We start from the raw sequence: 57,671 nt of genomic DNA on the forward strand, positions 1-57,671 counted from the left end.
TAATGAAAGATGCCCGTGTCTGGCAGGGGCACAGGCATAACAAAACCACTCAAGCGGCAGAACCGACCGGTTATCAGGCGCTGGACAACCAACTCGGAGGGCTTGGCTGGCCCCGAGGCGCTTTGAGCGAGTGCTTACTGGATGCACTCGGTATTGGCGAATTGACTCTGTTAATGCCGCTGATGCAGAAGTTGTCGCAGGCCGGAAAGACCGTGTTCTGGCTAAATCCGCCACATACGCCCTATGCCCCGGCACTGGCACGGGAAGGTATCAAGCTGGATCAGGTCATCATGGTTCACACTGAAGACAAAGGCGACATCCTATGGACTCTGGAAAACTGCCTGCGCTCCCCGGTTACCGGCCTGGTTATAGCCTGGCCAGGCAAACTGGCCGCCCGGGAAATCCGGCGTTTGCAACTGGCTGCTGAGGCCGGAAGCAATGTGTGCGTGCTTTTCCGTGAGCGCCACTACGCCGAACAGAACTCCCCGGCAGCCTTACGCCTTGACCTGGTGCCTGACGACCAACAGGGCCTGAAAGTGAATGTGGTAAAACGCCGTGGCAGCTGGCCAGGCCAGCGTTGTTCGCTGGCAATGACTCACCGGGCCGGCCTGCTTCATCATGAATCACCCCGGGTGGTTCAAGGCCCCTGGCCCGTAGCAGCACGGTAATCTTCATGCTTTGGTTGCACCTGCACTTCCCTCACCTATTGCTGGATCACATTCGCCATTCCGGTGAAAGCGTCGCTGCCCTGGTGATTGTTGAGGGCTCCGGGCAGACAGTAATGCAAGCCTGTCAAACTGCCAGAAATCTGGGCGTGAAGGTTGGCATGCGACTGAAAACAGCGATTAGCCTTGTGCCGGATTTGGGAATAGTAAGGGCAGACCAGCCACAAGAAGCCCGCATTCTGGAAGACCAGGCCTGCTGGCTGTACCGCTATGCAGCTCATATTGTGCTGGTGCCGCCTGACGGACTGCTGGCTGAAATCGGCAGTCTGCAGCGGATGTACGGCGGCCTTCCGGCTGTTTGGCGAACAATAGAAGAAGTTCTACACGAGCGTCAGCTTACCGCCTGGGTAGGCATTGGCCACACACCGCTAGCCGCGAGACTGATCGCTCGCAATGGATTGGGCGAGTGCTCATCCGATACAGGGCGCATCCTTCAGATTCTGGGCAAAATGCCACTGTTGGCTGCGGAATTTGACGGGCGCACCTGCACACGCCTGCAACGGCTTGGTCTGACTACCCTGGGGGAAGTATTCAACTTACCTCCAACAGAGATGGCGCGCAGACTGTCGCCGGAAACCCTTGCCTATATCCAGAAAATTCAGGGGGCCAGACCAGACCCACAAGCATCCTGGCAGCCGCCTCACTACTTCCGGCAACAAGCAGACTTTATACAGGATATTGAGCACTCACAGGGATTGCTTTTCCCCTTGCGCCGCATGCTTGCTGAGCTGGAAAAAGATCTGTGTTGGCGCCAGCAGGATACCGATTGCTTGCTGCTGGCGCTTCAACACAGACACGGAGAACCAACGCACCTGCGCATTCGCACATCTGGCCCCGAACATCGCGCGGAGGCCTTTCTCAACCTGATCAGCCTGCGGTTGGAACAACAGCCATTCCAGGCTCCGGTCACATCTCTGCGCCTGACGGTTAAACGGTTTCTCGAGCAGGAAGTACCCGGCGGGCAGGACCTGCTCGGCGAAAGCCAGGATCTGAATGAAGCCTGGCATACCCTGATGAGCCGCTTGCAGGCAAGGCTTGGGGACACCGCACTCACACAACTCTCGCCCAAACCAGATCACCGGCCTGAGCGTGCGTGGCGCACCTCGGAAGTACGGCCACCAAGCCGCGCAACAACAGCCTCAGCAGACCAGCTGCCCCGCCGCCCTCTGTGGCTTCTACAAGGCCCACAACCACTTACAGAAACTCCGAAAGCATGGTTTACAGGCCCGGAAAGGATCAGCGGCGGCTGGTGGGATGGCCAACGTGTACAACGGGATTATTACATTGCCCAGCTGAGTAACGGGCAACTGGCGTGGGTATTCCGGGATATGCGGGAAGGTTGGTTCATACATGGATGGTTTGGCTGATGGGCGAATATTCCTATGCTGAACTATTCTGCTTCAGTAACTTCACTTTCCTGACTGGAGCCTCCCACCCCCATGAACTGGCAGAGCGCGCAGCAGAGCTTGGGTATACCGCACTGGCCATTACCGACGCCTGTTCGGTTGCAGGCATTCCCCGTGCCTGGGCGGCACTGAAAGAAAGCCCTGTAAAACTGATTACCGGAAGCTGGTTTGAGTTAGCCGACAGCCCGACCGGTGCCAGCACACCCCGATTCATTCTTCTGGCCCGCACCCGCAAGGGTTACGGCCAACTCTGCCAGTTTATAACCACCGGCCGGCGCCGGGCCGAAAAAGGCCAGTACCAGCTTTTCCATAGCGATACGGAAACCCATGCTCTGGATGACTGCCTGTGCCTGTGGTTGCCTCCCTCCCCGGCTGAGGCCGATGCCGATCAGGCCCTGGCCTGTGGCGAATGGTTGCTCCGGTTGTTTGAACACCGCCTGTGGATTGCCGCCGCCCGTACCCTGGAATCCGGTGAGGAACAGCAGCTGGCCAGAGCCCGCTGGTTAAGCGACCACCTGCGTTGCCCGATTACTGCCATCGGCGAAGTGCACATGCACAGCCGGCAACGCCAACCCCTTCAAGATGTACTCACCGCCCTGCGCAACCACACCAGCCTGGAAAGCGCCGGTCACTGTCTGTTCCAGAATGGTGAACGCTACCTGCGCCCCCTACCAGTCCTGCAACGGTTGTTCCCGGAAACCTGGCTGCAAGAATCTGTACGCATTGCTCAACAGTGCACCTTTGAGCCAGGCAGCTTGCGTTACGAATACCCGCCAGACCTGGTACCAGAGGGAGAAACCCCGGCCGCCTATCTGAAGCGTTTAACGCAGCAAGGTGAACAGCAACGCTTCCCGGCAGGCACGCCACTGTCTGTTCAGGCCCTGATCCGAAAAGAGCTGGGACTGATTTCAGAGATGAAGTACGAACACTACTTTCTCACCATCCACGACATAGTTGCCTTCGCCCGCAGCCGGGGCATTCTGTGCCAGGGCCGGGGCTCTGCCGCCAACTCCGCCGTGTGCTATTGCCTGGGCATTACCGAAGTGAACCCGGCCCAGGTCGACCTGCTGTTTGAACGTTTCATCTCCAAAGACAGAAACGAGCCGCCGGACATCGACGTGGACTTTGAGCACGAACGCCGGGAAGAGGTGATACAGTACATCTACCAACGCTACAGCCGGGAACGGGCCGCACTGGCAGCCACAGTAATCCGCTATCGACCAAAGAGTGCTATTCGCGACGTTGGCAAAGCCTTGGGGTTCGACCCTGCATTGGTGGAACAGTTGCTGGAAGGTATTGACTGGCGAGACAAAGCCACCAACTGGCGCCAGCAGATTCTCGACAAACGCCTGACCCGCAACCCGAAAGTCGCAGACCAGTTCTTTGCCTTGGTGAACACCCTGCTAGGCTTCCCCCGCCACCTTTCCCAACATGTGGGTGGCTTTGTGATCAGTTCCGGCCCCTTGAGCGAACTGGTACCAGTGGAAAACGCCGCTATGGCAGACCGTACTGTTATCCAATGGGACAAAGACGACCTGGAAAGCCTGGGCCTGATGAAAGTAGACGTGCTCGCACTGGGCATGCTGACCGCCATCCGCAAAGCCCTGGCACTGATCAGCCAGCAGAAAGGCCATCCTTTCCACATGCAGGACATCCCCCAGGAAGACCGGGCCACCTACAAGATGCTGCAAAAAGGCGACAGCATCGGCGTATTCCAGGTGGAGTCCCGCGCCCAGATCAACATGCTGCCCAGACTGAAACCCGAAACCTTCTATGATCTGGTAATCGAAGTAGCCATCGTCCGCCCCGGCCCCATCCAGGGAGACATGGTACATCCCTACCTGCGCCGCAAACACGGCCTGGAACCGGTGGACTACCCCAACGACGCCGTTCGTGGCGTACTGGAACGCACGCTGGGGGTGCCCATCTTTCAGGAACAGGTCATCAAACTGGCCATGGTGGCCGCCGGTTTCAGCGCCGGCGAAGCCGACCAGCTCCGCCGCGCCATGGCCGCCTGGAAATCCCATGGTGACATGACTCCCTTCCGGGAAAAGCTCATCAACGGCATGCTTGCACGGGGCCACGATGCCAACTTCGCCGAACGCCTCTACCTGCAAATCTGCGGCTTCGGAGGCTACGGCTTCCCCGAATCCCACGCCGCTAGTTTCGCCCTGCTCGTTTACGTCTCCGCCTGGATCAAACGCCACTATCCAAGCGCCTTTTACTGCGCCCTGCTCAACAGCCAACCCATGGGCTTCTACTCCCCATCGCAACTGCTACAGGACGCAAAACGCCATAACATGAAGGCACTGCCACCAGACATCAACAAAAGCCAATGGGAACACACCCTGGAAGGCTCGGACCTGCAACTACGATTAGGCCTGAGAATCATTCGGGGTTTCCCCGAAAATGCAGCACAACGTCTGTGCCAGCTTCGCCCCGAAGCCGGTTACCAATCCCCCGCCGAGCTACGCCGCCTCGCGGATCTCAACCAGCGCGAAATCGAACTCCTGGCTGGGGCCAACGCCATGCCCGCCTTTGCAGACAACCGCCACCAGGCCTATTGGCAACTCCTGGGGCACGAAAAACCCACAGAACTTTTCGCTGTGGCCGAAGATGGCGAACACTACAAACCGGCAGCCTGCAACCAGCTACCAGAACCCACCGAAGGCCAGAACATCCTCGCCGACTACGCCAGCCAAGGCCTAACCCTCCAACGCCACCCGTTAGCCCTACTCCGGGAACAAGGCCACCTGAAGTTCTGCCTCAACGCCGAACAACTAAAAACAACCAAAGCCGGTATCCCCGTACAAGTAGCCGGCCTGGTAACCGGCCGCCAACGCCCCGGCTCCGCCTCCGGCGTCACCTTCGTAACCCTGGAAGACGAAACCGGCAACGTAAACATCGTAGTCTGGCTGGAAACCGCCCGCCGGCAGCGCAAACCGTTACTCACCGCCCGGTTGCTGCATGTAAAAGGTATTCTGGAAAGAGAGGGGGAAGTTGTTCACGTTATGGCAGGAAAACTCTCGGACCTGAGTCATCTCATCAAAACACTCCCGGTCAGCTCGCGAGATTTTCATTAAATCAGCCTTTGAGAAGGCCAATGCCGAAGATGGAAGAGCCGGTGCGGGGCCGATTTTCAGGAATGTCGGAGGCCATGGACGGCCGGAGACAAGCGCACATGGATGTGCTCGTAGCGGTTCCTGAAAATCGGCCCCGTGCTGGCTCATGCTCCAAAGCCCATGGCCCCAGAAAGCAGAAAACCCCGCCAAGCAAAAGCAAGGCGGGGTTTTCCGCACTACAAGAGTAACAATCAGCTAAGCAGCTTGATCATCACACCCGCAGCAACAGCCGAGCCAATAACACCAGCAACGTTCGGCCCCATAGCGTGCATCAGCAGGAAGTTCTGCGGATTCGCCTCAAGACCAACCTTGTTGGAAACCCGCGCCGCCATCGGCACAGCAGACACACCTGCAGAACCAATCAACGGGTTAATCGGATCCTTGCTCAACTTATTCATCAGCTTCGCCATCAGAACACCCGACGCAGTACCAACAGCAAATGCCACGATACCCAGCCCCAGAATACCCAGAGTCTGAGCATCCAGGAACTTGTCCGCCATCAGCTTGGAGCCAACAGACAAACCCAGGAAAATCGTAGTGATGTTGATCAGAGCATTCTGGGCAGTGTCGTTAAGACGCTCCACTACGCCACACTCGCGCATCAGGTTACCAAAGCAGAACATACCCAGCAGAGGCGCAGCATCTGGCAAGAACAGAACCACAGCAATCAGAACAACCAGCGGGAACACAATCTTTTCGCGCTTGCTGACCGGACGCAGCTGGGACATCTTGATTGCCCGCTCCTTCTCACTGGTCAGCGCCTTCATGATGGGCGGCTGAATCATCGGCACCATAGCCATATAAGCGTATGCGGATACCGCAATGGCACCCAGAAGGTGCGGGGCCAGCACGCTGGAAACATAGATCGACGTCGGCCCGTCGGCACCACCAATGATACCGATAGCAGCGGCTTCCAGAATGGTAAATTCCAGAATGCCAAACCAGTCGAGCAAGGCAGCACCCAAAACCGTACCAAAGATACCGAACTGAGCCGCAGCACCCAAAAGCATGGTTTTCGGGTTAGCCAGCAGCGGCCCGAAATCCGTCATTGCCCCAACGCCCATGAAGATCACCAGGGGCCCAATGGTGCTACCGATAACTACAGAATAGAAGTTATAGAGCATGCCATTGGCATAACCGATATCCTGGGCAATAGAGTTGGCCATTGCCATTTCAGAATAGCTCGCCTCTTTTACAGCCACCTTGAAGGCATCTTTCAGTTCAGGCGTAACGACCTGCCCAACCTGATACGCAACATCCAGAGGCGCCGCCAGTGCAGCCAGAATCTCGGCATTCCCGGCTTTCAGAGCAAAGTGGATAGCATTTTCCGCCGCAGTCAGGGCGAGCCCCGCCTCCGGAATGTTCGCCAGAATACCGCCGAACCCAATAGGTACCAGCAGCAAAGGCTCAAACCCCTTGCGAATTGCAAGGAACAGAAGAAGCAGGCCAACGGCGATCATAATCACTTGGCCAGACCCAATGTTGAACAGGCCACTACCTGTCCATAACGTCATTAATTTATCCATGGAATGCTGGCCCTTTATGCGATTGTCAGCATTTCATCATCAGGGGAGACGGCATCACCGACCTTGATGAAGACTTCGCCGACAGTGCCGGCTTTTGGTGCGCGAATCTCGGTTTCCATCTTCATGGCCTCAAGAATAATCAGCACGTCGCCTTCTTCAATGGCATCACCTGGCGAAACCAGTACCTTGAAGATATTACCGCCCAGAGGAGCAATAACCGGCTCCCCCCCGCCCGCAACCGGAGCTGGCGCAGAGGCGGCTGCAGGCGCAGGTGCCGCCGCATTACCCTCGCCCTGAATCTGGGTTATTTCACCGCCCTCAGACACTGCAACCACATACTGCTTGCCGTTAACATCAACGGTGTATGTTTCGGGGCCACTGGCTTTCTTGGCTGGAAGTGCATCTTCAGCCGAGGGAACCGGCTCGAAAGCATCCGGGTTATTGCGGTTTTCCAGAAACTTCAAACCAATCTGCGGGAACAGCGCATAAGTCAGAACATCGTCAACAACGCTATCCGACAACTTGATGCTCTTTTCGTCCGCCAGCTTCTTAAGCTCGTCGGTCAGCTTATCCATTTCCGGCTCAATATTGTCTGCCGGACGGCAGGTAATAGCTTCCTTCCCTTCCAGAACTCGCTCCTGCAGTTCCTTGTTGAATGGCGCTGGTGCGGAACCATACTCGCCTTTCAGGATGGCAGAAGTTTCCTTGGAGATAGACTTGTAGCGCTCACCGGTCAGAACATTCAGAACAGCCTGGGTACCAACAATCTGAGACGTTGGAGTTACCAGCGGGATGAAGCCCAAATCTTCACGAACCTTGGGGATTTCAGCCAATACTTCGTCAAAACGATGCGCAGCATTCTGCTCTTTGAGCTGGCCTTCCATGTTGGTCAACATGCCGCCCGGTACCTGGGCAATCAGGATGCGGGAATCAGTACCACGGAGGCTACCTTCAAACTTCGCGTACTTCTTGCGAACTTCGCGGAAGTAGCTGGCAATTTCTTCCAACAACACCAGATCCAGTCCAGTATCGCGCTCTGTGCCTTCAAGAATGGCAACAACCGCCTCAGTGGGCGAATGGCCGTAGGTCATACTCATTGAAGAGATGGCCGTATCTACGTTATCGATACCGGCTTCCGCTGCTTTGATGGCGGTAGCGGTAGACATGCCGGTGGTCGCGTGGCACTGCATGTGGATCGGGATATCCAGCTCTTTCTTCAGACGGCTAACCAGGTCAAAAGCCACATAGGGCTTGAGAATACCTGCCATGTCCTTGATCGCAATGGAGTCCGCACCCATGCCTGCAACTTCTTTCGCCAGCTCTACCCACATCTCTATAGTGTGCACAGGGCTGGTGGTATAAGAGATAGTGCCCTGAGCGTGCTTGCCGGTTTTCTTGACAGCCTTGATGGCGGTTGCCAAGTTGCGGGGATCGTTCATGGCATCAAAAATACGGAATACGTCAATGCCATTTTCGGCGGCACGATCAACGAAACGTTCTACCACGTCATCCGCATAATGCCGGTAACCCAGAAGGTTTTGCCCACGCAGAAGCATTTGCTGAGGCGTGTTGGGCATTACTTTTTTCAGTTCACGAATGCGCTCCCAGGGGTCTTCGCCCAGGTAACGAATGCAGGAGTCGAAGGTAGCGCCACCCCAGGATTCCAGTGACCAGAAACCGACTTTGTCGAGTTTCTCGGCAATGGGCAGCATGTCGTCAAGCCGCATACGGGTGGCAAGCAGGGACTGGTGGGCGTCGCGAAGTATAACGTCCGTAATCCCCAGCGGTTTCTTTGTGTCAGTCATCGTGTCAGCCTTCTGTTTAAAGGTTGTATCTAATCGGGTACCAGGTCACTTCTTGTGGCGCGACCGGAATTGTGCAATCGCCTTTTTAATGGCCTCAGCTGTATCAGGGTCAACTGATACAGGCGCCTTTGGCTTGGCACGAGGTGTTTTGGCCGGGGTCACCGGCTCTGGCGGGGCAAACCGGGTTAGCAGTTTGGACATAAGCAGAGTCGCGAATACCAGAACAACCAGAAACGCGAACACAAAACCCATACCCGCAACCATCAAGTCGATGGCTTGAGACATCAGGTCTTCCATATAAACAGCTACCTGTATAAATTTAGGGATTTTTCCCGCGAGAGCCGTAGCGCACTGGACCGGCGTCTTGTGCTGCACGAACAAACCGGGAGGCAAAATCCTGCGTAATTTACCGGTTTCACAGGCTGTGAGCAACCAAAATGCATCTGGCTATACGGAGTTTCCGAGCGCTTAACCCGCTCTCGCACCCCCCGAAAAAGCCCATGAGTCCGGCTCTCAGGCCATTCTTACCCTTAGCTTGCGACCCTTTATTTTTCCATCTTCAAGGCGCTTCAAAGCACGCCTGGCCTGCTTTGCCTCTACTGCAACGAAGCACTGAAACTCAAACAGATCAATCTTGCCTACAGATTTCCCGTCTAACCCAGCCTCGCCGGTGAGCGCTCCAAGCACATCTCCCGGACGAAGTTTTTCCTTGCGTCCGGCGGCGATGCAAAGAGTTTTCATGGCAGGAACTATCGGCTCGGCTGGTACTGAAAGGAGTATCTCAGTATCGCCCCAGGCAACCGGGCTGCCACGCTCACTCTCCAGACGGTTAATTTTATGACCTTGAGCCGGGCTGCACAGAGTCACGGCCAAACCAGCTTCACCTGCACGCCCGGTACGACCCACCCGGTGAGTATGCACCTCCGGATCCCGTGCTGGCTCAGCGTTAATAACCAGGGGAAGCGACTTGATGTCCAGCCCTCGGGCCGCGACGTCTGTTGCCACCAGAACCTGACAACTCTGGTTGGCAAAGCGCACCAACACGCTGTCCCGCTCTCGCTGCTCGAGATCCCCGTGCAACGCTAGTGCCGAGAATCCCTGGGCACCCAATTCTGCCGCCAACTCATCACACTGCTGTTTCATAGCACAGAACACCAGGCAGGAAACCGGCTGATGCTCAGACAGCAAGCTCACTATGGCACGAGTACGTTCTGAAGCAGGAATTTCGTAAAACAGCTCACGTATATCAGAGTTCACACTGCGGGATTCCGCCCGCACATCAACCGGCTCTCGCTGAAAGCCTGCACTGAGCTTTCGAATAGACTCCGGCCAGGTGGCTGAAAACATTAATGTCTGGCGCCGCTCAGGCGTGTGCCCCAGAATTTCTTCCAATGCTGGCTGAAAGCCCATATCGAGCATTCTGTCTGCCTCATCCAGAACCAGAGTTTTGAGGCGTTTTAAATCCAGAGTGCCTTTGCGCAGGTGATCTGCAATCCGACCCGGCGTACCTACTACAATATGGGCGCCATGGGCCAAGGAACCAATCTGAGGACCAATAGATACCCCGCCACAGAGCGTAAGAATCTTTACGTTATCCTTTGCCCGAGCCATTTCCCTCAAGGCCTTGGCTACCTGATCCGCTAGCTCACGGGTGGGACACAATACCAACCCTTGTACGGCATACAGTGTCGGATTGAGGTTTTCGATCAGCCCGATTCCAAACGCCGCTGTTTTACCACTACCAGTCTGAGCCATAGCGATCACATCACGACCCATCAGACAATGAGGCAAAGCTCTGGCCTGAATATCCGTAGGTTGTGAAAAACCTAACTGGGCAAGATTGGCCTGCATGGCTGCAGACAGATCAAGATTTTTAAAGGAAGGCATACAAGAAAATCCTGGAATCAGCGGTTGCTGGTTAAGAAGGTAAGCACGAGGGCGTATACTAACGCGATAGAATACCAGAATTCATGACCAATTAATGGAGTTATCCCATGGCGTCCCTGCAGGACCAGCTATTGAAAGCGGGCCTGGCCGATCAGAAAAAGGCCAAGGCTATCCGAAATGAGAAGCATAAACAGCGCAAACAGCAGCCCAAAGGTGCTGTGCAGGTTAATGAAACGGAAATCCGTGCTCGTCAGGCCCGGGAAGAAAAAGCTGAGCGCGACCGGCAGCTAAACTTGCAACGCCAACAAGAAGCCGAGAAAAAAGCCATACAGGCCCAAATTCGCCAACTTGTGGAGACCAATCGACTGGATCGCAGCCGGGGCGAAACCTCCTATCAGTTCGTTCACGACAAAAAGATCAAAAAATTGTATGTGGACGACACCATGGTCGATCAGCTATCCCGTGGCCGCTTGGCCATTGTATTTGTTAATGAGCAGTATGAAGTGGTTGCAGAAGGTGTAGCTCGTAAAATTATCGAACGCGATGCCCGAGCAGTAGTGGTACTTCATGACCGCAAGAAAGACGATGTGGGTGAAGACGATCCCTACGCAGGCTACGAAATCCCGGACGACCTTATGTGGTAGACGTCAGGCTGCCCGCTCAACCCAAAAACAAAAGTGAATACCCAAATCACTTTCGGGAATCTACCAACAGCACTCCGCAACCATATGTTACTTAAAACAAATTGAAGTTTACCTCCGACACATACCTAATAGAGACACAACAAAAAGCTCAAAAACCTCTTTCGCGTATCAAAATGCCTCTTCTTGGTGTGTCGGACGGACTCGATTGCCTGGATCGGTATTACTTGCGAACACCAAGGATACTGTATGACATTTCAAAACCCCTTCGGTGATATGACTATCCGAACGAAAATGGTGGGCGGATTCGCTCTTCTGCTCATGCTCACTATTCTGGTGGGTGTGGTTGGCAATAGCGCACTGGAAACCTATAGCCAACGTTCAAACATTGTAACCATGCTGGGCCAGGTCAACACGGGCCTTACTGAAGCGAGGGTAGAAGAGAAAAACTTTTTACTGTCGGGTGGCGCAGAGAATGTTCAGGCATCCCGGGCCCACGGGGACGACGCGCTTGGAATCACCCAGCGCATCATGCCATTACTGACCGGTAGCGCTTCCATCAGCGTTCTGGAGAGTATTCAGGCTGATATACAGATGTATCAATCGCTGATGAGCGATGTAGAAATTAACGCTACCCAACGTAAAGAAGCACTCAGCAGCCTTGAAACAAAGGCCAGAATACTTGGCTCTTCACTCAAAGCACACAGCTCTCTGTTTTTTGCGTCAGCGATGTTTGAAGATATGAGACGAGCTGAGCGAAAGTTCCTGGTAGAGGGGGATTCAAGCAGTGTTGAGTCTTATATGGACGATGCAAAACGAATGCAGGGACCATTGAAATCGGCCTCCATCAGCGCGGAAGAGAGAGCAAAGGTAACTAAGGCTCTTGAATCCTATTCAAACGAATTCCGGAACCTGGTGGAACTGACCGAGTCGGGCGAAGAGCTTTCAGAGGACATGGTCACAACAGCCAGCCGTGTTATCGGATCAGCGACCAACCTGCGCGACAGGCAGGCCGCCATTATGGAAACTGAGCGCAAGCAGGCGACCACCCTGATCTTTGGTGCAACCGGCATCGCCGTGCTGCTTGGAATTTTGATGGCCTACCTGATTACACGGGCCATCACAGCCCCGATCAACCATGCCGTTGCTGTTGCCTCAGAAGTTGCGTCCGGCAACCTGTCTGTTTACATCGACAACAACCGGACAGATGAGATTGGTCGCCTGATGGCTGCTCTCGCAACCATGGTCAGCAGTTTGCGGGAACTGGTCAGAAACATTGAATCCGGCGCATCCAACATCGCGGCTTCTGCGGAAGAGCTTTCAACTGTTACCAGCCAGACCAGCGAGGGTATCAATCGCCAGAAACAGGAAACTGACCAGGTTGCTGCAGCGATGAACGAAATGTCAGCAACCGTTGCCGAAATTGCCCGCAACGCGGAACAGGCATTCTCGGTTGCCTCCGACGCTGCCGATCAGGCAACAGAGGGAGAGCATGAAGTCAGGGAAACAGTGAACCAAGTGAACAGCCTGGCTAAAGAAGTAGGCCAGAGCATGGAAATTATTCAGAACCTGCAAGCTGAGACCTCTAACATCGGCACGGTTCTGGATGTTATCAAGTCCGTTGCGGAACAGACCAATTTGCTGGCATTGAACGCTGCCATTGAAGCAGCCCGGGCGGGTGAACAAGGGCGGGGCTTTGCTGTTGTTGCCGATGAAGTTCGCTCCCTGGCTCAGCGCACTCAGAGTTCCGCTCAGGAAATCGAGGCTCTGGTAACATCCCTGCAAAACAGCGCAGGCAACTCTGTATCTGCAATGGAGTCCAGTGCATCGCTTGCCTCTCGCACACTCACTCGGGCCACAGCTACAGGTGCTTCCATAGAACGTATTACGCGGTCAGTGGACGAGATTAAGCAATACAACAACCAGATTGCAACCGCATCCGAACAGCAAACGTCTGTGGCGGAAGAGATTAACCAGAACATCACCAGCATTCGTGACGTTACTGATCAATCTGCTGCATCGTCAAATCAAACCGACAGCTCCAGCTCCGAACTTGCGCGGCTTGGCAGCGAACTGCAATCGCTGGTATCACGGTTCAGGCTCTGACTGTCAGGCCAGTTTCTCCGTCAGTGCCTGACGAATAAAGCGCACGGCGGCTACGGACTCCGGGTTGTCGCCATGGACGCACAGGGTATCAGCTTCCAGATAGAGCGGCTTTCCTGTGACCGTCTGAATAGCATCCCCCCGGGCTATTGCCATTACTTGCTGCAAAATAACATCAGCATCATTATGCACCGCGCCAGGATGGCTACGGGAAATGATATAGCCTTCCTCATCGTATGCGCGATCGGCGAAGGCCTCCAGCAGCAATTCTATTTCGTACTCTGCACACAATGCCTTTAGCGATTGATTATTTGCTGTTGTCATAGCCATGAGGGCAAGCTTGTCAGCAGTCTGACTCAGCGCTCCAAGAATGGCCCTGAGCACGGCCTCATTGCGCATCATATCGTTATACAGTGCGCCGTGGGGCTTTACGTAACTGAGGCGGCCACCCTGGGCTGCGGCTATCTGGCTCAGGGCTCCCACCTGGTATAGCACCATAGCGTGGATTTCTTCCGGGCTGCACACCATGGGGCGACGGCCGAAGCCTTGAAGGTCTGGGTAAGCCGGATGGGCGCCCAAAGCAACCTTGTGTTGCAGCGCCAAACGTACGGTGTTGTGCATCACCAGGGGGTCACTCGCATGGAATCCACAGGCAATGTTTGCTTGGTCGATAAACGGCATAACCTGATCATCCAACCCCATGGTCCAGGCACCATAACTTTCGCCAATATCACAATTCAATAGCATGTTCGTATCCAGTCAGCCCTTTAAAAAACAAAATAGTCCATCTAACAATAGCCTGAAAAAGGAACTCATGGGAGAACTTCAGGTCGTATGCCCGCCAGTTATAAAGTTATAAACAAGGAGCAATGATGTTATCGGTTAGTCTAGGCCCCCTGAGCATGTCTTTGGCTCAGCTTTTGTTGGTTAGCGCTTTCGTGATTGCGCTAGTTGTTGGAGCTGTCAGCGGGCGAAAGCAAGGCGTACCTATCGCCGGAACTCTTTCTGACATTTTCCTGGCGTCCATGGTTACGGCGAGAATCGGGTTTGTAATCCAGTACTTCGAATACTACCAGGATAACCTCTGGGGCATCATCGACATTCGGGATGGCGGATTTAACGTGATCGCGGGCCTGTCAGGCGCGATAGCACTGACCGCCTGGAAACTCTGGCGTCATGCAAATATCCGCAGACCTCTGTCGATTGCCGTAGCGAGCGGCCTACTGACATGGGGCTCTGTTTCATTGTTGGTCACTTTGGTGGAAAGCAGCTCCAGAAACATGCCCGAAACCAGTTTCAGCCTGCTGGATGGCACGCCGGTTACACTCCAGGAAATGGCGGAAGACAAACCCATCGTTGTTAACTTGTGGGCCAGCTGGTGCCCACCTTGTATCCGGGAAATGCCTGTACTGGAGCAAGCGCAACAGGAAAACCCCGACATCACCTTTGTATTTGTAAATCAGGGCGAATACCCTGAAACCATCACTCAGTTCATGGGGCAGCACCAACTCTCTTTGAACAACGTTCTGACTGACACCAGCGCTAGCCTTGGCCGCACAACAGGCAGCCAGGCCTTGCCAACCACCCTCTTTTACGACGCCAACGGCAAGCAGGTAAACGCCCATCTGGGTGAGCTATCTAAGGCTTCACTTGCTCACAACCTCAGAAACTTTAACGCTGACTGAACCCGATCTGGAGACCCACCATGCGCATGAAAAATGCCACCCTGAAACAGTCATTGCTTGCAGCAACTCTGGCTGCAACCGGACTATTAAGCCTGCCAGTCCTGGCGCAAGAGACGCACCCCGATGCGGTTCAACTTCTGGTTGACCGCGGCGTAACGATTGCCGCAACATTTGATGGCCCTGGAGGCATCACCGGCTATGTTGGCAGCATGCAGGGCGGCCCGGTGGCTTTCTATCTCACACCGGACAAAAAACACGTAATCGTCGGCAACTTGCTGAACGACAGTGGCGAAAACCTCACTATGCCCAAGATACAGGAACTGGTTTTGGGGCCTCAGAATGAAAAAGCCTGGGTTGAGATTGAAGCGTCTAACTGGCTTCGCGACGGGGATGCCGATGCGCCTGTTATTGTCTATACCTTTACTGACCCCAACTGCCCTTTCTGCCACAGGTTCCGCAACGCTGCAAAGCCCTGGATTGATGCCGGGAAGGTACAGCTGCGCCACGTAATGGTGGGCATATTGGCACAAGACAGTCTTCCAAAAGCAGCCACAATTCTGGGATCAGGCGATCCTGCTATGGCCCTGAAAGAAAACCTGCAGAATCACGATAAGGGCGGTATAGAAGTAGACCGCAAAGTCGTTAGCGCGAACGCAAAGAAAATCCGGGAAAACAACCAGTTAATGTCCAGCTTAGGCCTTAGCGCTACACCAAGCACCTACTTCAAGAACAGCGATGGCTCGATAGGGATGAAGCAAGGCGCACCGCGCCCAGCCGATATGGAAGCCATTATGGGCAGCCCGAAACCCTGACACCTCAATTCTCTACTCATCCCTCACTGTCAAAGAAGATAAATTACTGATAATTTATCGACATTATGCTAATAATTTACCAATAAGATTTCGTCGGCGTGTTTGACAGGCGTCGGCGGCACATCTAGCTTTCTTGAAACAAAGCTCTAATAAACAAAATAACAAACCCAACTGACACGTCATGCGCACGTCAGTGGCAAGAGGTAGACACTATGCAAAAACGCATCATCCGCCCCCTTTTCCATTCATCTGCATCCTCTCTGAAACGCATTGGCGGTGTCCTCACAGCTGCAACCCTCGCTCTGTCTGTTGGTAGTGCCCAGGCGACCGACTGGGATATGCCAACGCCTTATGGCGACTCAAACTTCCACACTGTCAACATTCAGCAGTTTGCGGACGATGTGCGGGATGCTACCGACGGTGAACTGAACATCACCATCCACAGCAGCGGCTCACTGATCAAACATCAGGAAATCAAAAACTCGGTACGCCGCGGATTGGTTCCTATTGGCGAATTGATCATGTCTCGCCTCGCCAATGAAGACCCTTTATTTGAGGTTGACTCCGTACCCTACCTGGCCAGCGATTACGATCAGGCCTGGAAACTTTGGCAGGCATCCAAAGACGTGCTTGCCGAACGCTTGAAGCGCCAGCGCCTGAAGCTGCTCTTCGCCGTACCCTGGCCGCCGCAGGGCATCTATACCCAGTTTGCAGTAAATACCGGAGATGAATTGAAAGGTGTCAAAATGCGCGCCTACAATAAATCAAGCGAACAACTCGCTGACTTACTGGGTGCCTTGCCAACTCAGGTTGAAGTGCCCGACATTCCAACCGCCTTTGGCACTGGCCGGGTTGACGCCATGATTACCTCTCCTTCAACTGGCGCAAACACCCGAGCCTGGGACTACCTCACGCACTTCAATCACGCCCAGCTGTGGCTACCAAAGAACATGGTGGTCGTAAATGCGAAAGCCTTTGACCGACTCCCTGAAGAAGCTCAAAAGGCCTTGGAAAATGCTGCCGAAGTTGCAGAGAAGCGGGGTTGGGAAGCCAGCAAGGCAGAAACCAATGCCAAAATACAAATCATGCGTGACAATGGTATTGAGGTATCCGAGCCCTCACCCCAGCTGATCAAGCACCTGCAAAAAATCGGGGAAGCCATGACAGCTGAGTGGCTCAACCGTGCAGGCGAGAGCGGCCAGGAATTACTCGACGCCTACAACAAGCAGTAATCACCTGGTGACATCAGGCATCGTAATCCGATGCCTGATGTTTGAACGACCCCTTTCCCTGCACCAAGGGTCACACTGAGAGGATGGGCCCATGCGCAGAGCATTCGATGCCTTTTACCGATTTGGAGGTGCACTCTCCGCAGTGAACCTGACACTTATCATGGTATTGATCGTGGCACAGGTGCTGGGTCGCTTACTGGATCAATTGCTGGGATTAGCAGGCTTTGAAGCTTTGGGGCTGAGCGTGCCCGGACTTGCCGAAATTGCAGCGTTCATGCTGCTTGGTGCAACCTTTTTTGGCCTTGCGTATACATTCTGGCAAGGCGGCCACATTCGAGTCACTCTGGTGGTTCAGTATCTTCCCGAATCACTGCACCGCGTAATGGATATAGTGGTTACTCTGATTGCCGCGTCTATTACCGGCTTTGCTGCCTGGCACAGCGCCAGACTCGCGTTAGACAGCCATGATTATGGTGACCTTTCGATTGGCATGGTGCCAGTACCACTCTGGATTCCTCAAGCAGTAATGACTCTTGGCCTGATCTGGCTCCTTATTGCTCTACTGGATGCGCTATTTATGCTCGCCAGTGGCCGGATATCCCAACTCACATCCGAAGCACCTCAGGAGTAAGCTCATGGAAATGATCTGGATGAGTTTGCTGCTGCTGTGTGTACTTTTGGTACTCCTTGCCAGCGGGCTATGGGTCGCTTTTTCATTAACCGCCATTGGCCTTGTTGCGCTGCATTTTTTCAGTGGCATTCCAGTAGGCGACAGCCTTTCAACAGCATTCTACAGTGCCAGTGTATCCTGGGATTTGGCGGCGCTTCCGATGTTTATCTGGATGGGCGAAGTTCTGTTCCGCTCGCGTTTGTCCGAAGAAATGTTCAGGGGCATCTCCCCATGGGTGGGCAAGGTGCCCGGCCGACTACTGCATACAAACATCATAGGCTGCGGCATTTTTGCTGCCATCTCAGGTTCTTCGGCCGCGACCGCGGCAACAATAGGCAAGATGTCGATACCTGAGCTGAGCAACCGTGGTTACAACAAGAACCAGATTCTCGGCACATTGGCCGGATCAGCAACTCTCGGCTTGTTAATTCCCCCTTCCATCATTCTGATCGTTTACGGTGTTGCAACCGAGCAGTCTATCGCCCGTTTGTTTGTTGCCGGCATTCTGCCCGGATTGATGCTGATGAGCCTTTTTGCGGGCTATGTGATGATCTGGTCCCTGATGAACCCTTCAGGTGTACCTGCAGGCGAAGCTGAAACCTTCTCTTTCCGTGACAAAGTTCGCCGCAGTCGCCCCCTGATTCCAGTCATGTTGTTGATTGTGGGTGTTATCGGATCGATATACACAGGGCTCGCGTCGCCCACAGAATCAGCGGCAATCGGCGTGGCTTTGGCACATCTCTTGTCCTGGAAAAGTGGTTCGCTGAACTGGAGCACGTTTTCAAACGGGTTGATGGGAACCGTAAAAACCTCATCCATGATTGCCTTCATCCTTATAGGCGCCCACTTCCTCACCAGCGCCATGGGCTTTACCGGCATACCGCGAGAACTCGCAACCTGGATCGACACTCTGGGCTTGCAGCCCTATATGCTGCTGATAGCCTTAACTCTCTTCTTCGTGCTTCTTGGCTGCTTTCTCGATGGCATTTCGGTTGTCGTCCTGACCACATCAGTCATTCTGCCCATGGTTGAAGCCGCTGGCATTGACCCCCTGTGGTTCGGCATTTATCTCGTCATCGTTGTGGAAATGAGCCAGATTACGCCGCCCGTCGGCTTCAATCTTTTCGTGATCCAGGGTCTGACCGGAGAAAACATCCTGCGGATTGCCTGGGCCGCATTACCCTACTTTCTCTTGATCCTGAGTGGCGTAATTCTAATCACCCTGTTCCCACAAATCGTGACCTATTTACCCGGGAAAATGGGCAACTAGCCAAGTTATAAATGGTTAGTCTAAAGCAACACAGTTACTTAATGAGCGCTTGTTTAATGATGAACAAAAACAAGGATTCTTCACACAGTCAGAACCAAGGCAACGCGAGCCGTAAAGTGGGGCCAATTGTTTCCTCGGCCCACCTCGCTTCCGATAGTGCCATGGAGTTATCCGAGCTGGAATTCGGGCTGATCGTAGCCGGCAATGCGTTTAACCGGTGGATGGTTCGCTGCATGAACGCAGCTGGCCTGCCTGAATTAAGCCCTTTGGATATCCTGGTGCTGCACAGCGTGAACCATCGCGATCGGGCAAAAAAAACCGCTGACATCTGTTTGGTGTTGAATGTAGAAGACAGTCATACCGTGACTTACGCCCTTAAAAAACTGCTGAAGCATGAGGTGATCGACTCTCGGAAGCAGGGCAAAGAGACGCACTACTCTACGACTGACAAAGGCAAGGCTGTTTGCCGCCGGTATCGCGAGATCCGCGAAGAATGCCTGGTGGACTCTTTGCGAACGCTAGGATTCTCAGGCGCCGACACCGGTGCGGTGGCGGGCTTCCTGAGGGGGATATCCGGATTGTATGATCAAGCAGCGCGCTCGGCTGCGTCACTGTAGCTCCAAGCTGAAGCGACGCAGCCCAAAAGTAATCAGATACTTTCTGACATCACGCTTACCCGCACTGGTAATCCCTGCCGAACAGATGCTCCACTGACGTTTTCCAGCCAGGTAGCTGAGCCGTCTTTGCGAGTGGGGTCTGAGAAGCCCAGATCATTGATGTTTACGCCCGCTGCCAGATAAGGGTTGCCTGCACGCTCTTCGCCATCAATGATATGGCTCGCAGCACCCAGTTCGCGGTGCCCGTAACCATGCTCAATACCAATCGCGCCTTCGTGCACGTTATCCCCTACTAGCGCCAACGCCAGCACCTTGCCACCAGGGCTCTCGATGCTAATGGTGTCGCCATGGCGCACTCCGAATTTTTCGGCATCGTTACGATGTAAAAGTACCGGATTGTAGGGCTTGATCATACGCAGCCGCTCAAGCCCGATTGCATAGGAGTTCATCAGGTTTGATTTGAATGAGAACGCCAGCAAAGGCCACTCACTCTCCGGGTAATGGTCTCTCAACAAAGAACCGTCCCAGAATCTCGGCGCGTGATGTGTAGGGGTACCCACAAGACGCTTGCCACTGTAGCTGTCGATTGCTGTGCCTACAGCTTCGTTGTATACGCACAAGGGGCGCTTCCAGGCATGGCCAAGCTTATCCTTGTCATACGCCTGTTCCATGGTTTCAAAACGACCGCCACGGGAATACAGGTGCGCCACAGGTCCAACCTCTTCCTCTGCAACGGTACTTTTGATCCGATCCAGCAAGGGCGCAATGCCACTCGCGTTGACATCCTCTTCACTGGCCGATGGCAAGGGTTTTCCAGCCATTGCAATATTGGCTGCTGCGCGCAGATAGAAGTCCTCAGCACGGTTCAAACCATGCATCTGGCCATCTGCCCCTTTTATCACATTGTCGCCAAAACCTGGCAACTCAAGGCGCTTGCCCAGTTCAATAAAGAAGTTGTCCATGCATACCGGCTCACCGGCAGCGGTTTTAGCCTGGCGGGGCTCAACAACCGGCCAGCAGGCGGTGGTCATTTTGGTCAGGGTGCCGCTCCAGGCGCCAGTGAAGCCCCACACCTCATACATAACGGAATCCGGCACTATGTAGTCTGCGAAACGGCTGGTTTCGTTAATAAAGCCATCTACCGCTACATACAAACCAATATTTTTCGGATCCTTCAGCCTGTCCTCAACCAATGATGTCAGGCCAGCCTGGCCATACATCGGGTTAGCCATTACCCCGATCATCGCTTTGATCTTGTATGGATATCCCTCAAGGCCAGAGAGCAGATGTTCAGTAAGTATGGGTGGTGCCAATGAGCGCCAGGGTGCAGTCGCCGGATAGGGCGACTCTCCCGCCGCCACCCGGCGCTTGTATTCACTGGTTTTCTCATAGGGGAACCGTGAGCGCGAGAGGAATACGCCTTTCGGGCCAACTTTTCCCGGGAAATCTGCAAGGTTGTAACGGGGGCCAGCGCCAACACCATTAAAGCTGCCGCCGCCTTTAGCCACCCCGCCCTTCTGGTTAAAGCTACCAGCCAGCAGGTTCAGCATATTGATGCTGTATGAGGCATAGAAGCCCGAGCCGGACATCATTCCGCCATGGGTATCCGCCGCGGCCATACGGCCATAGCTTGTGAAGCGCTTGGCCAGGTTGCGGATAACATCTGCCTCAACGCCACAAAGCTCTGCGTATTCTTCGATCGTGTGCTGCATGGCCTCCTGGCGTAGCTTGAACAGCGAACTCCGCACCGTTACCGGCCCAGCAGCCGTTTCCACGGTACGCTCAACAAACAACTGGCCACGAGCAGCCACTTCAGAGCTTTCCAACTCCCCTGCCTTGTTCACCACAACAGGGTGGTCATCGTCCGCGCCAGCTTCTGCCTGGCCAATATCGCTCAAGCGCAGAAAGTAACCTGCACGGGGATGGTTGTCGTCGTCAATGACCAAGTGTGTTGCGTTGGTGTGACCAGGCTCACCTGTTTGATTGGCGGCCATATTGCCGGGGAGTTCCAGATAATCTTTGGCATAGGCTTCATTCACCAGCATCCAGCGAATCAATGCCATGGCAAAGGCGGTATCGGTGCCCGGCAAGATAGACACCCAACGGTTGCGGTCACTGGCGGAATGGGATGCGGCAGCCGTCAGTGCGGGATCAACCAGTACATACTCCATATTGCCTGTGGTGCGAGCCTGTGCCAGCAGACGCCCCTGACGTTTGAACGGGTTACCTGCCTGGCTGGGGGCGGTTCCTATAAACAAGGCAAACTTTACGTTGGCATAATCCGGCTTAACGTGGGCATTTTTTGCCAGATCGTTCATCAGCGCGCCAGAGCCCATGCGGAAAGCCAGGCCACAATAGGCGCCGTGATGCCCGTAGTTTCGTGTGCCAAACCCATTGAATGCAAACCGCTTGAGCAGTGCCGACCGGCCGTAATCCGTGGCCTCCATCATCAGGAGCTGGTTTGATTTGGGACCATACTCCGGGTTTTCCGGGTCCAGTGGCGTTTTAACATCACGGATTGAACGCAGGCCTTCAACCTCGCCTTCTCCGAAAAGATTACCGCCCGCTACAATTTCATCCAGCAACTGCTCAAATGGGATGCTCTCCCACTGGTTGCCACCGCGTGGGCCTGTGCGCTTCAGGCAAGTCAACACGCGCTGCTCACTGGTCAACTGGGACATAGCCGCGTTACCGCGGGCACAGGCCGTAGAACGATTAAGCTGGCCCTGATCCTGAAAGCTGCTCATACGCTGATAGGCTTCCAGTACCGGGGTGTTCTCATCCAGATGCTCATCAGAAGACAATGGATGATAGGGGTTGCCAGACACCCGCAGCACCTTTTCCTCATTATTATCGATACGAACCCGCACGCCACACTTGGTGGTACAGCCATAGCAAACGGTAAAGGCGATGCGCTGATCCGGGTTAAGTGTTACTTCGCCGGTTTTCGGGTTAACCGAGTATTCAGGCGCCAGGCTGTTACCGTGCAGCCGATCCGCTGGGGTGACTCCCGACGTACCATTTACCAGGCCTTTGCCCATTTTTTCCAGCGGGCCATAGTAGCCCGCTGCGAAGGTTGCAACACCGCCAGCGGCGGCTGCACCCTTGAGGAAATTACGACGATTCTTGTCCATAATTTAACTCCGAAGACGTGAATCAGTGGGCGCCAGCCTGGAGGCTTTTCTTCCAGGGCACCAGAATGTCTATTATCAGCAGCGCGGCCAGCCAGAGCCCGAAGGTTCCGATTATGCCCATCAACCCACTGGAACCAGCCTCAATGGCATAGTGATAGTAACCAGCCGTATTTTTGGCCACGGTTTGCACTTCCATCAACACCATCCAGCGGAAGGTCCAGCCGATGTGCACCGCTAACAAACCTGCAATCCAGGAACGCCCGAGCCAACCGGGGCGCCGCAACATAACGATTGCCGTAAGCGTAAGTGCGATTCCTACCAGCAATCCGTAGATAGCCACTGCGCGCCACTCAGGATTTCTCTGCAGCGAAGCAAAAGCCTGCTCAACAGAAGGGCTGAAGCCGGTAATACCTTCAGAAATCCAGAGTGCAGCAACCAGTGCAGAGAGAATCATGGTTACTACGATCACCTTCAGGCTCTGCTCGTTAACGTCTCGATCATTACCTGTCATCAGGCGGTTAATCAGAATCACCAAACCCGCTGCTGCAACCACACCTGTCAGCACGAACATGACCGGGAGCCAATGGGTATTCCACAAAGGACGCGCTTTAACAATCGCCACCTCGGCGCCGGTGTAGACCATAATGCCAACAGAGAGCACAAGAGCCCCGAGGCCTGCTACTACAAGCATCCAACGGGGCGCCTGCCACTGGCCAAGGCAGACCCAGCCCGAGATCTTTGCAATCCACCCTTCACTTTGAGCCTGCACCTGCATGGCCGGCCGCCATGCAAGCCATGCATAGGCAACGACTAACATGAGATACACAGGCAACAACAAGCTGCCTATGGACATCCAGGACCAAGGCGTGAGATTGGCGTAGAAATGCCAAAATCGCAGAGGCTGGTGCAAGTCTGCAAGCAGAGCTACGGGACCGACGAGTGTGCAACTGACAGTAACCAGCAAAGCCACTTTCGCCAGCGACTCATAATTCTTTCTGCCAAACAGTAAACCCGGCACCGTCAGCAACAACGCTGAGTAGGAGACCGCAATCAGGAAGAAGTACTGGACTGCCCATGGGTACCAGGCAATGCCATAACGAGGTGCCAGGACCTCAATGACCGCTGAATTCATAGCCGATCTCCTCACCTTGTTGATCACGCACATCCCAAATTGCGGGTTTGGCATCTGGCCGGGATACGAACCGTTCGTCCATGCCCAGATAAAACACGTGGGGGGCTGTGCCCATTTCCGGTTTCAGCACCATCAATTCGCTGTAATGCTCTTTCATCATGCGACTGATCTGGCTGTCCGGATCCCGTATATCGCCAATAATGCGGGCACCGCCCACACAGGATTCCACGCACGCTGGCAGCAACCCCACATCCAGCCGGTGAGCGCAGAAGGTGCACTTGTCAGCAGTCTGGGTGTATTCGTTGATAAAGCGGGCATCGTAAGGGCAAGCTTGCACGCAGTATGCGCAACCTACGCAAACGTCGCTATCTACAACCACAATGCCATCCTTACGCTGGAAGGTTGCCTGAACCGGGCAAACAGGAACGCATGGCGGGTTCTCACAGTGATTGCACAAGCGCGGCAACATGAACGTGGCAGAGTCTCCGGTTTCGTCGTGCTCTACTTCGTATTGCGAAACGATGGTGCGGAAGCTACCCAGAGGTGCTTCGTTTTCAATATGGCAGGAAACCGTACAAGCCTGGCATCCGATGCAGGCTCTTAAATCAATCAGCATCCCATAGCGCTTTTCCGGATCACCTTCTCTTCGTGGGGGCTGATCATTTATGCCCGCAGAAGCAAGACTGCTCAGAGGAACAAGGGCGGCCCCGGCGGTCAGTTTGGCAATCTGCCCTAGCAGAGCACGGCGGATTTTATCCATGATATCTCCATCCAATAGCGCTGGACGTTAATTAGTGAGGTTACTAATGGAATGCTATCAGCGAGCTTTGAAGTGAACTTGACGGTGGTCAATTTGGGAGTGATCGAGGCCTAGGGGTATTCCGTAACTACAGAGATATTGGTGGTGCAGATAGCAAAACGCCCCAGAATGTGAGGTTCACAAACTGAGGCGCTTTGGTTTTAATTTGGCGCGGCTGGGAGGATTCGAACCTCCGACCGCTCGGTTCGTAGCCGAGTACTCTATCCAGCTGAGCTACAGCCGCCAATAACTTATATTATCCTGTCCAAGTGGGTGTTAGCCAGTGGGAGGATTATTCGGGCCTTTGGCCCTCACCCCTTCGGGGCCGCCGTCGCTTTGCTCTGGCGTTCCTCAACCTGCTTTGCAGGTTTCGGTCGAACCTCTTATCGGTTCAAATCCTGTCTGACTTATGAGCCTGGCTTTGAGGCCGGGTTTACGAGTCATTGAGGTAAAAAGTGGCGCGGCTGGGAGGATTCGAACCTCCGACCGCTCGGTTCGTAGCCGAGTACTCTATCCAGCTGAGCTACAGCCGCGCATTGATCACTTAGTCTGGTTGAATGCAACTTCAACCTGTTCCGCTTTTCTTTAACAAAAGAAAATGGCGGAGAGGGAGGGATTCGAACCCTCGGTACGATTGCTCGTACGGTTCCTTAGCAGGGAACTGGTTTCAGCCACTCACCCACCTCTCCTTCAGAACGGGGCGTATACTACCATAATTTTTCTGTTTTCATAGGCTTGACAAGATTTTTTTAGCCTTGTTTTCGCAGAAAACAAAAAAGCCGCCAAAGTTCAGCTTCAGCGGCCTGCTTTTTCATCTCAGCTATTGCCCGGCTCTGGCTCATCTCCGTCCTTTTCGGACTGAATGCGCTGATAAATTTCTTCTCGGTGCACTGCAACTTCTTTTGGTGCGTTCACACCAATCCGTACCTGGTTACCTTTCACTCCAAGTACGGTCACGGTGACATCATCACCAACCATCAAGGTTTCGCCTACACGGCGAGTTAAAATCAACATATCCCCAACTCCCTTTCCTGAGCTACCTGTTCCGACAAGTAATGTTTTATTTAGTTCGACATTTATAGTGAGATCACTGGCCAACCTAAAGACGCACATTCCCCTACTACGGTTGCACGCGAACAAAAGATCAGAAAATGAACCTCTTCTTATAGGGTTTCTTCCACTCCAGGCTTATCCAGTTCAAACGTACTGTGAAGCGCGCGAACTGCAAGCTCAAGGTATTTCTCATCAATAACCACAGAAATCTTGATTTCCGATGTGGAGATCATCTGAATGTTGATCCCTTCATTCGACAGCGCCTCAAACATCTGAGTGGCTACGCCTGCATGGGAGCGCATGCCCACGCCAACGATGCTTACCTTTGCGATCTTGGTATCACCACTGACCCCGCGAGCACCCAACTCATCTGAAACACGCTGAAGCACGTCCAGGGCTCGTTTGAAATCATTGCGATGGACAGTAAACGTGAAGGCTGTACGGTTATCTTCACCAACGTTCTGAACAATCATGTCGACGCCAATATTGGCATCACTTACCGGCTTCAGAATGCGCAGTGCGCTGCCCGGGGTATCAGGCACCCCGGAGATGGTAACTTTGGCTTCATCACGATTAAAGGCGATGCCGGAAACGACCGGTTGTTCCATGGTGTTGTTATCCTCAAAAGTAATCAGGGTGCCTTCACCTTCCTCGAAGCTGGAAAGAACCCTTAACGGAACGTTGTATTTCCCCGCAAATTCTACGGCGCGAATCTGGAGAACCTTTGAACCCAGGCTCGCCATTTCCATCATTTCTTCAAATGTAATCTGGCTCAGGCGACGGGCACTGTCTACGACTCTCGGGTCTGTGGTGTAAACGCCGTCTACGTCAGTATAGATTTGGCACTCGTTAGCCTTGAGCGTTGCAGCCAGAGCTACTGCTGTTGTATCTGAACCACCACGGCCCAGGGTCGTTATATTGCCCTGATCATCAACTCCCTGGAATCCAGCAACCACAACTACACGGCCAGCATCCAGATCTGTGCGGATACGCTGCTCGTCGATATGCTGTATTCGCGCCTTGGTGTGCATGTTGTCCGTGACTATGCGAACTTGTGAACCCGTGTAAGAGCGTGCAGCATAGCCGCGTTTTTGCAGAGCCATAGAGAGAAGAGACATGGTGACCTGTTCTCCCGTGGAAACCAGAACATCCATTTCCCGAGGAGCTGGCTCTTCCATAATGGCCTCGGCCAGGCCAATTAACCGGTTGGTTTCACCACTCATGGCAGAAACCACAACCACAACATCGTGACCTGCTTTACGGAAGCCAACTACCTTCTCAGCTACTGCCTCTATGCGCTCGGTTGTTCCTACCGAGGTGCCACCAAATTTCTGAACAAACAGAGCCATTGTCTTTCCAATATCCGAATCGGGGCCTATAGCAGGGCTAAAGAGCCCTACCGATCAATAAACAAGCGGCCGGAATTATAAACCCCGACCGCTCCTGAAAAACAGCTGCTTAGGCGATATTTTTCTCAACCCACTCAGGCACTCCGGCAAGAGCTCCTGCAAGCTTCGAAGCATCATTACCACCACCTTGAGCCATGTCGGGTCTACCGCCACCTTTACCATCAACCAAAGCGGCAAGGTGCTTCATCAAATCGCCCGCTTTGATACGGCCAGTTGCAGTCTTTGTAACACCTGCAACCAGAGTCACCTTGCCGTCTTCAACACTTGCGAGAACAACCACGCCCTCGCCCAACTTGTTCTTGAGCTGATCAGCGGTATCCATAAGCGTTTTGCGGTCTGCGCCTTCAAGCTCAGAAGCCACCACTTTCAAACCAGCAACTTCAACGGCTGAATCGGCCAAGTCGCTTCCGGCTGAACTGGCAAGTTTCGCCTTCAGGGCGTCCACATCCTTTTCGAGCTGACGGTTGCGATCAACGGTCTGCTGAACCTTTTCGATCACCGTCTCGCGGCTGCCTTTTACCAGGCGAGCAGTTTCACGCAGGGTGCGCTCTGTTTCGTCCACCCACTCAAGGGCACCAAAACCGCTCACCGCTTCAATACGACGAACACCGGAAGAAATGCCACTCTCGGAGGTAATACGGAACAAGCCAATGTCACCGGTACGGTTTACGTGAGTGCCACCGCATAGCTCCACAGAATAGCTGTCGGCTCCCATGCTCAACACACGAACTACATCGCCGTACTTTTCTCCAAACAAAGCCATAGCGCCTTTTGCTTGCGCCTGCTCCATATCTGTAATGTCGGTCTGTACTGCTGTGTTGCCCAGAATCTGCTCGTTTACCTGACGCTCGATTTCTTTGAGCTGTTCAGGAGTAACGGCTTCGAAATGAGAGAAGTCAAAACGCAGTTTGTCAGGGTCTACAAGAGAGCCTTTCTGCCCTACATGCTCACCCAAGACTTTGCGTAGCGCGGCATGCAGCAAGTGAGTCGCCGAGTGATTACGACGAATTCGCTCACGGCGGGCGTGATCAATCCGGGCGTCTACTTCCAGCCCTTCAAACAGCTCACCCTCAATGAGGGTGCCCACATGAAGATGATTATCACCGTCTTTGCGGGTGTCGGTTACCTTGAAACGCCCACCGCTCCAGGTGAGAAGCCCGGTATCGCCTACCTGGCCACCAGACTCTGCGTAAAATGGAGTGCGCTCCAAAACCACAATCGCTTCGTCTCCAGCTTCTGCAGTTTTTTCCTCGCCGTTGACGAACACCGCACGAATGCGCTCATGGCCGTCAATATGCTCATGGCCGGTAAACTCGGTTTTACCGTCTATGCTCAGGCCTGCAGCGTTATAGTCTATTCCGAACTTACTGGCAGCCCTCGCCCGCTCACGCTGACTTTCCATGGCTTTCTCATAGCCATCGTAGTCCAGCGTCAGGCCGCGCTCACGGGCTATATCATTAGTGAGATCTACCGGAAAACCGTAGGTGTCGTACAGGGTGAAAACAGTCTCGCCCGGGATAACATCGCCTTTAAGCTCGGCAATATCCTGCTCAAGCAAGCGCAGCCCCTTATCCAGAGTTTTCACAAACTGCTCTTCTTCCTGAAGCAGCACTTTCTCTATCTGCTTCTGGCTACTGACCAGCTGCGGGAACGCATCGCCCATCAACTCAACCAATGCAGCCGTTAACTTATAGAAAAACGGTCCAGTTGCGCCCAGCTTGTTGCCGTGGCGAGCAGCACGACGAATGATGCGCCGCAGAACAAAACCACGACCTTCATTTGAGGGCATAACGCCGTCGGAAATCAGGAAGGCACAAGAGCGAATATGATCGGCTACCACACGCAGGCTTGCTTCAGTTGTTGCTGCACCACCCAGAATAGCCGACGCGGCCTTTAGCAGGTCATCAAACAGGTCAATTTCATAGTTGCTGTGCACGCCTTGCATCACAGCGGTAACCCGCTCCAACCCCATGCCCGTATCAACAGACGGCTTGGGCAGGTTAAGCATCTCGCCATCAGCAGTGCGGTTGTACTGCATGAAAACCACGTTCCAGATCTCGATGTAGCGGTCGCCATCTTCCTCGGGACTTCCGGGAGGGCCGCCAGCTACGTCTGGGCCATGATCATAGAAAATTTCGGTGCAAGGACCACAAGGGCCAGTGTCGCCCATCTGCCAGAAGTTATCTGATGCATAAGGTGCGCCGCCGTTATCCCCGATGCGAATAATACGGTCTGCTGGCACACCTACTTCTTTGTTCCAGATATCGTAGGCTTCGTCGTCGTCTGCGTAAACGGTAATCCACAACCTCTCGGAAGGCAGATTCAGCCACTGCTCACCTGTCAAAAAGGTCCACGCATAGTTAATAGCGTCACGCTTGAAGTAGTCACCGAAGCTGAAGTTACCCAGCATCTCAAAGAACGTGTGATGGCGTGCTGTGTAGCCCACATTTTCGAGGTCATTGTGCTTGCCGCCGGCTCGCACACATTTTTGGGTAGTGGTGGCGCGGTTGTAGTCACGCACCTCACGGCCAAGGAACACATCTTTAAACTGGTTCATTCCCGCATTGGTAAACAGCAGTGTCGGATCATCTGCCGGCACCAGCGAGCTGCTTGGAACAATGGTGTGACCTTGCTGTTTGAAATAATCAAGAAATGCCTGACGCAACTCTGCGGTTTTCATAGCCCTTTGATACCTTTCCAGAAATCCCACCCTGAACTGACGGGATCCGCGATTGAATACGAATACTTACATGCGTGTGCAAATCGGCTACTCTAGCACACGCTGAGTACAGGAAAAACGTGAAACATCACAGGAGACCCCATGCCCCGTCGCTTCCACGCCGCTGATGAACTGCTTCCCCCGGCGACGCTTCTCAAACGATCACTCGCCATTATTTACGATGGCCTGATCAGCATTGCAGTACTTCTTGTTACCACTTGGGTATACACCCTGATAACCGGCTGGATTACAGGCTGGGACCGCCTGGAACAAAAAGCGGAAGCTGGCCAGCTATCCGGAGACCCCGGCCTTACTTTCGCGCTGTTTCTGGTGATGTACCTGTTCTTTGCCTACTTCTGGACACGGATTGGGCAGACTCTGGGGATGCAGGTGTGGCGTATACGCATTGAGAACCTGGATGGCACGTCCGTAAGTTGGAGTCAGGCCCTTCGCAGGTACCTGACTGCTGCAGCCGTGTTTTTTCTGGCGCTTCTGGCAGGCTATTATCTGGGATCGGCAACCTTGTTCCTGAGTGTTCCGGCAATAATTGCGCTTTTCTACCCTATAAACGGACTTTCGCTAACAGACAGGTTTTCAGACAGTGTGGTTGTCGGCCTCCCCAACAAACCCAAAGCAGGCTGAACCAGGGTGCCGGGCAATTACCCTGCCCGGCGCATCAATATGGCACCAAATGCCGCACTGATCGCTATCGGCACAAGAACCGCAAGAACCGGGTTAAATCCGTAAACCAGGCTCATGGGGCCCAACAGATCCTGCATGTATTTGAACAGCAACCCCACGAGCAAGCCTGTGAAAACACGGAAGCCCATGGTAACCGAGCGCAGTGGCCCGAAAATAAATGAAATCGCCACCAGCACCATCACACCCGTACCCAACGGCATCAGAGCCTTCTTCCAGAAAGCCAGCCAGTAGGGGGAGCCATTCAATTCCTGCTCACCAAGATAGTTGGCATAGGTATACAAGCCGGTCATTGAGAGATTTTCCGGCTTAACGATCAATACGCTCAGCACACTGGGGGAAAGACCGGTTTCCCAGAGCAGTCTCTGCTCATATTCACGGTTTGTGGTATCACCCTCAAGCCGTGTGGTTGTAGAGTTCTCCAGTAGCCAATGGCCTCCCTGGTAGATTGCTCGCTCTGAGAAACTGGCCGCTGTCAATTGCCGCTGATCATCAAAATGGAATAGGGATACGCCGTGCAGCACGCCGTTTGGCTGCACGGCGTTAAGGTGCATAAAAACGTTGCCTTCCCGGTGCCACACCCCATGAGCTGCTGCCACATTCTGACCCGCGCCAAGCGCAACAGCCTTGTGGCTTTGAGCAGTCCGTTCTGCCGGAGGTGCCAGGTACTCACCGATAAGCACACCGGTAACAACAATCACCAGCGCCGGCTTCATTGCCGACCAGACCACCCGCCTGACAGAAACCCCGGCGGCACGAATCACTGTGAGTTCGGAAGAACTCGCCATTGCACCCAACCCAATCAGGCATCCCATAAAGGCGCCCAGGGGCAGGTAGTCATATACTCGGCGTGGCAATGTTAGCGCCACATACCAGAGTGCATCCATAATCTGGTAGTTGTTCCGGGTATCGTCCAGCTCGGCAACAAACGCAAAAATCAAATCCAGAGACAACACCACAAGCATCACCAAGAGCATGGCTCCGCCGACATTGCGCATCACATAGCGATCGATCTTACGCATTAGCCACCCCTTCCCGCTTCACCTTTCTCTTGTGAAGCCAGGCCGGCCCAAACTGCAGCCAGAGGCCTAGCACAAGGAATATGGCGTGCACCCATAGCATACCCAGCCACTCTGGCACCTTGCCTTCTGCCATGGCATCACGGGCAACGATCAACAAGCCAAGGTAAGCAACATACACAAGCATGGCAGGTAGCAGATGGAAAAAACGTCCTTGCCGGGGGTTAACCCGGCTCAGTCGGACCGCCAGCAGCGTCACTATCGGAACAATAAGCGGTAACGAAAAGCGCCAATGCAACAAGGCCCTGTCGCGGGGATCATCCGACTGCATCAATTGGCCAGTGGTGACTCCCTCATCCAAAACCACATCACCACTGCTTCCGCTGCGGATCTTCAGACCATAGGCTTCAAAATTCGTAATCTGATAGTCCAACTGGCCGGGCGTTCCATCAAAGCGGGCACCGTTCTCGAGAATAAGGAAGCGACTGCCGGTTTCTTCATCAATCAACTGAGAACCGGAATCTGCTGTAATCACATTCACACCAGTACCGTCTTGGCCGTACTCTGCAATGAACACCCCCTGCAGCTGCCGCTTATCATCACTAAGAGCCTCAGTGTAGGTGACACGCCCGCCTGATGAGAGCTTCTGGAAGCGCCCCGGCGCAAGCAAATCGAACTCTGTCGCTTTCGCCTGCTCAGCAAATATCTCTTCTACCTGTTTCATCCCCCAAGGTGAAACCACCAGACTCATGCTGCCAACAATCAGCATCACCACAAGGCTGCCAATCAGGGTTTTTGACAACAGCTGGCGATCACTCACGCCACAGGCGGAAAGCACGGTCATTTCACTTTCCAGATACATTCGTCCATAGGCCAACAGTATGCCGATGAATAGCCCCAGCGGGAGGATCAGCTCCAGAAATCCGGGAAAACGATAGGCCATGATTTCAAAGAGCACGCCCGGTGCAATCTTGCCCTCTGCTGCACCCGCCAGATATTTGAGAAAGCGCCCACTCATGAACACCAGCAACAAAATGCCTGAAACGGCAATCATGCTGACCATAACCTGACGTATGAGATAGCGAAAAATGATGCTCAAAACGGATTCTCTGCCCGTGTAAACCGGAACATGGAGGAATAGGGAAACTGCGGGTATTCTATGTAACCTTGGAGCTGAATAACAGTATCGCTCCCCTAACTTGATAATCCGCCTTCAAACCCCAATGCTTGGTGGTACAGAATCAAATCATACCTGTCGCTCAATATCGCGATTCCCAAGGACAACTTAAGGAGTTTCCATGAACTTCAGCCTTAACAGCAATGCCATTGCAAGTACCAAAGCCGACTGTTTAGTCGTCGCACTTCCGGAGCAGGGCGACTGGCCAGCCTCTACCACTGAGGCAGACAGCGTATTGAATGGGCTGATTGGTAAACTCCAGAAGGCCGGCGATATCAAAGGCAAAAGCGGGGAAGCAAACCTGATCCCGCTTAACGATCAGCCGTGGGATCGCTTGCTTGTTGTTGGCACAGGCAAAGATGCTGAGCGCACTGGTGCAAACTTCCGCAAGGCCCTGACGGCCATGATGGGCACCCTGAAAGATGGCCCCTCAAAAAGTGTGTTGATCAGCCTGACTGATACCGCTCTTACAGGCGATGAAAGCCACAGCTCAGAGCTTGCAAAGCTGAGCCTGATCGGCCGCACACTGGAAGATCAACTCTACAGTTTCAGCGAGTTCAAGAGTGAAAAGCCTGCTGCGCGCAAGCTGAACAAAGTTCTGGTCGCTGCTTCCGATGCTGGCAAAGCTGAAAAAGAAGCGTTTAACCTGGGCCTGGCAACCGGCCGCGGCATGAACCTGGCCCGCGATCTGGGCAACATGCCACCGAACATCTGCCACCCCTCATGGCTGGCAGAGCGCGCCAACAAACTGGCTACTGAACACGACTGCATAAAGACCGAAGTGCTTGATGAAAAGCAGATGAAAGAACTCGGCATGAACTCCCTTCTGGCCGTTGGCCAGGGCAGTGCTCAGCCACCCCGTCTGATCATCATGGAATACCGCGGCGGAAAAGCTAAAGACAAGCCTCATGTTCTGGTAGGCAAAGGCATTACTTTCGACACCGGCGGCATCAGCCTCAAGCCCGGGGCCGGCATGGATGAAATGAAATACGATATGGGTGGCTCTGCTGCCGTATTCGGAGCCATGCAGGTGCTCGCGGAAACCAAACCAGAAATCAACGTGGTTGCCGTTATCGCAGCTGCTGAAAACATGCCGGATGGCAACGCCACCCGCCCTGGTGACATAGTGACCACCATGTCTGGCCAGACCGTTGAAATCCTCAACACAGACGCTGAAGGCCGCTTGGTATTGTGTGATGCCCTCACCTATGTAAAGAAGTTTGATCCGGAAGTGGTTATCGATTTGGCTACGCTTACGGGCGCCTGCATTGTTGCCCTTGGCCATGAAACCACAGGCTTGATGGCAAACGATGATAATCTGGCCAATGAGCTGCTGGCCTCTGGCGAACGCGCCAGTGACAAAGCCTGGCGCCTGCCCATTTGGGAGGAGTACCAGAGCCTTCTGGACAGCAACTTCGCCGACATAGCCAACATCGGCGGCCGCACCGCAGGCACGATCACCGCGGCCTGTTTCCTGGCGCGCTTCACCAAGGATTACCGCTGGGCTCACCTGGATATCGCTGGCACTGCATGGCACACAGGAAAAGCCAAAGGCTCCTCCGGCCGCCCGGTTCCCCTGCTGGTGGATTACCTGATGTCCCACGCCGGAAAATAATGGAAAGCAATTCAGTACCACAAGCCGGCAGCCCCGCTGCCGGCAACCCCCGGCCTACGTCTGCACAGGAAGATAAAAACCAGCGTTACTGGTTTCATATTCTCCTGCAAGACACGCCCGCCGCCCGCAATCTCCACGCTACAAAGCTTGTAAACAAGGCCTGGCAGCAGGGCGACCGGGTATGCATTGTGTGTGATTCCCAGCAGCAAGCTGAAGAGCTGGATGAACTGCTCTGGAGCTTCAGCCCTGATGCGTTTATCCCACACAGTATCATTCCCGATGCCGCCACACCCTGCACCGATCCTGTGGGCATACTGCTGTGCCCGCCGGTTGCTGGGGATTGGGATACTGTGATCATTCTCTCCCAAACCCTTCCGGCGAATGCTGACAAATTCAAACGCCTCGCGTTGGTGGCCCATAACGACCCTGCCGTTCTCAATCAGGCTCGATCGCACTTCAGACAGCTCAGGGCGCTGGGTATTGAGCCTCGGGTTCATGATCAGAGAAAGCGTTAAGGTTGCTTTGAAGTATGCATGCCAATCCTGGAGCATGTGCGTAAGTGAGAGAAGGTTTTCCAAAACTGTGGAGGGCCAGGGATGGCCCGAAACAAGCGCACAGGGATGTGCTTGTGGGCGTGTTTTGGCCAGACGGTCTTTACGGCGCTCGCCACCTTAGTATCAGTTCGCCCGATAACAACCGAACATGTATAATCGAGCGCTTCAATTTCCCCTTGTGAATCAATCAAACGGTCGCCAGAAAAACCCATGGAAAAAACCTACCAGCCAGAAAACATTGAGCGCCAGTGGTACGAGCACTGGGAATCCAAAGGCTACTTCCGCCCCAGCGGGGAAGGCCAGCCTTACAGCATCGCGATTCCGCCACCCAATGTGACCGGCAGCCTGCACATGGGCCATGCCTTCCAGCACACCATCATGGACACCCTCACCCGCTACAAGCGCATGCAGGGCCACAACACACTGTGGCAGGTAGGCAGTGACCACGCCGGCATCGCCACCCAAATGGTGGTTGAGCGCAAACTGGCGGCGGAAGAAGATAAAACCCGCCACGACCTGGGCCGTGATGAGTTCATCAAGCGTATCTGGGACTGGAAGGAAGAATCTGGCGGCACCATTACCGGCCAGATGCGCCGGCTGGGTAACTCGGTAGATTGGGATACCGAACGCTTCACCATGGATGATGGCTTTTACAAAGCCGTGCAGGAAGTGTTTGTCCGCCTGTACGAAGATGGTCTTGTATACCGTGGCAAGCGCTTGGTGAACTGGGACCCGAAGCTGCACACCGCCATTTCCGACCTGGAAGTTGAGAACAAGGAAGAGAAAGGCTTTTTCTGGCACCTGCGTTATCCTCTGGCCGACGGCGCCACCACGCAAGATGGTAAAGGCTATCTGGTTGTTGCCACCACCCGCCCGGAAACCATGCTGGGTGATACCGCCGTCGCCGTTCACCCGGACGACGAGCGCTACCAGCACCTGATTGGCAAGTTCGTGATGCTGCCGCTGTTAAACCGCCGTATTCCGGTAATTGCCGATCACCACGCCGATCCGGAAAAGGGCTCCGGTTGTGTGAAGATCACCCCGGCCCACGACTTTAACGACTACGCCGTAGGCAAGCGCAACAACTTGCCGATGATGAACGTGCTGACTCAGGACGCGAACATCCGCGATCAGGCTGAAGTGTTCAACAGCGACGGCACCGAGAACACCGAACTGGACGCCAGCCTGCCCGCAGCCTATGCCGGCCTGACCCGTGAAGATGGCCGCAAGCAGATTGTTGCCGACATGGAAGCCGCCGGCTTGGTTCAGCAAGTGGAAGATCACGTACTGAGCGTACCCCGTGGCGACCGCTCCGGCCTGGTCATCGAGCCGATGCTGACCGATCAGTGGTTTGCCGATGCGAAAAAACTGGCCGTTCCTGCTATTGAAGCGGTCGAAGACGGTCGCATTCAGTTTGTGCCCAAGCAGTACGAAAACATGTATTTCTCCTGGATGCGTGACATACAGGACTGGTGCATCTCCCGCCAGCTCTGGTGGGGCCACCGCATTCCTGCCTGGTACGATGCTGAAGGCAATATTTATGTAGGTCGCAGCGAAGAGGAAGTCCGCCGGAAGCACAATCTGGCAGCAGACTTCGAGCTAAAGCAGGACGACGATGTTCTCGATACCTGGTTCAGTTCTGCCCTGTGGACCTTCGGCACTCTGGGCTGGCCGGAAATAACTGAGCGCTTGAAAACCTTTCACCCGACAGATGTTCTGGTGACCGGTTTTGATATCATTTTCTTCTGGGTTGCCCGGATGATTATGATGACCATGCACTTCATGAAAAATGAAGACGGCACACCTCAGGTCCCGTTCAAGACCGTTTACGTGACGGGCCTGATTCGCGATGAGCACGGCGACAAGATGTCCAAATCCAAGGGCAACGTGATTGACCCTCTGGATATGATCGATGGTATCGATCTCGCTCCGCTGCTTGAGAAGCGCACTGGCAACATGATGCAGCCCAAGCTTGCGAAGAAAATCGCCAAGCAGACTGAAAAAGAATTCCCGGAAGGGATCTCTGCCCACGGCACCGATGCCCTGCGCTTTACTCTGGCAGCCATGGCGACTACCGGTCGTGACATCAACTGGGACATGAAACGCCTGGAAGGCTACCGCAACTTCTGCAACAAGCTGTGGAATGCTGCCCGTTATGTGTTGATGAATACCGAGGGTGAAGACTGCGGCGTGAATGGCGAAGCGGTTGAGTTGTCACTGGCTGATCGCTGGATTATCAGCGCCCTGCAGAAGTGTGAACAGGACGTGTCCCGGCACCTGGACCAGTATCGTTTCGATCTGGCATCCCACGCTTTGTATGAGTTTGTTTGGGACGAATACTGCGACTGGTACCTTGAGCTGTCCAAGCCTTGCTTGAGCGATGACAGTGGCAGTGCTGAAGCCAAACGGGGCACACGCCGAACGCTGGTTCGTGTACTGGAAACCGTGTTGCGCCTGGCCCACCCATTCATGCCGTTTATCACTGAAGAAATCTGGCAGCGCATTGCGCCGCTGGCCGGAAAATCCGGTGACAGCATCATGCAGCAGCCATTCCCTCAGGTGGATCCTGCAAAGCATGATGCCAAGGCGGTGGAAGACATTGAGTGGCTGAAGGGTGTGATTGTTGCCGTTCGTAATATTCGCGGTGAGATGAACATTTCTCCGGCGAAGAAGATTCCCGTTTTGTTCCGTGGCAACAGCGCGGAAGGTCAGCGCCGGATGAATGAGAACCGTCAGTTCCTTAGCTCTTTGGCCAAGCTGGAAAGCCTTGAGTGGTTTGAGGGTGACAATGCGCCCATGAGTGCGACTCAGTTGGTTGGCGATATGGAAGTGTTGGTGCCTATGGCTGGGCTGATTGATAAGGATGCGGAGTTGAAGCGCCTGGACAAGGAGCTTGAGCGTCTCAATAAGGAAATTGCGCGGCTTGAGGGCAAGCTGAACAATGAGAAGTTTACTGCGAAGGCGCCTGCTGAGGTGGTTGCCAAGGAGCAGGAGAAGCTGGCTGAGGCTCAGGGCAACTTGGGTCGGTTGCAGCAGCAGCGTGCAGATATTGAGGCCATGTAGGTATGGTGTCTGCGGGTGAGCGTTCCGGGGGTGGCGGGGTGATTGCCATTCTTGGAGCGGGTTCTTTGGGGCGGCTTTGGGCCGCCCTTTTGCCTTCTGCTCTTTGTGGTTTCTTGCCTCGCCTCTCTAGTGATGTATTCGAGCATGATTTTAAACATCGGGGGAGCTTCAGCCTTCAGGAAAGCCTTCCCGAAACACGCTGTGAATACGTCCTTGTACGCTCTGTTCCGCCATCCATGGCTCCACAAGGTTTCGGGAAGGCTTTCCTGAAGGCTTCGCCGGACATTGGGGAAGCGCGCGTCCAGGTTAGTCTGCCTTGGCTTCAGTCAACCGAGAACGTAGAGCTTCTGGTCGTAACAACAAAAGCGGGCGATACGCTTTCCGCTTTGAATGATTGGCTACCTCGTATTCTGGCAAACACGCCAGTTGTTTTGTTTCAGAACGGTCTGGGTAGCCAACAGGCAGTGGCCGAACGCTGGCCGGAGCGGCCGATTTTGGCGGCCAGCACTACCGAAGGCGCAAACAGACCATCCCTTGATGTTCTGGTTCATGCCGGAGCTGGTGATACCTGGGTGGGCGAACTTACGGCTTCTGCCGCTAATCATACCGAGAGAGTTGTTCAACAGTTGGCTGAAACCGGCCTGCGGGTTCATGCTGAGGAGAACATTCTTCAGCGGCTTTGGCAGAAGTTGGTGGTCAACGCGGGGATCAATCCGTTTACGGCCCTGCTCGACTGCCCAAACGGCGACATTCTAACCTCAGCTCTTTACCAGCAGAACATCGATGGGCTGTGCTCGGAGATATCTGTCTTGCTGGAAGCTGAAACCTCAGAGGCTGTCGCACCGGAGGTTCTTCGGGAACGAATTGAAACAGTCGCAAGGAACACCGCCAGCAATACATCATCCATGCGCGCCGATGTGTTGGCTGGGCGTAAAACCGAGATCGATTTCATCAACGGCTATCTTGTTCAATGCGGAAAGCGCCATGGTATTGCCACGCCGGTAAACCAAATGCTGACCGAACGAGTACAAGGTATGTAACGTTTTAGTTTCAACAATCAGGAGCACTCTCATGGGCAACCGCCTTTCAAAGATCTATACCCGCACCGGTGACGATGGCACTACCGGCCTGGCCGATGGGAACCGTATTGCCAAAAATGCTCAGCGTGTTGAGGCGATGGGCATGACCGATGAGCTGAACTGTCATATTGGCCTGCTGATCGAAACTCTGGACAGCGACGATGAACTGCTGGATTCGCTTCGTCGCATTCAGCATCATCTATTTGATCTGGGGGGTGAATTTGCGATTCCGGGAAGCAAGGCAATCACGGATGATCACATTAGCTGGCTGGAAAACCTGCTGGATGAACTGAACGAGCCCTTGCCGCCGCTAAAAAACTTCATCCTGCCCGGCGGAAGCCCGGCTGCGGCCCAATGCCACCTGGCTCGCGCTGTTTGCCGCCGTGCGGAGCGCGTAGTGGTAGCTCTCAGCCATGAGGACTCGATCAACCCTCTGGGCCGCCAATACCTGAACCGTTTATCAGATCTGCTGTTTGTGGCTTCAAGGGTGTTAGCGCGCCGCGAAGGCGCTGAAGAGATTTTGTGGGATCAGAAGAAGTCGGGAATGTAGTGCTCAGGCATATCTGAAAACAAACTTGGGAGCTTGGCCAGGTAGCGGGAAGGCTCCAGAAACACGCTGTGAATACGTCCGTGTACGCTTGGCTCCGCCATCCATGGCTCCGCACAGTTTCTGGAGCCTTCCCGCCACCTTGCCGCCGAGCTTTTGCGTTGTCTGCACTTACAAACTTAAACCTTGAACGCCTCAACAAGCCTCTGCAAAGAAGCCGTCAAATCAGACATCTCCTGGGAAGAAGCCAGAGTCTCTTCAGCGTTCGACGCAGTCGAAGCACCAAGCTCACCAATGTGAGCAACGCTGGAATTCACATCCTTGGATACCGCTGACTGCTCTTCGGCTGCCTGAGCTATCTGGTGGCTCATGTCCACAATCACCGAGATACCAGTGGCAATCCTGCTCAAGGCCTCAGTTACCTCACCGGATTTCTGAACGGTTGTCTGAGTAACATCACGACTATTGGTCATGGCCGCGACGGCATCTTTTACGCCACTCTGAAGCCGTGAAATCATGCCTTCGATTTCTTCAGTCGATTTATGAGTACGCTGGGACAAAGAGCGTACCTCATCGGCAACCACCGCAAACCCACGCCCCTGTTCACCGGCACGGGCTGCCTCAATGGCCGCGTTCAGAGCCAAGAGGTTGGTTTGCTCGGCGATGGCTTTGATTTCCACCAAAACCTGGCTGATGTTATTGCTGTCCTCACTCACCCGGTTGATCACTTCTACCGCACAGGAAATCTCGGTTGCCAGGCGGTTGATGGTTTCCACAGTGTCAGACACAACGCCGCGGCCGGTTTCCGTGTCCTGCTCTGCTGCGGTGGCGCTGTCAGCGACCCGGTGGGCACTTTCGGTTACCTCGCTCACGGCTTCGACCATCTGGCTCATGGCTTCATTGATCTGGCCACTCTCGGCCATCTGGCGCGCTACTGCTTCGCTGTTGGCGGCTGCCGTGTCGTTTACTCGCGAGGCCTGCTGATCAACTTCTGATGTTGTCTGGCCAACAGAGCGTATAAGTTCGGCCATTCGGTCCGTCATATTGTTAAACTCACTCGTAAGTTCACCAAGTTCATCGCGATTATCAAGGGAGATCCGAGTCGTCATATCACCCGCAGCCACCTTGCGAGCTGCTTCGCTGAAGCGGTTGATCGCTGTGCGCACAGAGATAAAGAAACCAACGTACAGGTACACAACAAACAGCAAGACAACAATCAGCGCCACTACGATGAGTCGGCGTTGACTCACTTCCTGCTCCAACCTGGCTCTAAGGTTGGCGTCCACCACATCAAACGCAGCATCTTTCAGATCACCATAACTCGCCAGCTCTCCAGATATGCGGGAATCATACTCAGGCCAGGACATCTCAAGCCGCATTGGCGCAATAACGTTAACCTCAAGCAGTTCACGGGCATTCAACAGGCTATTATCAACGCTTGTCACCGCACTTCCCGCTAGAGATGCAAAGGCTGGGGAGGCATCAGTGGCTAGTGTCAGTGCAGGCGAAAGCAGCGAACTCCGGTTCGTTAGTGCATCGTAGATTTCATTCAGATTTTCGCTAAGCGCGTAACCTACCTGGCCGTCCACAAGCGCAAACAGGCCGTAAGAGCGTGCACGCCCTAGTTCACTACGCGCTTCCGGAAGGGTTTCACGAATAAGGCCAAGAATAAGAAGATTTTCCCTGGACGCACCCAGCCCCAAGCCTGAAGTTTCTATGGTGGCGGGAATCAGTGCCAGTGCCTTCTGAACAAACTCCTGAAAATATTTGAACTGAGGATCAAAGTTGGTCTGGTAGTTATCATCCCCACGAACCTTCTGCCATTCTGCCTTGAGCGCTTCCACCTGATCGCCCCAGGCACCAGACGTATCAAACGATCGCGTCTCAGCCGTCAGGGCATCCAGAATAGAATTGATATCACCGGCGGCTTGGTCGGAAAGAGCCTTAACGCTGTTTTCGTCTTTGGCAACTGCAGGCGCGCGATAATCCCGGTAATCGATCGAAGCGTCAACAAGACGATCAATCTGGCGCAGTTGTTCAAGACCTTCAACACCTCGGGTCATGGTCGCAACTGAACGATTCAGCTCAGTCATCACAAGCCAGGACAACCCACCAATCGGCAAGAGGAACAAGATGCTGATAAGGCTGAATTTATACAGCATGGGCAACCGGTTCATCAGCGCCACGGCGGGATTAATGAGCTGCTTCACATCGATCCTCTCTATGAAATACGAACAAATGAATACTTGTTCTTTTTATTATCGTCCAACCACAAGAAAGCTTGAGGATTATTTATTCTGATGCTCAGACAACGTCAGCAATCACAAGGAGCGCCAGTACGCATATCCAGACCAGCATACTCCTGCTGAGCAAGCCCCTCACTGCGCTCAGACTGCGACCACCGAAATTGGCCCATTCGTCCGGGTGGACTTGGGAAAACCGGGCCGGGTCGAGTGCATACCCGGTTAACGATCCGTTGGCGGAGATCATGAGGATCTCTGAAGTTTTTCTCGTAATACCCATAACAGCCATTCTTGCTTCGCCGAGCCATCCCGACAGGTCCCCGGCAATCCCGAAGGTGACGGAAAGCAACCGCACTGGCACCCAGTTGAACCACTCGCATGCTTTCAGATACCTTGGCCTGGCCGCTGCCTGTGGCCACTGTTCTGATAGTGCCACAAGCCCACGCACGAAAATTGCCAACCCGATGCCGCCCACCACATACCAGAAAGCGATAAGGAAGAAGCGCTGAAATACTGCGACCACCAGTGCTTTGGACAATGAAAGGTGCATATTTTCTGGCGATGCAGCAGCGCCACGCTCGCTGGCAGGGAGGCGCTCCTGAATAAAATGCCAAGCCGCTTGCATATCACCTTTGCGCCAGGCTTCTGCATAGGGCTCAAGTGACTGGCGCCAGCCTGGGGTACCCATCAATAGCACAAGCACTAGCACTTCCAGCGGATAGGCGGCAATCCGCCAACCATAGAGGGCGAAAACATACACACTCAGAGCGGCTAACAGCGCAGGCGCGATCACCAGAACCAGGCCTCTGGATATGTCTGCTTCGTGGCCGGCTTTAACAGCGCTACCTTGACGAAACCAGCGCCGCCAAAGCTCATCTCCGGCGACCAGGTTGAGGCTATCCAGCCTGCGTCGCAGTAGATAGGCAACAAGAAACACAACTAAAATCATCTACTCAGCTCCTTCGGGAGACCTTTTGCCACTTTATTTCCCAGACTGGGCAGACTGCAGACAAGCACGAAAATGCTGCCAATCAAACGCAGAGCCGGGGTCAGTCTTGCGACCGGGAGCGATATCGCAATGCCCCGTAATGCGCTCACCTGTAATTTTGGGCCAGGCAGAGCAAATCACTGTTGAGAGCTCAGCCAGAGCGCGATACTGCTCCGGTGTATAAGGGATATCATCTGTCCCTTCAAGCTCAATACCGATGGAGAAATCATTGCACTCATTCTCCCCCTTAAAGCACGACCGCCCGGCATGCCAAGCTCTTTCCAACAGGCTGACAAACTGCACCAGACTACCATCACGGCGAATCAGCCCATGGGCGGATACCCGCATGTCGGCAATGGTTGCAAAGTAAGGGTGCTGTGTTGGATTCAGCTTGTTTGTAAAGAAGTCTTCAATATAGTGGCCACCAAACTTTCCGGGCGGCAAGCTGATATTGTGGACCACCAGAAGGCTTATGGACGCGCCTTCCGGGCGAGGGCCGTAATTCGGAGATGGGCACCAGCGGGCAGACGCAAGACGGCCCGTTTGACGGAGGTTTTCTATACCTTCGCCGTAAACCGTAGTGTCACAATAATCGGGTGCTGAGTGGGACAAGATGAATCCATAATTTTCAGAGCATTACACTGCGAACTGATTGAAACACAAAGTAAGGGCTCTTACTACGGATCAATCTGTACGAGTGCTGCGAAGGTTATCGATGATGGATTCCAACGCTCTGTCGAAGATGAGCCCATCATCAAGCATGCTGACAGCACCGTTCGCCATGGCGGCGGCCAGCTCATCGCGTTGATACTCCGCAACCTTGGCACCGCTGCGGTTTACAAAGATGTATTTGCCGGTGGCTCTGATAACCGCAGCAAGTTTGCAACGCAGCTTGCCTTCCTCACGAGCCAACTCAACCCAGGCACCAACACGAAGGCTGTCAGCCTGTTTAAACCATTGTTCCGGAACCTCTTTGGCATCCTTCTCAACTATTGCATCGTCTAATGGCTCTGCAATAAGTACGGGCACTTCTACCAGGATCTCGTTCGATTCTGCCTGAATCTTCGCCGCCTCTGTTACTCCTGTCTGCGGGGTTTCAACAAGTTTCTCTTCTGCCACCAATGGTGCTGCGGGCCGGGATGGAGCCGTTGCCAGACGCTGAAACACATCTACGTGGGCCAATTCCAAATCTCTTACTGCCGCATCCGTTGCGAACGGATCCCAGGAAATCTCCTGAAGAGCTACGCGAAAATCATCCACAATAGCCGGGATTGCACGAAGCAGTTCACCCCGGGTGGTGCTTTCAACTGGCTGAGGGTCTACACTCCACACAAGGTGGCCTGTCAGCTCTTTTGCATCGGCCCAACGCTCGCCATCCTGCCCCTCCCGCAACAGCACCCACTGCAAGTACTTAGTCCAGGCTTCATTAAGCATGTTGAGAACAGGCTCGGGAATGTCTCTTCCCGCCACACTCTCCTCAACCAGTGATTCTGCTGCCTGGGCAGCCTGTTCCTGCCGCGCCCTGCCTTCCTCTGCGTCGCGCAGACGCTGTTCGACCAGCTCCCGGCGGCGGCGATCAAGATCCGTAAAGTGGCAAAAATCCTTCAAAAGCTCGTCGAAAAGCGACACATTGTTGGAGAATTCATTCAATACGCGATCCACAATCGACTCGATTTTCTCATGCAAGGGGTCGCGCTGACCGGCACGTTTTTCGCTCCAGCCGATAGCAGATAAGGCTAACTCATTCAGCAGTTTACGAACCGGGTGTCCACCGCGGTTAAAAAAGTTTTTGTCACTCAGAGCAACCTTTAGAACAGGAATCTGCAGGCGACCTATAAGCGCCTTCATAACCGGATGCAATTGCCGGTCTTCGAGGATGAAGTCGAACAACATAGAAACCAGGTTGATGACATCATTATCTACCTGTCCAATGTTTGCTTTCTGGCCATTAGCAGCTTTCAGAACTGGTTGAAGCCGCTGATCAAGAGAGGCAACCTCACCACCCTCCCATTGGCCAAAAGATGTCTGCGCCTCGCTGAGACGCGCCAGAAGCCCGTCAGTATCTAAATAGGCCTCATCAGCTCTGTCTGGCTCAAACATAGTCTGGGATGCACCTCGCTGATGCAGGAGAGCACTCAATTCTGAAAACGTTGCATAGGAAGCACCGCCCTGGATCTGGTCATGACTGTAATACTGACCACCACTGACTTCAGCCGACCCTGCAGTTGCGCCAGACTGCACTGAACTTGGCGGCACTGGAGCCGAGGTCACAGAGCGGGCTACGGCGGGATGGGATGGTGGGCGCTTTACATCCGGGAGAACACCTTCTGAAACCAGCGTGCGGTTCGCCTCCTGATAAAAGTCGCCGAGCGTGTCCGCCAGCAAGCGGTCAAACAGCTTAAGCACAACAAGCTTTGCACGAATGTCGATATCCAGATCCGCACAAGCCTCTGCAATACTGCCACAGATAACGTCAGGGCTAAGAGGCATCTGGCCGTCGGAAAGATCAACTCCGGTTACCAGATGGTTCACACGTAAAGACAAAAGCTGAATGGGGGTTTGATACTGATTGCGTAGCTTATTGATCAGATTATCAATGGCGACCTGCTGCTCAAGATCTGAGTGTTCCACGAGGCTAAGGGAATCCCGATCGACACCATCCAGCGCACCTGCTGCTTGTCGAGGCCGGAACCCCCCAATATCATTGAAGGCCTGGCTGACGTACTGCAGCATTGAAACTACCATGGTTTTGCGGCGCAGGCGCAATTCTCGCATAGCATCAAAATAGACCGTCTGATCCACGTTAGAGCCAGCGCGATCCGCAAGTTCAAACAAGGCATCGTCAGCTCGCTCGAAAAAACGTTCAAGTACAGCCTTCAAAGACTGGCCAGACGAATCTCGCAGACGAACAAGGGCCGGCGGCAGATCGAACCGTGAAAACGATTTCTGCCCGGTAATACTGACAACCTTGTTTTCCTGCTTCATTGACCACCTCTCAGCCAAGATGTTTGGAGCACCTGACCATCACTCTAAAACTACTTTGATTACATATCATACGAGTTAGCAGCGTCACCTTGTGTCAGAAATTGTCACCTTTTGTGTCGAACAGACCCAGATCACAATTTTGGCAGAATTTGGCGAAACCGCTAGCGGCCTATAGAATCGTGCCTCTTAACCCATTCAGAACTCTTTGACCCAGATACAAGCGGATGCATGACCATGAATTCCACTGAACGCTTACGCCAGTCACGAATTGAATCCGTCGCAGCAAGCCTGCGAGAAGATATCGGCGACGGTGATATCACGGCTCAACTTATTCCTCTGGAGAAGCAGGCCACAGGCCATGTCATTACCCGGGAGCAGGCACGCATTGCAGGGCGCGAATGGGTCAATGAAGTGTTCCGCCAGGTGGACAGCTCAGTCAATCTGGAATGGCTGGTGAAGGATGGCGAGACCACTTCACCCAACCAGGTTCTATTCCGCATGCAAGGCACCGCCAGAAGCCTGCTAACAGCCGAGAGAGCTGCACTGAACTGGCTGCAGACTCTTTCTGGCGTTGCTACGACCTGTGCAGGCTACGCTGAACGTGTGGCTCATACCGGTGTGCGCCTTCTGGACACTCGGAAAACGCTACCCGGGTTGCGACTTGCCCAGAAATATGCAGTAACCTGTGGCGGCTGCCACAATCATCGCATAGGTCTTTGGGACGCTTTTCTTATCAAGGAAAATCACATTTCCGCCTGCGGCTCCATCGCTGATGCCATTGCGGCCGCCCATAGAATCGCACCGGGAAAACCCGTAGAGGTGGAAACTGAGAACCTGACCGAGCTGGAACAAGCGCTCAGCGCCGGTGCTGACATCATCATGCTTGATGAGTTTTCCATGGACGATCTGCGCACGGCCGTCGCCATGACCGAAGGGCGGGCAAAACTGGAAGCTTCCGGAGGTATCAATGCAGACACCCTGGTTCCCATTGCTGAAACCGGAGTCGACTACATTTCCATTGGCGCACTGACCAAAGATGTCAAAGCCACTGACCTTTCCATGCGCCTGGACTGAGCCGGGTGGCTCAGTGTGAAAACGCAGTGATCAGCTACCTGAGAGTAGCTGATCCACTGCTTCAAGTTCCCGTATCAGGCCCTGCCCTGATACCGTAAGGCCACGAAAATACTCCTCTGCCATAGGCGCAATGCCTGACACACTGGGCAACGGGTGGCCGTTTTCAACAATGAGCTTCATGCGCTCAAGAAACACAAACTGAATCCACTGGGTAAACGCCAGCGTGTCAATACAGAAGGGCTCGGTGCTGTTGAACGCCTCCTCTGGCGGGCGTTCGGCTGCCCACATATCAAGTTTTCGCAGTTCCATCTCGATGCAAAGAAGACAATCTGCCACCTGCTTCGTCACGTCACCGGAGCTTCCCATAAAGATTCCACCTCAATCTGCCAAGGGTTCTAGCTCTACTGCCTCGCCGCTCAATACGCGATACAGGTCTTCAAACTGCTTTGTAAGCCCATGCTTTGGCGCCATATGGATAAGCGGCTGCCGGCATTGATGGGACTCTTTCATTTTTACAGAAGATGACAAACGCACAGGCAACACTGGCAGCCCTTCCTCAATCAGCTCTTTTACCAACTTCTTGGGCAGGCTGGCTCTAGGCTGGAACTGATTGGCGACTATACCCTCCACCACAAGCTCTTCGTTGTGATCTTCCTGCAAATCACGAATCTCATTAAGAATGTTATAAAGCGCCTGACGAGAAAAGTCATCGCAATCGAATGGGATCAGGCAACGCTGAGCCGCGATAAGCGCCGAACGGGTGTAAAAATTCAGGGCCGGCGCCGTGTCGATGTAGATTTCGTCGAAGGTCTCACCCAGCTTTTTCAGGGCTTCCCGCAGCTTGTAAATCTTGTGCTTTGCTTCGAGCTTACGTTCAAGAAAATCCAACTCAGGACTGGAAGGCAAAACAAAAAGATCAGGAAAAGGCGAAGCGTGAACAAACTCCTCTGGGCGCCGGTTGAACACTTTAAACGCCACGGTTTGCTCCAGCATGTCTGCAACCGTATCTTTGAGCTCACTGGCAGGCTTACCCAGCAGATAATGCGTTGAGTTACCCTGGGGATCCAAATCAACCACCAGCGTGCGCTTGCCCCTTGCAGCGCTGATCGCCGCCAGGTTGCAGGTAATACTGGACTTCCCTACTCCACCTTTCTGGTTGAATACTACCCGTCTCATTTTGCTTCTCCATCAGACGCTTCTACGCGCCGAACCGTTTAAGTTTTATCGTTATGTATTGCTGTGCCTGACTCGTATAGCCTTACCACTGCATCACCGCCTTAACGAACGGAATGGTGAGCCGCCGCTGTGCCTGCAGGGAGTTTTCATCGAGGGTATCAAGAATGCCCAACAATTCTCCGAGACGCCTCGGCGCCCGGCGCATGATAAAACCTGCAACATCTTCCGTCATTGTTAACCCACGCTGCTCGGCGCGGGCCATAAGAATTCTCAGCTGGTCATCGTCACGGTAAATTCCAAGCTGTACGGTAAAGCCATGACGCAGGCGGGAAACCAGATCAGGCAGGACAAAGGGTAAGGACCCAGGAACCTCGGAGAGGCTGACAACCAGCATGTGACCGGCATCGTGCAGTCTGTTATATAAATGAAAAACCGCCTCTTCCCAATCGGCCTGACCCGCGACCCTGTCCAGATCATCAAGTGCGACAATGTCCATGGCGTCCAGCCCCGCAAGAGCCTCCGGCCCAAAAGGCTCCAACTCGGCGATGCTGATACAGACAGCAGTTTTTCCTTCTGCCTCTGCCCGATGGCAAGCTGCTTGTAGCAGGTGGCTTTTGCCCGTGTCAGAATCGCCACAGACCACTACCACCGGTATACCGGCCGGCTCGCTGAACACCGATAACAAGCGCTGTGCCGCCTCCCGGTTACGATCGCCGTGAAAATTGTCAAAACGCGCATCGTCCCGAAGCCGGACACCAAGAACCAGTTGCGATGCACTCACGGCTGCCTGGCCCTCCATGCCCGCGCACCCCAAACAACCATGTAATGGCCGCCACTGAACACAGCTGAGATTGCCACCAGCCAGATTCCAACGTTTAGCCATACCGGCTGAACCGGCATGCCAGCAAGGATGGTAATAATGCCCAAAATCACAACAATCTGAACCAGTGTATTCAATTTTCCGGGCATGCTGGGTTCCATGTCAAAGCGGCCTATACCGTAATGATAAACCAACGCACCTCCAACAATCAGAAGGTCACGCCCAAGTACCAGCAAAAACAACCACAAGGGCAGCACCGAGGTATAGGTCAACACGAGGTAGGCCGTAATCAACAAGGCTTTGTCTGCAAGTGGATCGGCTAAGGCACCAAAACGTGAGCGCCAATTAAATCGCCGTGCAAGGTAGCCATCAAGACCATCAGTTACAGATGCGACAGCAAAGATAACCAAAGCAAGGCGATACTCCTGCACCAGTAACGCTCTGGCGAAAGGCGCAATCAGGAAAATGCGCACCAGCGTAAGAGCATTAGGAATCCAGCGCCAGGCGTGTAGCTTCACAGAGCTGCCTCCCGTCGCGGCCTACTGCCGGCCATCATTCACAACAACAGGCCCTGGCTGCCAAAGATAATAGAGAACCTGGTACAGCGACTCGAATGCCTGCTCAGCCTCTTCTTCATCTACCGGTGAAGGCTGGTAGGCAAGCACGGCCTGTTCAGCAGCCCCATCCTCAGTTACCGCTTCCCGAGCAGCCTTTGCGCCATTCCCTGGTGTTTGCGCCTGCACTGGCTTTGCCGGAACTGCCGACGGCTCCAACCCACGTGAGCGCGACTCTGGTGACTCACTCTCAACAGGCACAAACCGTGAATCCAGCGCAATATATTCTCTGAGCTGATCCAGCTCTCCGGAGAACGCAACCCTGAAGGTTAACTGCTCGCCCTTGACTCGAGAGGCACCAACACTTACAACCGGGGTCAAACCCTCGAGAACCTGACTGGCCATGCCATAGTCCGCAACGGACGCTACACCACGCAATACGATGTCAATCCGGGGCAGATCCCCCACCTCGCCAGCCGCCACTGCGTAACGATTGGCGTACAATTCCGCCCAACGATTAACCAATGCTTCGGCCAAGGCTTCCCGCGTGCCGGCGCTGACCGACTCTTCGCTACTGTCGAGCCGGGCACCTTCGAATACCCAGCCTGCGCGCCATTGGCCGCCAGAACGGCTAACTCGAACCAGAGCAAGCACGTCGTGCTCCACACCCTCTGACGCTTTGCGTACACGCCCAGTGAACTGGCCCCAGATATCCGACAACAGCTCTCTGTTATCGCCAAACTGCGCGGGTGGCAAGGATACCGGAAGCCCTCGCTCCCGAGCTGCACGGGCAAATGCTGAAGACCAGATGCCGGCTTCCCCCGCATCGGCCAACAAGCCTTCGCCAGTGCCAACCACAAGCCTGCGAACGCCACGATCCTCGACCGCCACCCAGGCCAAGGTTAGTGGCCGATTAGCCCCCCACACCGGAGCTCCTAGTGATGCAAGGGCCCTGTTCACGCCCACCGCACCAAATGTCATGCTCATACGACTATCGCCGCTCGCGCCACGAAGTATCTGATACGACAACAACAAAGATTCTGCATCTGCCAGAACAGCCTGCACGCCATCAAGCGCAAGCACCTCCCGGGAACCGGAAATCCGTACAAAAACCCGAGACAGACCGTCTGCATAGCCCTGCGTCAAGGCTTTCGGACTGGAACCAGACACCGGAACCTCCACCGAGTAAAGCCCCGTCACCGTCACAGCGACCACTGGAGCTGGCATCGCAAACATGAACGCACAAAAAATGGCAAGCCAAAGGGCTGGAGACGGCTTTAAAACCTGGATCTGGTTTGGTACTGACATGAAACACCCTGCAGTTCGCATGAATGGCGCATAGGATACACCATGCCCTGGAGCCTGAGTAGCCAACCCGTGTTGCCGAAACGCAATCTTGCCCAACTTGCAAGCCCTGGCCAGAGGAATCAGAGCTCGCTTGCAGCAACTGCACTTGGAGCCCTGCACCGCACCTGTTAAAATCCGCCGCCTGACCCACTAGCCTATTGGTTATGACCCCCATGAGCGAACATAAGCCTTCCCTGACCTACCGCGATGCCGGCGTTGATATTGATGCCGGTAATGAACTTGTCAGCCGCATTAAGGAAACCGCAGCACGCACCCGGCGCCCCGAGGTTCTGGGAGGGCTTGGCGGGTTTGGTGCCATGGTTGCGATTCCCGCCGGTTACAAAGAGCCGGTAATGGTGTCCGGCACTGACGGTGTGGGTACCAAACTAAGACTGGCCATGCAACTTGAGAAACATGACAGTATTGGCATTGACTTGGTCGCCATGTGCGTAAACGACCTTATTGTAGGCGGCGCCGAGCCTCTGTTCTTCCTTGACTACTACGCCACCGGCAAGTTGAATGTAGACATCGCTGCACAAGTAGTTGCAGGCATTGGCGAAGGCTGCGAGCAATCAGGCTGTGCGCTGGTAGGTGGCGAAACGGCAGAAATGCCTGGCATGTATGAAGGCGATGATTATGATCTCGCAGGCTTTTGCGTTGGCGTAGCAGAGCGCAGCGAAATAATAGATGGCAACAATGTGCGCGAGGGCAATGTATTGCTGGCGCTGGCCTCTTCAGGCCCGCACTCAAATGGCTACTCACTGATTCGCAAAATTCTAGAGGTGAGCAATGCCGACCTTGAGCAACCTATCGGCGACACCACTCTCGAAAATGCACTGATGGAGCCCACACGGATCTACGTCAAAAATGTACTGCAACTGATCCGCCAGGTGGATGTAAACGCCCTCTCCCATATTACCGGCGGTGGTTTACCAGAAAACATTCCCAGAGTTCTGCCTAAAGGCATGGTTGCAGCCATAGATACTACAAGCTGGGAACTCCCCCCTGTGTTCCAATGGCTAAAAGAAGCTGGCGGCGTAGCGATTGAAGAAATGTACCGCACCTTTAACTGCGGCATTGGCATGATCGTTTGCGTCCCGGAAAATCAGAAAGAGCTGGCACTGGATGCCCTGAAAGTACTGGGAGAGACTGCTTGGCAGGTGGGCGTAGTAGAACGCGCCGAAAACACAGACGATGAAGCGGTAGTGCGCTATGCACCGGGACTCCTGTCAGAATGAAGGCAGACCAACCTACCCTACCCAAAATTCTGGTACTGGCCTCCGGCAGCGGAACCAACTTTCAGGCGTTGGTAGACGCAAGCCGGGAACGGGATTTTCCCGGTCAGGTCATTGCTTTAGGCTGCAATCAGCCCAAAGCTTTTGCCCTTGAACGTGCAGCCCAAGCCAATATTGAAACCTTTGTCGTTGATCATAACGGGTTTGGCTCTCGTGACGAGTTCGACGCGGCCTTGCTAGCTCACATTTTGCGCTACAACCCCGACGTCATCGTGCTTGCAGGCTTTATGCGCATCCTGACCCCGGGCTTTGTTCAGGCATTCCGCGGCAAACTGTTAAATATTCATCCATCACTTTTACCAAAGTACACCGGCCTCAATACTCACCAACGCGTGTTGGATGCAGGTGATGATACCCACGGCGTCTCAATTCATTTCGTAACTGAAGAGCTGGATGGTGGCCCGGTGATTGCACAAGCGGAAGTGTCTGTGGCGCCTGATGATACTGATGAAACGCTTGCCGAAAAGGTACAACGCAAAGAACACCTGCTGTACCCGATAGTTGTGCGTTGGTTCTGCGAAGGCCGGATCCAGCTGGGCAGCGATTACGTGCTGTTCGACGGTCAAGTTATGGAAAGGCCCATGCGCCTCCCCGATAATTGAGGCCTACCTTAACAGACTGTCACCACGCGACGACCACTGGCCCGCTAGACTTTCAAAATACACGAAGGATTCGAGGTCAACTAAATGTTTCCAACTCAACGGATTGCACCCACCCTCTCAGGTAGGGCTCAGGTCACCGCAACCAGTCTTGTGTGTGTACTGGCATTGCTGCTCGGCAGTGCCGCACAGGCAGAACCAGCCCCGGATCTATTTCCTTTTGAGGTAAGTTATGGCGCCTCCATGGAAAAGGGGCTGTCCCTGAACGGCAGCGCCAAACGCATTCTCACATCCCAAGGCAATGATGTATGGCTTTACCGCACAGAGGTAAAGTCTTTTATTGCCGACCTCGACGAATCTCTGATACTCAAATGGGAAGATGGCCAGGTTGTGCCCCTCAGGTACCGATATCGCCTATCCGGCTTTCTTATAAAGGACAGAAAGCAGTCTATTGATTTTGACTGGAAAACCGGCCTGGCCACAGGAAACTACAGAGGCAAGTCATTTGAGGTAGAGCTACAGGATGGCATTCTTGACCCTCTCGGCTTTCAGATACAACTGCACCAGGACATTTTGAACGGCAAACGCGGAATGGAGTACCTGGTTCTGGATCGCGGCAAGATTGATAGCGAGCGCTTTGCTGTCGTAACTGACGAAACCACCCATTCCGATGGCAGTCAGTCATCTCTGCTCAAAGCTGAGAAAGTTCGCGAAAACTCCAAGCGCGAAACTCTGATGTGGTTTGATCCGGGCAACGAGTATGTGCTGGTGCGCCTGCTTCAGGTTGAGCCAGATGGCAGCAAATACGAACTCAAACTAAAGAGTATAGACTTGGGAGGTTAAACCTCCCGCTTCGCCTCAGCCCAAACTGCTTTAACTTCACTCGCAATAATTCGCAGTCCCTGTGCCACCCGTTCGTCGTCCTGCGAGTAGGTCACGCGCAGGCATTCATCGCGATGCTTCCAGCCATCCTCGGGCAAGCCCGGGAAGAAGTAATGCCCCGAGACCACCAGCACACCCCGGGCTTTTAGCCTCTGGTAAAGCTCAAGACTGGTGATAGGCAAGTCCGGGAACCACAACCACAGAAACATGGCACCCTCTGGCTTATGAACATACCAGCGGATGGTATCTTCGCCCATAGCCTCACGAAACGCTGCCACCGCACGCTGCATTTTGCGCTTATAAAACGGACAAACCACATCCCGGCTCAGTGACAGAATTTCTCCAGAGCGAACCAAGGGCTCAGCCAGCATGGCACCAAAGCTGCCCGTCGCCAGATTCATGATGGCGTTGATTCCAGACAATGCTTTTATCACCGGCGCTGACGCAATCACGATTCCCGTACGAGCGGCAGGCAAACCCAGTTTCGACAGACTAAGACACAGGATAATCTGTTCATTCCAGGTAGGTTTGGCATCCACAAATAACAAACTGGGGAACGGTGTGCCGTAGGCTCCGTCTACTATAAGCGGTATATCCTGCTGACGGGCCATCTCCTCCAACCTGGCCAATTCTTCGTCGGTAACCACGTTGCCGGTCGGATTCGTTGGCCGGGAGACACAGATAGCCCCGGTTTCTCCGGTTACTTCCACTGCATCAAAGTCCACGCGATATTTGAATTCGTGGGCATCGGTAAATGAGATATCTGGTTGTACCGCACGGAACAGACCCGGCTCAATGCCTGCATCTGCGTATCCGATATACTCCGGCGCCAATGGCAGCAGTATATGTTTGCGCTGACCGTCTCCGTAATCGCCTCCAAACATATTAAACAGCATAAAGAAGGCTGCCTGACTTCCGTTTGTAAGCGCGATATTTTCTGGTTTCAGGTCCCAGCCGTATTCATGGCTGAGCAGGTCGGCAAGGGCCGCAATAAACTGCTTCTCACCTTGGGGGGGATCGTAAATGCCCACCAATTTGCGAACGTCACCCTCGCTACGGCTCATGTCTCCGAGAATTTCCTGCACTCGTGCCTGAATTTCGGGAATGTGCCCTGGGTTCCCCCCACCCATCATAATCATGTCGTCGCCCGACGCCATGGCATTGCCCAGGTCATCCATCAGTGAGGTTATGCCTGCATCGGCGGTGAACTTTCGGCCAAACGTGGAAAGCTTCATGGGTTCGCATCCATAGGGTCGTATCTGAACATTAAACGGAAATTATGAAATCGCGCTCCGGGCCTGAAGATGCCTCAGTCTCCCAGCGAGATTCCAAGGTTACTGACACCATTATTGGCGGCGCCTTCCCGGATTTCTTTGACGAACTGCTCGACTGGTGTTCGCTGGCGCTTTAACGCTAGCACGAGGTCGCGCTGGAAGGCCTTGTCTTTTTTCATCAAGGGGTGTGAGTCCAGCAGGCGCACCAGCTCATCTTCTTCCAGCCCTTCACCATCAGATAGTTCGATAAAACTCACAACTGTGCTTGTTGCCAGTCGTGATGCCTCTGTCGCACGGTGTTTCGAGGGGTTGAGGCGGTTGAGCAATGCCTGTTCCAGCAATTGGCAAAAATCAAACGCGGGGTATACACCGTAAGCGTCGTAGGCTTCTACATCTGGCGACAGGGCTTCGAGCTTTACCAGCAGCTGCGGAATAGCAGATTCTGTTACATCTTCCTGGAGCGTACCCCAGGCAAGTTCCAGTATCTGGTGCATTTTGCCACCGGTTTTCAGGTTAACAGCTTCGGCAAAGAGGGCATAATTCGGGAATGATCGTTCGGCAAGCGCCAGCAGGAAGGCGCATTCACGCCATCCCTGCAGCTGGGCAACGGCTTTCAGAAACTGGTTGGCGTTCATGTTTTTGGCAGTGTCACGCCAGTCTGGCCAAAGTATTTTCCGCCACGATCTTTGTAGCTGGTTTCGCAAACTTCATCAGACTCAAAGAAGAGCATCTGGGCAACGCCTTCATTGGCGTAGATTTTCGCCGGCAGGTTGGTCGTGTTGGAAAATTCAAGGGTCACATGACCTTCCCACTCTGGCTCCAGCGGTGTGACGTTAACGATGATGCCACAGCGTGCGTAGGTGGATTTACCCAGACAGATAGTAAGTACGCTGCGGGGAATACGGAAGTACTCGACGGTGCGCGCAAGGGCAAAGGAGTTGGGCGGAATTATGCAAACATCGCCAGTGAAGTCTACGAAGCTTTTTTCATCGAAGTTTTTGGGGTCGACGGTGACTGAGTGTACGTTGGTAAAGATTTTGAATTCATTGCTGCAACGTACGTCGTAGCCGTAGCTTGAGGTGCCGTAGGAGATAACCCGGCCTTGTTCGCCCTCGCGAACCTGTCCGCTTTCGAAGGGTTCGATCATGCGGTGCTGTTCCGCCATTCGGCGAATCCACTTGTCAGCTTTGATGCTCATGGCGAAATCTCGTATCTGCAGGGAAAATTGGGGCGTAGTTTACCTGTTCGGTTTGGTTCTGTCGAAGCCATTGGCTGCCCCGATTTGATCGCTGCAGGAGCGGGCTGCTCGGGGACTGCGGTCACAGGTTCAACCGTCCAAAAACCGCTACAAGCACGTCCATGTGCGCTTGTCTTCGGCCATCCCTGGCCTACGACATTTTTGGACGGTTGAACCTGTGACCGCGAGCAAACTTTGGTGAAGCCCGCCACAAACCCGGACTCTATGCTTAATGCGTCTTTACGGACACACTTGAGATACCGCCACTGAGGTTACGTTCTCTCGTGGAAAGCTCCGCGCCAACCCGACGTGCAATATCCCGGTATCGCAACGCCACTTCGGATTCAGGTACAGCAACCACAGTTGGCTTGCCGCCGTCTGTTTGTTCGCGGATGGTCATGTGTAAGGGCAGCTGGCCCAACAAAGTTGTTTCATATTCATCGGCAATGCGCCCACCACCGCCTTCACCGAAGAGGTGTTCTTCGTGGCCGCAGCTACTGCAGATGTGCACGCTCATGTTTTCGACAACGCCCAGAACCGGAATGTCGACTTTGCGGAACATTTCTATACCACGTTTACCGTCAAGCAAGGCGATGTCCTGGGGGGTGGTAACAATTACCGCGCCGGTAACCGGGACTTTCTGGGCCAGGGTGAGCTGGATGTCGCCGGTGCCTGGGGGCATGTCGACGATGAGGTAATCAAGCTCACCCCACAAGGTCTGTTGTAGCAGCTGCATAACAGCGCCACTGACCATGGGGCCGCGCCATACCATAGGGGTTTTGTCGGTGGTCACAAAGGCCATGGACATGGTTTGCAGGCCGTGGGCTTCGATGGGTACGAAGTATTTCTCTTCCCGTACGTCTGGGCGTTTGCCTTCGGGAACACCGAGCATCATGCCGATACTGGGGCCGTAGATGTCTGCGTCCAGTACGCCGACTCGGGCACCTTCGGCATGCAGGGCAAGGGCGAGGTTGACGGCTGTGGTGGATTTACCTACGCCACCTTTTCCAGAAGAAACAGCAACAATATTTTTGACACCAGGTACAGGTGGGAGGTCTTTTTGAACTTTATAAGAGTGGATCTTCTGGGCCACATGAACATCAGCAGATTTCACGCCTTCAACGTTTTCCAGTGCGTTAGCCACCAACTGTTTCAAGCCGCCTGCAATGCCCTTGGACGGGTATGGCAGCTCTACCATGAGCGTTACCTTACCTGCTTCATCAGCTACCAGCGACTTCACGCCCCCCAGATCATAAAGATCCTTTCCCAGGTAGGGGTCTCGGTATTCACGAACCGCCGCCTGCAATACCTGCTCTGAAATCTGTGCCATCTGGCTCTCCGAAAATAAGTTCATGCGTGTTTTCAAGATGAAAACAGGTGTTTCGGGTGAAAATTATCTGTTCAAAAGGTATCATCTGGGCCCGTTTCTGGCCATACACCCATTACTCTGATGAAAGGTTCGGACACACCATGACGCAAGCGAGTTCAAAGCAACAGCGCGATATTCTGGTTACCAGCGCCCTGCCCTATGCCAATGGCCCCATTCACCTGGGTCATTTACTGGAATACATTCAGACCGATATCTGGGTGCGCTACCAGAATATGCGAGGCCACACTTGCTACTACGTTTGCGCCGATGATGCCCACGGCACCGCCATTATGCTCCGTGCCGAGCGGGAAGGCATTACGCCCGAGCA

49 protein-coding genes and 3 tRNA genes (2 of these 52 running past the window's edge) are annotated in these 57,671 nt (G+C 54.0%); 22 read left to right on the top strand and 30 right to left on the bottom strand.

What is annotated here, in order from left to right:
* The 3 genes in view from imuA to CDH47_RS13345 are tightly spaced (at most 5 nt apart) and all read left to right on the top strand, a layout consistent with a single transcriptional unit that may run on beyond the window.
* On the top strand, positions 1–668 hold the 3' portion of the coding sequence (imuA, locus tag CDH47_RS13335) for a translesion DNA synthesis-associated protein ImuA (protein WP_100640390.1). 22 nt of this gene lie to the left of the window's left edge; 668 of the gene's 690 nt are visible here — the last part of the coding sequence; its start codon lies beyond the left edge, outside the window; its stop codon occupies positions 666–668.
* Positions 669–673: 5 nt separating this feature from the next.
* Positions 674–2,092 (top strand): Y-family DNA polymerase, encoded by a 1,419-nt coding sequence (locus tag CDH47_RS13340; RefSeq protein WP_100640391.1) that lies wholly within the window; start codon positions 674–676, stop codon positions 2,090–2,092.
* Entirely contained in the window at positions 2,092–5,214 is a 3,123-nt protein-coding gene (locus CDH47_RS13345; protein WP_100640485.1) for an error-prone DNA polymerase, read from the top strand. Before CDH47_RS13340 ends, CDH47_RS13345 begins: the two co-directional genes overlap by 1 nt.
* A 230-nt stretch (positions 5,215–5,444) precedes the next feature.
* On the opposite strand, the gene CDH47_RS13350 is transcribed toward CDH47_RS13345, so the two are convergent.
* The 4 genes from CDH47_RS13350 to dbpA form a co-directional block, all read right to left on the bottom strand.
* A complete protein-coding gene (locus CDH47_RS13350; protein WP_420843684.1) occupies positions 5,445–6,779 on the bottom strand; it encodes a sodium ion-translocating decarboxylase subunit beta in 1,335 nt (444 codons plus the stop codon).
* Positions 6,780–6,793: 14 nt separating this feature from the next.
* Positions 6,794–8,584, bottom strand: coding sequence for a sodium-extruding oxaloacetate decarboxylase subunit alpha (oadA, locus tag CDH47_RS13355; RefSeq protein ID WP_100640393.1), 1,791 nt, complete (start codon positions 8,582–8,584; stop codon positions 6,794–6,796).
* Between the two features lie 45 nt (positions 8,585–8,629).
* The gene (locus tag CDH47_RS13360) at positions 8,630–8,881 is read right to left on the bottom strand and encodes an OadG family protein (RefSeq protein ID WP_100640394.1); all 252 of its coding nucleotides are present in this window, start codon (positions 8,879–8,881) and stop codon (positions 8,630–8,632) included.
* Positions 8,882–9,097: 216 nt separating this feature from the next.
* Positions 9,098–10,471, bottom strand: a complete 1,374-nt coding sequence (gene dbpA / locus CDH47_RS13365) for an ATP-dependent RNA helicase DbpA (protein ID WP_100640395.1) — start codon at positions 10,469–10,471, stop codon at positions 9,098–9,100.
* A 107-nt stretch (positions 10,472–10,578) separates the two neighbouring features.
* Here dbpA and CDH47_RS13370 point away from each other — a divergent pair, with 107 nt between their 5' ends.
* The gene (locus tag CDH47_RS13370; RefSeq protein ID WP_100640396.1) at positions 10,579–11,115 is read left to right on the top strand and encodes a DUF2058 domain-containing protein; all 537 of its coding nucleotides are present in this window, start codon (positions 10,579–10,581) and stop codon (positions 11,113–11,115) included.
* 246 nt (positions 11,116–11,361) lie between these two features.
* A complete protein-coding gene (locus CDH47_RS13375; RefSeq protein WP_100640397.1) occupies positions 11,362–13,218 on the top strand; it encodes a HAMP domain-containing methyl-accepting chemotaxis protein in 1,857 nt (618 codons plus the stop codon).
* 3 nt (positions 13,219–13,221) lie between these two features.
* Here CDH47_RS13375 and CDH47_RS13380 read toward each other — a convergent pair whose 3' ends face one another.
* Positions 13,222–13,962, bottom strand: a complete 741-nt coding sequence (locus CDH47_RS13380) for a 5-oxoprolinase subunit PxpA (RefSeq protein WP_100640398.1) — start codon at positions 13,960–13,962, stop codon at positions 13,222–13,224.
* A 125-nt stretch (positions 13,963–14,087) separates the two neighbouring features.
* Here CDH47_RS13380 and CDH47_RS13385 point away from each other — a divergent pair, with 125 nt between their 5' ends.
* The 6 genes from CDH47_RS13385 to CDH47_RS13410 all read left to right on the top strand — a co-directional run bounded on the left by CDH47_RS13385 (position 14,088) and on the right by CDH47_RS13410 (position 19,501).
* Positions 14,088–14,900 (top strand): prolipoprotein diacylglyceryl transferase family protein, encoded by an 813-nt coding sequence (locus CDH47_RS13385; protein WP_100640399.1) that lies wholly within the window; start codon positions 14,088–14,090, stop codon positions 14,898–14,900.
* A 20-nt stretch (positions 14,901–14,920) separates the two neighbouring features.
* Complete coding sequence (gene dsbG / locus CDH47_RS13390) at positions 14,921–15,712, top strand: thiol:disulfide interchange protein DsbG (RefSeq protein WP_100640400.1); 792 nt, start codon at positions 14,921–14,923, stop codon at positions 15,710–15,712.
* 212 nt (positions 15,713–15,924) lie between these two features.
* Positions 15,925–16,944: a TRAP transporter substrate-binding protein gene (locus tag CDH47_RS13395; RefSeq protein WP_100640401.1), complete on the top strand. Its 1,020-nt coding sequence runs from the start codon at positions 15,925–15,927 to the stop codon at positions 16,942–16,944.
* Between the two features lie 91 nt (positions 16,945–17,035).
* Positions 17,036–17,575, top strand: a complete 540-nt coding sequence (locus CDH47_RS13400; RefSeq protein ID WP_100640402.1) for a TRAP transporter small permease — start codon at positions 17,036–17,038, stop codon at positions 17,573–17,575.
* 4 nt (positions 17,576–17,579) lie between these two features.
* A complete protein-coding gene (locus CDH47_RS13405) occupies positions 17,580–18,884 on the top strand; it encodes a TRAP transporter large permease (protein WP_100640403.1) in 1,305 nt (434 codons plus the stop codon).
* 56 nt (positions 18,885–18,940) lie between these two features.
* Positions 18,941–19,501 carry a winged helix DNA-binding protein gene (locus CDH47_RS13410; protein ID WP_193601659.1) on the top strand — a complete coding sequence of 187 codons (561 nt, stop codon included), beginning with the start codon at positions 18,941–18,943 and terminating at the stop codon, positions 19,499–19,501.
* A 32-nt stretch (positions 19,502–19,533) separates the two neighbouring features.
* Here CDH47_RS13410 and CDH47_RS13415 read toward each other — a convergent pair whose 3' ends face one another.
* The 9 genes from CDH47_RS13415 to alaS form a co-directional block, all read right to left on the bottom strand.
* Positions 19,534–22,635, bottom strand: coding sequence for a molybdopterin dinucleotide binding domain-containing protein (locus CDH47_RS13415; RefSeq protein WP_100640404.1), 3,102 nt, complete (start codon positions 22,633–22,635; stop codon positions 19,534–19,536).
* A gap of 22 nt (positions 22,636–22,657) precedes the next feature.
* A complete protein-coding gene (nrfD, locus tag CDH47_RS13420) occupies positions 22,658–23,767 on the bottom strand; it encodes an NrfD/PsrC family molybdoenzyme membrane anchor subunit (RefSeq protein WP_100640405.1) in 1,110 nt (369 codons plus the stop codon).
* Positions 23,748–24,527 (bottom strand): sulfate reduction electron transfer complex DsrMKJOP subunit DsrO, encoded by a 780-nt coding sequence (gene dsrO / locus CDH47_RS13425; RefSeq protein WP_100640406.1) that lies wholly within the window; start codon positions 24,525–24,527, stop codon positions 23,748–23,750. Before dsrO ends, nrfD begins: the two co-directional genes overlap by 20 nt.
* A 206-nt stretch (positions 24,528–24,733) precedes the next feature.
* A tRNA-Arg gene (locus CDH47_RS13430) sits at positions 24,734–24,810 on the bottom strand.
* 212 nt (positions 24,811–25,022) lie between these two features.
* Positions 25,023–25,099, bottom strand: a tRNA-Arg gene (locus CDH47_RS13435).
* Between the two features lie 66 nt (positions 25,100–25,165).
* Positions 25,166–25,255, bottom strand: a tRNA-Ser gene (locus tag CDH47_RS13440).
* A gap of 127 nt (positions 25,256–25,382) precedes the next feature.
* Complete coding sequence (gene csrA, locus CDH47_RS13445; protein WP_100640407.1) at positions 25,383–25,580, bottom strand: carbon storage regulator CsrA; 198 nt, start codon at positions 25,578–25,580, stop codon at positions 25,383–25,385.
* Positions 25,581–25,729: 149 nt separating this feature from the next.
* Complete coding sequence (locus CDH47_RS13450) at positions 25,730–26,968, bottom strand: aspartate kinase (RefSeq protein WP_100640408.1); 1,239 nt, start codon at positions 26,966–26,968, stop codon at positions 25,730–25,732.
* A 109-nt stretch (positions 26,969–27,077) separates the two neighbouring features.
* Positions 27,078–29,708, bottom strand: coding sequence for an alanine--tRNA ligase (gene alaS / locus CDH47_RS13455; RefSeq protein WP_100640409.1), 2,631 nt, complete (start codon positions 29,706–29,708; stop codon positions 27,078–27,080).
* A gap of 141 nt (positions 29,709–29,849) precedes the next feature.
* On the opposite strand from alaS, the gene CDH47_RS13460 reads away from it, so the two are divergent.
* Complete coding sequence (locus tag CDH47_RS13460) at positions 29,850–30,389, top strand: RDD family protein (RefSeq protein WP_100640410.1); 540 nt, start codon at positions 29,850–29,852, stop codon at positions 30,387–30,389.
* A gap of 17 nt (positions 30,390–30,406) precedes the next feature.
* On the opposite strand, the gene lptG is transcribed toward CDH47_RS13460, so the two are convergent.
* Positions 30,407–31,468 carry an LPS export ABC transporter permease LptG gene (gene lptG / locus CDH47_RS13465; protein ID WP_100640411.1) on the bottom strand — a complete coding sequence of 354 codons (1,062 nt, stop codon included), beginning with the start codon at positions 31,466–31,468 and terminating at the stop codon, positions 30,407–30,409.
* The gene (gene lptF / locus CDH47_RS13470) at positions 31,461–32,564 is read right to left on the bottom strand and encodes an LPS export ABC transporter permease LptF (protein ID WP_100640412.1); all 1,104 of its coding nucleotides are present in this window, start codon (positions 32,562–32,564) and stop codon (positions 31,461–31,463) included. The genes lptG and lptF overlap by 8 nt, the downstream gene beginning before the upstream one ends.
* Before the next feature lie 199 nt (positions 32,565–32,763).
* Here lptF and CDH47_RS13475 point away from each other — a divergent pair, with 199 nt between their 5' ends.
* The 5 genes from CDH47_RS13475 to CDH47_RS13495 all read left to right on the top strand — a co-directional run bounded on the left by CDH47_RS13475 (position 32,764) and on the right by CDH47_RS13495 (position 39,503).
* Positions 32,764–34,257 (top strand): leucyl aminopeptidase, encoded by a 1,494-nt coding sequence (locus CDH47_RS13475; RefSeq protein WP_100640413.1) that lies wholly within the window; start codon positions 32,764–32,766, stop codon positions 34,255–34,257.
* On the top strand, positions 34,257–34,772 hold the full coding sequence (locus tag CDH47_RS13480; protein WP_193601660.1) for a DNA polymerase III subunit chi: 516 nt from the start codon (positions 34,257–34,259) through the stop codon (positions 34,770–34,772). The genes CDH47_RS13475 and CDH47_RS13480 overlap by 1 nt, the downstream gene beginning before the upstream one ends.
* A gap of 249 nt (positions 34,773–35,021) precedes the next feature.
* Positions 35,022–37,874 (top strand): valine--tRNA ligase, encoded by a 2,853-nt coding sequence (locus tag CDH47_RS13485; RefSeq protein ID WP_100640414.1) that lies wholly within the window; start codon positions 35,022–35,024, stop codon positions 37,872–37,874.
* Positions 37,875–37,876: 2 nt separating this feature from the next.
* Positions 37,877–38,914, top strand: coding sequence for a ketopantoate reductase family protein (locus tag CDH47_RS13490; protein ID WP_100640415.1), 1,038 nt, complete (start codon positions 37,877–37,879; stop codon positions 38,912–38,914).
* 31 nt (positions 38,915–38,945) lie between these two features.
* Positions 38,946–39,503 carry a cob(I)yrinic acid a,c-diamide adenosyltransferase gene (locus CDH47_RS13495; protein ID WP_100640416.1) on the top strand — a complete coding sequence of 186 codons (558 nt, stop codon included), beginning with the start codon at positions 38,946–38,948 and terminating at the stop codon, positions 39,501–39,503.
* On the opposite strand, the gene CDH47_RS17790 is transcribed toward CDH47_RS13495, so the two are convergent.
* The 5 genes from CDH47_RS17790 to CDH47_RS13515 form a co-directional block, all read right to left on the bottom strand.
* Positions 39,482–39,604 carry a hypothetical protein gene (locus tag CDH47_RS17790; protein ID WP_275667856.1) on the bottom strand — a complete coding sequence of 41 codons (123 nt, stop codon included), beginning with the start codon at positions 39,602–39,604 and terminating at the stop codon, positions 39,482–39,484. The two genes, CDH47_RS13495 and CDH47_RS17790, sit on opposite strands and share 22 nt — an antisense overlap.
* A 75-nt stretch (positions 39,605–39,679) precedes the next feature.
* Complete coding sequence (locus CDH47_RS13500; protein ID WP_100640417.1) at positions 39,680–41,710, bottom strand: methyl-accepting chemotaxis protein; 2,031 nt, start codon at positions 41,708–41,710, stop codon at positions 39,680–39,682.
* Between the two features lie 94 nt (positions 41,711–41,804).
* Positions 41,805–42,692, bottom strand: coding sequence for a regulatory signaling modulator protein AmpE (ampE, locus tag CDH47_RS13505; RefSeq protein ID WP_100640418.1), 888 nt, complete (start codon positions 42,690–42,692; stop codon positions 41,805–41,807).
* A 33-nt stretch (positions 42,693–42,725) separates the two neighbouring features.
* Entirely contained in the window at positions 42,726–43,343 is a 618-nt protein-coding gene (gene ampD / locus CDH47_RS13510; protein WP_100640419.1) for a 1,6-anhydro-N-acetylmuramyl-L-alanine amidase AmpD, read from the bottom strand.
* Positions 43,344–43,415: 72 nt separating this feature from the next.
* Positions 43,416–45,716: a DUF1631 domain-containing protein gene (locus tag CDH47_RS13515; RefSeq protein ID WP_100640420.1), complete on the bottom strand. Its 2,301-nt coding sequence runs from the start codon at positions 45,714–45,716 to the stop codon at positions 43,416–43,418.
* 234 nt (positions 45,717–45,950) lie between these two features.
* On the opposite strand from CDH47_RS13515, the gene nadC reads away from it, so the two are divergent.
* On the top strand, positions 45,951–46,790 hold the full coding sequence (nadC, locus tag CDH47_RS13520; RefSeq protein ID WP_100640488.1) for a carboxylating nicotinate-nucleotide diphosphorylase: 840 nt from the start codon (positions 45,951–45,953) through the stop codon (positions 46,788–46,790).
* A 30-nt stretch (positions 46,791–46,820) separates the two neighbouring features.
* On the opposite strand, the gene CDH47_RS13525 is transcribed toward nadC, so the two are convergent.
* From CDH47_RS13525 to CDH47_RS13545, 5 genes are all read right to left on the bottom strand, one after another.
* On the bottom strand, positions 46,821–47,156 hold the full coding sequence (locus CDH47_RS13525; RefSeq protein ID WP_100640421.1) for a YqcC family protein: 336 nt from the start codon (positions 47,154–47,156) through the stop codon (positions 46,821–46,823).
* 12 nt (positions 47,157–47,168) lie between these two features.
* Positions 47,169–47,966, bottom strand: a complete 798-nt coding sequence (locus CDH47_RS13530; RefSeq protein WP_100640422.1) for a ParA family protein — start codon at positions 47,964–47,966, stop codon at positions 47,169–47,171.
* Positions 47,967–48,048: 82 nt separating this feature from the next.
* Entirely contained in the window at positions 48,049–48,765 is a 717-nt protein-coding gene (hda, locus tag CDH47_RS13535) for a DnaA regulatory inactivator Hda (RefSeq protein WP_100640423.1), read from the bottom strand.
* The gene (locus CDH47_RS13540; protein ID WP_100640424.1) at positions 48,744–49,304 is read right to left on the bottom strand and encodes a CDP-alcohol phosphatidyltransferase family protein; all 561 of its coding nucleotides are present in this window, start codon (positions 49,302–49,304) and stop codon (positions 48,744–48,746) included. Before CDH47_RS13540 ends, hda begins: the two co-directional genes overlap by 22 nt.
* Before the next feature lie 21 nt (positions 49,305–49,325).
* The gene (locus CDH47_RS13545) at positions 49,326–50,648 is read right to left on the bottom strand and encodes a DUF2066 domain-containing protein (RefSeq protein ID WP_239985780.1); all 1,323 of its coding nucleotides are present in this window, start codon (positions 50,646–50,648) and stop codon (positions 49,326–49,328) included.
* A 212-nt stretch (positions 50,649–50,860) separates the two neighbouring features.
* Between CDH47_RS13545 and purM the strand changes: the two genes are divergently transcribed.
* The 3 genes from purM to CDH47_RS13560 all read left to right on the top strand — a co-directional run bounded on the left by purM (position 50,861) and on the right by CDH47_RS13560 (position 53,424).
* Positions 50,861–51,925: a phosphoribosylformylglycinamidine cyclo-ligase gene (purM, locus tag CDH47_RS13550; protein WP_100640425.1), complete on the top strand. Its 1,065-nt coding sequence runs from the start codon at positions 50,861–50,863 to the stop codon at positions 51,923–51,925.
* Entirely contained in the window at positions 51,922–52,584 is a 663-nt protein-coding gene (gene purN, locus CDH47_RS13555) for a phosphoribosylglycinamide formyltransferase (RefSeq protein WP_100640426.1), read from the top strand. Before purM ends, purN begins: the two co-directional genes overlap by 4 nt.
* Before the next feature lie 84 nt (positions 52,585–52,668).
* Positions 52,669–53,424 (top strand): DUF3108 domain-containing protein, encoded by a 756-nt coding sequence (locus tag CDH47_RS13560; protein ID WP_100640427.1) that lies wholly within the window; start codon positions 52,669–52,671, stop codon positions 53,422–53,424.
* Here CDH47_RS13560 and CDH47_RS13565 read toward each other — a convergent pair.
* The 4 genes from CDH47_RS13565 to apbC all read right to left on the bottom strand — a co-directional run bounded on the left by CDH47_RS13565 (position 53,421) and on the right by apbC (position 57,328).
* The gene (locus CDH47_RS13565) at positions 53,421–54,698 is read right to left on the bottom strand and encodes a valine--pyruvate transaminase (RefSeq protein WP_100640428.1); all 1,278 of its coding nucleotides are present in this window, start codon (positions 54,696–54,698) and stop codon (positions 53,421–53,423) included. The two genes, CDH47_RS13560 and CDH47_RS13565, sit on opposite strands and share 4 nt — an antisense overlap.
* Before the next feature lie 74 nt (positions 54,699–54,772).
* Positions 54,773–55,372 carry a YjaG family protein gene (locus CDH47_RS13570; RefSeq protein ID WP_100640429.1) on the bottom strand — a complete coding sequence of 200 codons (600 nt, stop codon included), beginning with the start codon at positions 55,370–55,372 and terminating at the stop codon, positions 54,773–54,775.
* Positions 55,369–55,935 carry a dCTP deaminase gene (dcd, locus tag CDH47_RS13575; RefSeq protein ID WP_100640430.1) on the bottom strand — a complete coding sequence of 189 codons (567 nt, stop codon included), beginning with the start codon at positions 55,933–55,935 and terminating at the stop codon, positions 55,369–55,371. The genes CDH47_RS13570 and dcd overlap by 4 nt, the downstream gene beginning before the upstream one ends.
* Before the next feature lie 268 nt (positions 55,936–56,203).
* A complete protein-coding gene (gene apbC, locus CDH47_RS13580) occupies positions 56,204–57,328 on the bottom strand; it encodes an iron-sulfur cluster carrier protein ApbC (RefSeq protein ID WP_100640431.1) in 1,125 nt (374 codons plus the stop codon).
* Between the two features lie 116 nt (positions 57,329–57,444).
* Between apbC and metG the strand changes: the two genes are divergently transcribed.
* Positions 57,445–57,671: the start of a methionine--tRNA ligase gene (gene metG, locus CDH47_RS13585; protein ID WP_100640490.1), read on the top strand. The gene runs 1,816 nt beyond the window's last position; 227 of the gene's 2,043 nt are visible here — the first part of the coding sequence; the start codon lies at positions 57,445–57,447; its stop codon lies off the right edge, out of view.

This window comes from Marinobacter salexigens (genome assembly GCF_002806945.1).
GTDB classification, from domain to species: domain Bacteria; phylum Pseudomonadota; class Gammaproteobacteria; order Pseudomonadales; family Oleiphilaceae; genus Marinobacter; species Marinobacter salexigens.

Bases quoted from the DNA above. Each gene is read 5' to 3' on its own strand.
- dsrO (WP_100640406.1), bottom strand. From the start codon at position 24,527: ATGGATAAAATCCGCCGTGCTCTGCTAGGGCAGATTGCCAAACTGACC.
- ampE (WP_100640418.1), bottom strand. From the start codon at position 42,692: ATGATTTTAGTTGTGTTTCTTGTTGCCTATCTACTGCGACGCAGGCTG.
- CDH47_RS13360 (WP_100640394.1), bottom strand. From the start codon at position 8,881: ATGGAAGACCTGATGTCTCAAGCCATCGACTTGATGGTTGCGGGTATG.
- CDH47_RS13495 (WP_100640416.1), top strand. From the start codon at position 38,946: ATGGGCAACCGCCTTTCAAAGATCTATACCCGCACCGGTGACGATGGC.
- CDH47_RS17790 (WP_275667856.1), bottom strand. From the start codon at position 39,604: ATGGCGGAGCCAAGCGTACACGGACGTATTCACAGCGTGTTTCTGGAG.
- CDH47_RS13345 (WP_100640485.1), top strand. From the start codon at position 2,092: ATGGGCGAATATTCCTATGCTGAACTATTCTGCTTCAGTAACTTCACT.
- CDH47_RS13560 (WP_100640427.1), top strand. From the start codon at position 52,669: ATGTTTCCAACTCAACGGATTGCACCCACCCTCTCAGGTAGGGCTCAG.
- CDH47_RS13340 (WP_100640391.1), top strand. From the start codon at position 674: ATGCTTTGGTTGCACCTGCACTTCCCTCACCTATTGCTGGATCACATT.
- CDH47_RS13565 (WP_100640428.1), bottom strand. From the start codon at position 54,698: ATGAAGCTTTCCACGTTTGGCCGAAAGTTCACCGCCGATGCAGGCATA.
- nrfD (WP_100640405.1), bottom strand. From the start codon at position 23,767: ATGAATTCAGCGGTCATTGAGGTCCTGGCACCTCGTTATGGCATTGCC.
- alaS (WP_100640409.1), bottom strand. From the start codon at position 29,708: ATGAAAACCGCAGAGTTGCGTCAGGCATTTCTTGATTATTTCAAACAG.
- CDH47_RS13410 (WP_193601659.1), top strand. From the start codon at position 18,941: ATGATGAACAAAAACAAGGATTCTTCACACAGTCAGAACCAAGGCAAC.
- oadA (WP_100640393.1), bottom strand. From the start codon at position 8,584: ATGACTGACACAAAGAAACCGCTGGGGATTACGGACGTTATACTTCGC.
- dcd (WP_100640430.1), bottom strand. From the start codon at position 55,935: ATGAGCATCAAAGCTGACAAGTGGATTCGCCGAATGGCGGAACAGCAC.
- lptG (WP_100640411.1), bottom strand. From the start codon at position 31,468: ATGCGTAAGATCGATCGCTATGTGATGCGCAATGTCGGCGGAGCCATG.
- CDH47_RS13415 (WP_100640404.1), bottom strand. From the start codon at position 22,635: ATGGACAAGAATCGTCGTAATTTCCTCAAGGGTGCAGCCGCCGCTGGC.
- hda (WP_100640423.1), bottom strand. From the start codon at position 48,765: ATGGAGGGCCAGGCAGCCGTGAGTGCATCGCAACTGGTTCTTGGTGTC.
- csrA (WP_100640407.1), bottom strand. From the start codon at position 25,580: ATGTTGATTTTAACTCGCCGTGTAGGCGAAACCTTGATGGTTGGTGAT.
- CDH47_RS13380 (WP_100640398.1), bottom strand. From the start codon at position 13,962: ATGCTATTGAATTGTGATATTGGCGAAAGTTATGGTGCCTGGACCATG.
- dsbG (WP_100640400.1), top strand. From the start codon at position 14,921: ATGCGCATGAAAAATGCCACCCTGAAACAGTCATTGCTTGCAGCAACT.
- CDH47_RS13570 (WP_100640429.1), bottom strand. From the start codon at position 55,372: ATGAACGCCAACCAGTTTCTGAAAGCCGTTGCCCAGCTGCAGGGATGG.
- purN (WP_100640426.1), top strand. From the start codon at position 51,922: ATGAAGGCAGACCAACCTACCCTACCCAAAATTCTGGTACTGGCCTCC.
- CDH47_RS13385 (WP_100640399.1), top strand. From the start codon at position 14,088: ATGTTATCGGTTAGTCTAGGCCCCCTGAGCATGTCTTTGGCTCAGCTT.
- CDH47_RS13530 (WP_100640422.1), bottom strand. From the start codon at position 47,966: ATGAGACGGGTAGTATTCAACCAGAAAGGTGGAGTAGGGAAGTCCAGT.
- CDH47_RS13515 (WP_100640420.1), bottom strand. From the start codon at position 45,716: ATGAAGCAGGAAAACAAGGTTGTCAGTATTACCGGGCAGAAATCGTTT.
- purM (WP_100640425.1), top strand. From the start codon at position 50,861: ATGAGCGAACATAAGCCTTCCCTGACCTACCGCGATGCCGGCGTTGAT.
- CDH47_RS13400 (WP_100640402.1), top strand. From the start codon at position 17,036: ATGCGCAGAGCATTCGATGCCTTTTACCGATTTGGAGGTGCACTCTCC.
- CDH47_RS13525 (WP_100640421.1), bottom strand. From the start codon at position 47,156: ATGGGAAGCTCCGGTGACGTGACGAAGCAGGTGGCAGATTGTCTTCTT.
- CDH47_RS13485 (WP_100640414.1), top strand. From the start codon at position 35,022: ATGGAAAAAACCTACCAGCCAGAAAACATTGAGCGCCAGTGGTACGAG.
- dbpA (WP_100640395.1), bottom strand. From the start codon at position 10,471: ATGCCTTCCTTTAAAAATCTTGATCTGTCTGCAGCCATGCAGGCCAAT.
- CDH47_RS13450 (WP_100640408.1), bottom strand. From the start codon at position 26,968: ATGGCTCTGTTTGTTCAGAAATTTGGTGGCACCTCGGTAGGAACAACC.
- CDH47_RS13395 (WP_100640401.1), top strand. From the start codon at position 15,925: ATGCAAAAACGCATCATCCGCCCCCTTTTCCATTCATCTGCATCCTCT.
- CDH47_RS13405 (WP_100640403.1), top strand. From the start codon at position 17,580: ATGGAAATGATCTGGATGAGTTTGCTGCTGCTGTGTGTACTTTTGGTA.
- CDH47_RS13475 (WP_100640413.1), top strand. From the start codon at position 32,764: ATGAACTTCAGCCTTAACAGCAATGCCATTGCAAGTACCAAAGCCGAC.
- CDH47_RS13480 (WP_193601660.1), top strand. From the start codon at position 34,257: ATGGAAAGCAATTCAGTACCACAAGCCGGCAGCCCCGCTGCCGGCAAC.
- CDH47_RS13490 (WP_100640415.1), top strand. From the start codon at position 37,877: ATGGTGTCTGCGGGTGAGCGTTCCGGGGGTGGCGGGGTGATTGCCATT.
- CDH47_RS13350 (WP_420843684.1), bottom strand. From the start codon at position 6,779: ATGGATAAATTAATGACGTTATGGACAGGTAGTGGCCTGTTCAACATT.
- nadC (WP_100640488.1), top strand. From the start codon at position 45,951: ATGAATTCCACTGAACGCTTACGCCAGTCACGAATTGAATCCGTCGCA.
- CDH47_RS13370 (WP_100640396.1), top strand. From the start codon at position 10,579: ATGGCGTCCCTGCAGGACCAGCTATTGAAAGCGGGCCTGGCCGATCAG.
- CDH47_RS13545 (WP_239985780.1), bottom strand. From the start codon at position 50,648: ATGTCAGTACCAAACCAGATCCAGGTTTTAAAGCCGTCTCCAGCCCTT.
- CDH47_RS13460 (WP_100640410.1), top strand. From the start codon at position 29,850: ATGCCCCGTCGCTTCCACGCCGCTGATGAACTGCTTCCCCCGGCGACG.
- CDH47_RS13375 (WP_100640397.1), top strand. From the start codon at position 11,362: ATGACATTTCAAAACCCCTTCGGTGATATGACTATCCGAACGAAAATG.
- apbC (WP_100640431.1), bottom strand. From the start codon at position 57,328: ATGAACTTATTTTCGGAGAGCCAGATGGCACAGATTTCAGAGCAGGTA.